Source organism: Streptomyces sp. NPDC037054 (assembly GCF_055606745.1).
Map to the genome: position 1 here is coordinate 1 of NZ_JBVJSJ010000011.1, position 57,671 is coordinate 57,671.

At 72.3% G+C, this 57,671-nt stretch carries 47 protein-coding genes, 1 tRNA gene and 1 rRNA gene (1 of these 49 running past the window's edge); 32 read left to right on the forward strand and 17 right to left on the reverse strand.

Features of this window, described 5'->3' with window-relative positions:
* From rrf to ACZ7D7_RS24630, 3 genes are all read left to right on the forward strand, one after another.
* Positions 1-86: ribosomal RNA gene (rrf, locus tag ACZ7D7_RS24620) — 5S ribosomal RNA — on the forward strand; the annotation flags it as partial.
* A gap of 114 nt (positions 87-200) precedes the next feature.
* Positions 201-863 (forward strand): DegT/DnrJ/EryC1/StrS family aminotransferase, encoded by a 663-nt coding sequence (locus tag ACZ7D7_RS24625; protein ID WP_470827288.1) that lies wholly within the window; start codon positions 201-203, stop codon positions 861-863.
* An 84-nt stretch (positions 864-947) separates the two neighbouring features.
* Positions 948-1,023: transfer RNA gene (locus tag ACZ7D7_RS24630), tRNA-Thr, on the forward strand.
* A gap of 60 nt (positions 1,024-1,083) precedes the next feature.
* On the opposite strand, the gene ACZ7D7_RS24635 is transcribed toward ACZ7D7_RS24630, so the two are convergent.
* Entirely contained in the window at positions 1,084-3,840 is a 2,757-nt protein-coding gene (locus tag ACZ7D7_RS24635) for a SpoIIE family protein phosphatase (protein WP_470827008.1), read from the reverse strand.
* A 403-nt stretch (positions 3,841-4,243) separates the two neighbouring features.
* Here ACZ7D7_RS24635 and ACZ7D7_RS24640 point away from each other — a divergent pair, with 403 nt between their 5' ends.
* From ACZ7D7_RS24640 to ACZ7D7_RS24685, 10 genes are all read left to right on the forward strand, one after another.
* Positions 4,244-9,721, forward strand: a complete 5,478-nt coding sequence (locus ACZ7D7_RS24640; RefSeq protein ID WP_470827009.1) for a HAMP domain-containing protein — start codon at positions 4,244-4,246, stop codon at positions 9,719-9,721.
* 275 nt (positions 9,722-9,996) lie between these two features.
* Complete coding sequence (locus tag ACZ7D7_RS24645; protein ID WP_470827011.1) at positions 9,997-10,677, forward strand: response regulator; 681 nt, start codon at positions 9,997-9,999, stop codon at positions 10,675-10,677.
* A gap of 154 nt (positions 10,678-10,831) precedes the next feature.
* Complete coding sequence (locus ACZ7D7_RS24650; RefSeq protein ID WP_470827012.1) at positions 10,832-13,591, forward strand: DNA translocase FtsK; 2,760 nt, start codon at positions 10,832-10,834, stop codon at positions 13,589-13,591.
* 261 nt (positions 13,592-13,852) lie between these two features.
* Complete coding sequence (locus ACZ7D7_RS24655; protein WP_470827013.1) at positions 13,853-14,692, forward strand: helix-turn-helix domain-containing protein; 840 nt, start codon at positions 13,853-13,855, stop codon at positions 14,690-14,692.
* A gap of 94 nt (positions 14,693-14,786) precedes the next feature.
* A complete protein-coding gene (gene rimO, locus ACZ7D7_RS24660) occupies positions 14,787-16,259 on the forward strand; it encodes a 30S ribosomal protein S12 methylthiotransferase RimO (protein ID WP_470827014.1) in 1,473 nt (490 codons plus the stop codon).
* On the forward strand, positions 16,256-17,011 hold the full coding sequence (pgsA, locus tag ACZ7D7_RS24665; protein ID WP_470827016.1) for a CDP-diacylglycerol--glycerol-3-phosphate 3-phosphatidyltransferase: 756 nt from the start codon (positions 16,256-16,258) through the stop codon (positions 17,009-17,011). The genes rimO and pgsA overlap by 4 nt, the downstream gene beginning before the upstream one ends.
* On the forward strand, positions 17,008-17,553 hold the full coding sequence (locus ACZ7D7_RS24670; protein ID WP_470827017.1) for a CinA family protein: 546 nt from the start codon (positions 17,008-17,010) through the stop codon (positions 17,551-17,553). Before pgsA ends, ACZ7D7_RS24670 begins: the two co-directional genes overlap by 4 nt.
* A 109-nt stretch (positions 17,554-17,662) precedes the next feature.
* On the forward strand, positions 17,663-18,043 hold the full coding sequence (locus ACZ7D7_RS24675; protein ID WP_470827019.1) for a helix-turn-helix domain-containing protein: 381 nt from the start codon (positions 17,663-17,665) through the stop codon (positions 18,041-18,043).
* 235 nt (positions 18,044-18,278) lie between these two features.
* Positions 18,279-18,749 carry a Dps family protein gene (locus ACZ7D7_RS24680; RefSeq protein WP_470827020.1) on the forward strand — a complete coding sequence of 157 codons (471 nt, stop codon included), beginning with the start codon at positions 18,279-18,281 and terminating at the stop codon, positions 18,747-18,749.
* Between the two features lie 153 nt (positions 18,750-18,902).
* A complete protein-coding gene (locus tag ACZ7D7_RS24685; protein WP_470827022.1) occupies positions 18,903-19,163 on the forward strand; it encodes a hypothetical protein in 261 nt (86 codons plus the stop codon).
* Positions 19,164-19,343: 180 nt separating this feature from the next.
* Here the strand turns inward: ACZ7D7_RS24685 and ACZ7D7_RS24690 are convergent, their stop codons facing one another.
* Positions 19,344-20,186: an Fpg/Nei family DNA glycosylase gene (locus ACZ7D7_RS24690; RefSeq protein ID WP_470827023.1), complete on the reverse strand. Its 843-nt coding sequence runs from the start codon at positions 20,184-20,186 to the stop codon at positions 19,344-19,346.
* A 194-nt stretch (positions 20,187-20,380) separates the two neighbouring features.
* Positions 20,381-25,456, reverse strand: a complete 5,076-nt coding sequence (locus tag ACZ7D7_RS24695; RefSeq protein ID WP_470827024.1) for an ATP-dependent helicase — start codon at positions 25,454-25,456, stop codon at positions 20,381-20,383.
* A gap of 145 nt (positions 25,457-25,601) precedes the next feature.
* Between ACZ7D7_RS24695 and ACZ7D7_RS24700 the strand changes: the two genes are divergently transcribed.
* The 3 genes from ACZ7D7_RS24700 to ACZ7D7_RS24710 are packed head-to-tail and all read left to right on the forward strand — an operon-like array spanning position 25,602 to position 27,579.
* A complete protein-coding gene (locus ACZ7D7_RS24700) occupies positions 25,602-26,486 on the forward strand; it encodes an AraC family transcriptional regulator (protein WP_470827025.1) in 885 nt (294 codons plus the stop codon).
* Positions 26,465-27,274, forward strand: coding sequence for an AzlC family ABC transporter permease (locus ACZ7D7_RS24705; protein ID WP_470827027.1), 810 nt, complete (start codon positions 26,465-26,467; stop codon positions 27,272-27,274). Before ACZ7D7_RS24700 ends, ACZ7D7_RS24705 begins: the two co-directional genes overlap by 22 nt.
* A complete protein-coding gene (locus ACZ7D7_RS24710; RefSeq protein ID WP_470827028.1) occupies positions 27,271-27,579 on the forward strand; it encodes an AzlD domain-containing protein in 309 nt (102 codons plus the stop codon). The genes ACZ7D7_RS24705 and ACZ7D7_RS24710 overlap by 4 nt, the downstream gene beginning before the upstream one ends.
* 25 nt (positions 27,580-27,604) lie before the next feature.
* Here the strand turns inward: ACZ7D7_RS24710 and ACZ7D7_RS24715 are convergent, their stop codons facing one another.
* Entirely contained in the window at positions 27,605-28,549 is a 945-nt protein-coding gene (locus tag ACZ7D7_RS24715) for a hypothetical protein (protein ID WP_470827029.1), read from the reverse strand.
* A 79-nt stretch (positions 28,550-28,628) separates the two neighbouring features.
* Between ACZ7D7_RS24715 and ACZ7D7_RS24720 the strand changes: the two genes are divergently transcribed.
* The 4 genes from ACZ7D7_RS24720 to recX all read left to right on the forward strand — a co-directional run bounded on the left by ACZ7D7_RS24720 (position 28,629) and on the right by recX (position 32,337).
* A complete protein-coding gene (locus ACZ7D7_RS24720) occupies positions 28,629-28,823 on the forward strand; it encodes a DUF3046 domain-containing protein (RefSeq protein WP_470827031.1) in 195 nt (64 codons plus the stop codon).
* A gap of 60 nt (positions 28,824-28,883) precedes the next feature.
* A complete protein-coding gene (locus tag ACZ7D7_RS24725) occupies positions 28,884-30,167 on the forward strand; it encodes an AI-2E family transporter (protein WP_470827032.1) in 1,284 nt (427 codons plus the stop codon).
* Positions 30,168-30,385: 218 nt separating this feature from the next.
* A complete protein-coding gene (gene recA, locus ACZ7D7_RS24730) occupies positions 30,386-31,510 on the forward strand; it encodes a recombinase RecA (RefSeq protein WP_470827034.1) in 1,125 nt (374 codons plus the stop codon).
* A gap of 2 nt (positions 31,511-31,512) precedes the next feature.
* Entirely contained in the window at positions 31,513-32,337 is an 825-nt protein-coding gene (gene recX, locus ACZ7D7_RS24735) for a recombination regulator RecX (RefSeq protein WP_470827035.1), read from the forward strand.
* A gap of 19 nt (positions 32,338-32,356) precedes the next feature.
* Here recX and ACZ7D7_RS24740 read toward each other — a convergent pair whose 3' ends face one another.
* The 8 genes from ACZ7D7_RS24740 to ACZ7D7_RS24775 all read right to left on the reverse strand — a co-directional run bounded on the left by ACZ7D7_RS24740 (position 32,357) and on the right by ACZ7D7_RS24775 (position 38,806).
* Positions 32,357-32,797, reverse strand: a complete 441-nt coding sequence (locus ACZ7D7_RS24740; RefSeq protein ID WP_470827036.1) for a rhodanese-like domain-containing protein — start codon at positions 32,795-32,797, stop codon at positions 32,357-32,359.
* Positions 32,794-33,336, reverse strand: coding sequence for a cupin domain-containing protein (locus tag ACZ7D7_RS24745; RefSeq protein ID WP_470827037.1), 543 nt, complete (start codon positions 33,334-33,336; stop codon positions 32,794-32,796). Before ACZ7D7_RS24745 ends, ACZ7D7_RS24740 begins: the two co-directional genes overlap by 4 nt.
* Positions 33,337-33,414: 78 nt before the next feature.
* Positions 33,415-33,501 carry a putative leader peptide gene (locus tag ACZ7D7_RS24750; protein WP_316731559.1) on the reverse strand — a complete coding sequence of 29 codons (87 nt, stop codon included), beginning with the start codon at positions 33,499-33,501 and terminating at the stop codon, positions 33,415-33,417.
* Positions 33,502-33,609: 108 nt separating this feature from the next.
* Positions 33,610-35,226, reverse strand: a complete 1,617-nt coding sequence (locus ACZ7D7_RS24755) for an FAD-dependent monooxygenase (RefSeq protein ID WP_470827039.1) — start codon at positions 35,224-35,226, stop codon at positions 33,610-33,612.
* 175 nt (positions 35,227-35,401) lie between these two features.
* Positions 35,402-36,304 (reverse strand): amino acid ABC transporter permease, encoded by a 903-nt coding sequence (locus ACZ7D7_RS24760; RefSeq protein ID WP_470827041.1) that lies wholly within the window; start codon positions 36,302-36,304, stop codon positions 35,402-35,404.
* Positions 36,301-36,969 (reverse strand): amino acid ABC transporter permease, encoded by a 669-nt coding sequence (locus tag ACZ7D7_RS24765; RefSeq protein WP_470827042.1) that lies wholly within the window; start codon positions 36,967-36,969, stop codon positions 36,301-36,303. The genes ACZ7D7_RS24760 and ACZ7D7_RS24765 overlap by 4 nt, the downstream gene beginning before the upstream one ends.
* 132 nt (positions 36,970-37,101) lie before the next feature.
* On the reverse strand, positions 37,102-37,947 hold the full coding sequence (locus ACZ7D7_RS24770) for a glutamate ABC transporter substrate-binding protein (protein WP_470827043.1): 846 nt from the start codon (positions 37,945-37,947) through the stop codon (positions 37,102-37,104).
* 82 nt (positions 37,948-38,029) lie between these two features.
* Positions 38,030-38,806 carry an amino acid ABC transporter ATP-binding protein gene (locus ACZ7D7_RS24775; protein WP_470827044.1) on the reverse strand — a complete coding sequence of 259 codons (777 nt, stop codon included), beginning with the start codon at positions 38,804-38,806 and terminating at the stop codon, positions 38,030-38,032.
* Positions 38,807-39,106: 300 nt separating this feature from the next.
* Between ACZ7D7_RS24775 and ACZ7D7_RS24780 the strand changes: the two genes are divergently transcribed.
* Together ACZ7D7_RS24780 and ACZ7D7_RS24785 are read left to right on the forward strand one after the other, a co-directional pair.
* Positions 39,107-39,793, forward strand: a complete 687-nt coding sequence (locus tag ACZ7D7_RS24780) for a response regulator transcription factor (RefSeq protein ID WP_470827045.1) — start codon at positions 39,107-39,109, stop codon at positions 39,791-39,793.
* Between the two features lie 9 nt (positions 39,794-39,802).
* The gene (locus ACZ7D7_RS24785) at positions 39,803-41,209 is read left to right on the forward strand and encodes a HAMP domain-containing sensor histidine kinase (RefSeq protein ID WP_470827046.1); all 1,407 of its coding nucleotides are present in this window, start codon (positions 39,803-39,805) and stop codon (positions 41,207-41,209) included.
* A 16-nt stretch (positions 41,210-41,225) separates the two neighbouring features.
* On the opposite strand, the gene ACZ7D7_RS24790 is transcribed toward ACZ7D7_RS24785, so the two are convergent.
* From ACZ7D7_RS24790 to ACZ7D7_RS24800, 3 genes are all read right to left on the reverse strand, one after another.
* Positions 41,226-42,221: a TAXI family TRAP transporter solute-binding subunit gene (locus ACZ7D7_RS24790; RefSeq protein ID WP_470827047.1), complete on the reverse strand. Its 996-nt coding sequence runs from the start codon at positions 42,219-42,221 to the stop codon at positions 41,226-41,228.
* Between the two features lie 609 nt (positions 42,222-42,830).
* Entirely contained in the window at positions 42,831-44,057 is a 1,227-nt protein-coding gene (locus ACZ7D7_RS24795; protein WP_470827049.1) for a cation:proton antiporter, read from the reverse strand.
* A gap of 4 nt (positions 44,058-44,061) precedes the next feature.
* Positions 44,062-44,547 carry a cation:proton antiporter regulatory subunit gene (locus ACZ7D7_RS24800; RefSeq protein ID WP_470827050.1) on the reverse strand — a complete coding sequence of 162 codons (486 nt, stop codon included), beginning with the start codon at positions 44,545-44,547 and terminating at the stop codon, positions 44,062-44,064.
* A gap of 112 nt (positions 44,548-44,659) precedes the next feature.
* On the opposite strand from ACZ7D7_RS24800, the gene ACZ7D7_RS24805 reads away from it, so the two are divergent.
* The 4 genes from ACZ7D7_RS24805 to ACZ7D7_RS24820 are packed head-to-tail and all read left to right on the forward strand — an operon-like array spanning position 44,660 to position 48,717.
* Complete coding sequence (locus tag ACZ7D7_RS24805; RefSeq protein WP_470827051.1) at positions 44,660-45,730, forward strand: sensor histidine kinase; 1,071 nt, start codon at positions 44,660-44,662, stop codon at positions 45,728-45,730.
* Positions 45,727-46,380, forward strand: a complete 654-nt coding sequence (locus ACZ7D7_RS24810; protein WP_470827052.1) for a response regulator — start codon at positions 45,727-45,729, stop codon at positions 46,378-46,380. Before ACZ7D7_RS24805 ends, ACZ7D7_RS24810 begins: the two co-directional genes overlap by 4 nt.
* Before the next feature lie 56 nt (positions 46,381-46,436).
* Positions 46,437-47,957 carry a tRNA (N6-isopentenyl adenosine(37)-C2)-methylthiotransferase MiaB gene (gene miaB, locus ACZ7D7_RS24815; protein ID WP_470827053.1) on the forward strand — a complete coding sequence of 507 codons (1,521 nt, stop codon included), beginning with the start codon at positions 46,437-46,439 and terminating at the stop codon, positions 47,955-47,957.
* A 43-nt stretch (positions 47,958-48,000) separates the two neighbouring features.
* Entirely contained in the window at positions 48,001-48,717 is a 717-nt protein-coding gene (locus tag ACZ7D7_RS24820) for a class III extradiol dioxygenase subunit B-like domain-containing protein (RefSeq protein ID WP_470827054.1), read from the forward strand.
* Positions 48,718-48,829: 112 nt separating this feature from the next.
* On the opposite strand, the gene ACZ7D7_RS24825 is transcribed toward ACZ7D7_RS24820, so the two are convergent.
* Positions 48,830-49,126: an antitoxin gene (locus ACZ7D7_RS24825; RefSeq protein ID WP_470827055.1), complete on the reverse strand. Its 297-nt coding sequence runs from the start codon at positions 49,124-49,126 to the stop codon at positions 48,830-48,832.
* Positions 49,127-49,255: 129 nt separating this feature from the next.
* Between ACZ7D7_RS24825 and miaA the strand changes: the two genes are divergently transcribed.
* From miaA to hflX, 6 genes are all read left to right on the forward strand, one after another.
* Positions 49,256-50,194: a tRNA (adenosine(37)-N6)-dimethylallyltransferase MiaA gene (miaA, locus tag ACZ7D7_RS24830; protein WP_470827057.1), complete on the forward strand. Its 939-nt coding sequence runs from the start codon at positions 49,256-49,258 to the stop codon at positions 50,192-50,194.
* A 107-nt stretch (positions 50,195-50,301) separates the two neighbouring features.
* Positions 50,302-50,808 carry a hypothetical protein gene (locus ACZ7D7_RS24835; protein WP_470827289.1) on the forward strand — a complete coding sequence of 169 codons (507 nt, stop codon included), beginning with the start codon at positions 50,302-50,304 and terminating at the stop codon, positions 50,806-50,808.
* A gap of 59 nt (positions 50,809-50,867) precedes the next feature.
* Entirely contained in the window at positions 50,868-51,749 is an 882-nt protein-coding gene (dapF, locus tag ACZ7D7_RS24840; protein ID WP_470827058.1) for a diaminopimelate epimerase, read from the forward strand.
* Between the two features lie 249 nt (positions 51,750-51,998).
* Positions 51,999-54,116 (forward strand): RelA/SpoT family protein, encoded by a 2,118-nt coding sequence (locus ACZ7D7_RS24845; RefSeq protein WP_470827059.1) that lies wholly within the window; start codon positions 51,999-52,001, stop codon positions 54,114-54,116.
* A 133-nt stretch (positions 54,117-54,249) separates the two neighbouring features.
* Entirely contained in the window at positions 54,250-55,740 is a 1,491-nt protein-coding gene (locus ACZ7D7_RS24850; RefSeq protein WP_470827060.1) for a M1 family metallopeptidase, read from the forward strand.
* Between the two features lie 137 nt (positions 55,741-55,877).
* Positions 55,878-57,371 carry a GTPase HflX gene (hflX, locus tag ACZ7D7_RS24855; protein ID WP_470827061.1) on the forward strand — a complete coding sequence of 498 codons (1,494 nt, stop codon included), beginning with the start codon at positions 55,878-55,880 and terminating at the stop codon, positions 57,369-57,371.
* A 73-nt stretch (positions 57,372-57,444) separates the two neighbouring features.
* Here hflX and ACZ7D7_RS24860 read toward each other — a convergent pair whose 3' ends face one another.
* On the reverse strand, positions 57,445-57,671 hold the 3' end of the coding sequence (locus ACZ7D7_RS24860; protein ID WP_470827063.1) for a trypsin-like serine peptidase. It continues 979 nt past the right edge of the window; 227 of the gene's 1,206 nt are visible here — the last part of the coding sequence; the start codon falls outside the window, past its right edge; it ends in the stop codon at positions 57,445-57,447.

Sequence of the window (57,671 nt, forward strand, 5' to 3'; positions counted from 1 at the left end):
GTTACATTCCGAACCCGGAAGCTAAGCCTTACAGCGCCGATGGTACTGCAGGGGGGACCCTGTGGGAGAGTAGGACACCGCCGAACAATCATTGAATGGGTTGGACCCTGAACTTCGGTTCGGGGTCCAACCCTTTTTTGTTGTGCGTCACGTGAAGTTCACGTTGCGCACCCACCATCCGCTACATGGGTACTGCTGCAATGCTCAGGGCCGCCGGTGTCGGAGTCGGTGACGAGGTCGTCGTGCCGGCGTTCGGGAACGTCGAGGTTGCCGGGGCCGTGGCCCTGGCGGGCGCGCTGCCGGTGTTCGCCGACATAGATCCGGTGACGTACTGCCTGGACGCGGTCGCCGTCGAGGCGGCGATCACCCCGCGGACGGCGGCCGTCGTCGCCGTGCACCGCTTCGGCCGGCCCGCCGACATGGCCCGGCTGCACGGAGTTGGGCAGCGGCACGGTCTTCTCGTGCTGCAGCAGGGGGAGTCGGAGGCGCCGTACGACGAGATAGCCCAGCGTCGCCAGCGGGCCGCGTTCCTCGACGCCAAACTGCGTGGCGTGCGGACGCCGGACGGTGGCGACGGGCACACCTACCAGCAGTACGTCGTGCGCGTGCCGGGCAACGGCCGGCCGGACCGGGACGCCTTCGCCCGGGCCGTGCGCGGCAGGGGAGTTGACTGCCGGGTGCCGGTGAAGACGCCCGTGCACCGGCTGCCGGAATTCCGGCGGTGCGTGTCCCTGCCGGAGACCGAGCGGGCCGCCGACGAGACGCTCGCGCTGCCGGTCGACGCCGCGCTGACCAAGCGGGACATGCAGCGGATCGTGTCCGCGTGCAACGCGCTCGGAGGGCTCCTCCAGCCGGCGTTCTGAGTCGCCGGCGGAGGTTGGGAGCACCGGTCTGTTCGGGGTATGATCTATTCCGTTGCCGCGAGGGAAAGCCCTCGAAAGCGACAAGCCCCTATAGCTCAGTCGGCAGAGCGTCTCCATGGTAAGGAGAAGGTCAACGGTTCGATTCCGTTTGGGGGCTCCAGCAGAAAAGGCCCCTCGCCCTTCCGGGCGGGGGGCCTTTCGCATGCCCGTGTTCCGGGTCCTAGTCCTTGTGGTGGCCCGTGACGCGCATCGCCAGGATCGCCATGTCGTCCGACGGGGCGTCCGACGCGAAGCGTTCCACCGCGCGCATGATGCGCGCCGCGACCGCGCCCGCCGTCAGGCCCGTGCACGTCGTCAGGACGTCGGCGAGACCGTCGTCGCCCAGCATGCGCGGCCCCTCGCGGCGCTCCGTGACGCCGTCCGTGACGCACAGCAGGACGTCGCCCGGATCGAGCGTGACCGTCTGCTCGTAGAGCTCCAGGTCGTCCATGACGCCGAGCAGCGGCTGCGGTTCGGCGGCCGGTTCGACCGTGCCGTCCTGGCGCAGGCGCAGCGGCAGCGGATGACCGGCGCACACCACCTTCAGCACCGCGCTGCCGTCCTCCTGCGGCCACAACTCGCCGTACAGCAGCGTGAGGAAGCGGCTGCGGGCGCCCTCGTCGAGGATCGCCGAGTTCAGGCGCTCCAGGACCGCCGGGCCGCCGAAGCCCTCGCGGGCCAGCAGCCTGAGCGCGTGCCGGGCGAGGCCCGTGACCGCCGCCGCCTCCGGGCCCGTACCGCAGACGTCGCCGATGGCGAAGCCGTAGGCGTTGTCGCGGATCGGGAAGACGTCGTAGAAGTCGCCGCCGACCTCGTTGCCCTCGCCGGCCGCGCGGTAGATGACCTCGACCTCGACGCCCTCGATCTGGGGGACGTCCGGCGGCAGGAGGCTGCGCTGGAGGGACTGGCTGATGGCCGTGCGCTCCGAGTACAGCCGGGCGTTGTCCAGGGCCAGGGCGGCACGGCGGGACAGGTCCTCGGCCAGCTCCAGGATCTCCTGGCGGAAGTGCTCGTCGGTCGGCTTGCCCAGCGTCAGCATGCCGATGACGCGGTTGCGGGCGACCAGCGGCAGGACCACCGTCTCGCCGCCCACCGCGTGGGCCGTGGTGAGGGTCGGGCCGATGCCGGTGGTGACCTGGCGGGTGGGGCCGCCGCTCAGGCCGAGGCTGCGCATGGAGGTGCGCAGGGCCGCCTGGTGGGCGACCTCGGCCGGGGCCGTCCAGACGCGGGCGCCGGGCGTCGGTACCGGGTCCGGCGGCGGGACCTTCGACAGAAGTGACTTGATTCCGTCGATGAGTTCCTCGTCCTCGTGCAGGACGTACGACAGATACGGCTCCGAGGCCTGGTCGGCGATCGTGTAGACGGCGCACCAGGTGGCCAGGGTCGGGACCGTCATCTGTGCCATGAGGGCCAGCGTCTGGTCGCGGTCCAGGGTGCCGGCCAGCAGGTCGGACGCCTCGACGAGGAAGCTGAGCGAGCCGCGGCGCAGGCGCTCCAGCTCGCCCAGGCGGGCCGACTCGACGGCCAGGGCGATGCGGTCCGCGGCGAACTGCAGGCGCAGTGCCTCCTCGTTGGAGTACCGGCCGGGTGCCTCGGCGGCGACGCCGAGGGAGCCGGTGAGGCGGCCCTCCACCTTCAGCGGGACCGTGACGACCGAGCGCATGCCCGTGCCGTTGAGGAGCGGGACGGCGCCCGGTACGGCGGCCAGGTCGTCGTGCACGGCGGGCATGCGGGCCGAGCCGTAGCGGCCGGGGCCGGCTTCGACGGGGACACGGGCGAAGCGCTGGCGGGCCGAGGGCAGGCCGGTGGAGGCGCGGACCTCCAGTTCGGTCTCGTCGTCGGTCGCGAGGAGCAGGAACGCGGAGTCGGCGTCGAGCATGTCGCGGGCGCGCTCCACCGTGCGCTGGAGGAGGCCGTCGAGGTCGTCGGGGGCGGGCGAGCCGATGAACACCTCGAACGGGTCGGTGTTCTGGCCGCCCTCGCCGGAGCCGCCGGATTCCGACGACGACATGCGCAGCGGTGTCTGCAGCACGGCCCGCTCGTGGTCGCGCACCAGCAGGCAGACCGTGGAGGGCTCGCCGCCGGTGTCGCGGACGCGCAGGTGGGAGGCGTAGACGGGGGTGACGCGGCCGTTGGCGCCCCTGATGCCGTAGCTGCCTTCCCAGCGGGAGAGCTGGAGGGCCTCCACGATGCCGGTGCTCGTGCCCGGCGTGTGGGGCCAGGCGGCGAGGTCGGTGAGCGGCTTGCCGGTGACCTGCTCGGCCTGGTAGCCGAAGAGTTCCTCGGCGTCCTCGTTCCACGCCGTGATGGCGCCGGTGCGGTCGATCTGGACGACGGCGACGCGGACGCGGCCGTCGGCGAGCGGCAGCAGCGCGGCGGGGAGGGAGGGACCGGCCGTGCGGGTGCCGACCGCGCGTTCGGGCAGGTCGAGACGGAACCAGACCGTTTTGTGGGTGGGTGTGTACTCGACGCCCCAGCCGGCGGCCAGTGCCGCGCACAGCTGGAGGCCGCGGCCGCCCTCGCGGTCGGGGCTGCCCATGGTGGCGGGGGAGCCCTGGAGGGGGACCTCGCGCTCCGGGTAGCGGTCGGCGACCTCGATGCGTACGCCGTCGTCGCAGCGCAGGCAGAGGACGTCCGCCGCGGTGCCGGCGTGCACGACGGCGTTGGTCACGAGCTCGCTCGTGAGGACGACGGCGTCGTCGACGATGTCGGCGAAGCCCCAGCCCTGGAGGGTGTCGCGGACGAAGGAGCGGGCGCTCGCGACCGATCGCCCTACGGGCTCGAAGCTGGCGGCCGCGCGCGCGGTGATCACAGAACTCCTCGACCGGTCGTCGACGTGCAGGACTTCATGGCCGACCGGCTCGCGCCGCTGCTGCGGCAGGCCACCCGTCGGCAGCGGGTCCGGGGGCTGGTCCCCCGGGATCAGTCCGGTGGTCATGTGTGCGGCCGCCCTCCGATGCCCGCTCGTACTCGTGCCACCGCCCAGGCCGGACGGACCGGCGTGGCTGGACAGCCGCATGCAAGGTTACTTACCTTCGCGGTCCGTGCGGATGCCGGTCTGCAGTGTTTCCGTCCCCAGGGTGTGCGGACGATGTGCGAAGCTGCCGAACTGTTATGGCCTGGTTCGGCCGGGGTGAAACACTGGGCAAGCTTGTTGTGAAGGTCCAGGCATGCTGGGTGTCAATCGCGTATCGCGGACAGCAGCCCTGGGACGGGCTTGGTATTCCGGGCAGGCATACGCAGTAGTCAGCAGTAGTCACAGGAATGCGCAGTAGTACGGGTACGCCGAGCGGTTGTATCCGGGCACAGCAGTAACGGTCGATCCCTGCGGGAGGGACACAGTGGAGTCTGGCGCAGCGACGCGGGGCACGAAGACGCGCGCGAAAGGCGGACAGTCCCTGAGTAACCAGCGCAAACCGCGCAATGGGACCACCGTGGTGGACACCGCCGCGCTGAACCGGCTGCTGGCAGCCCTCGTGTCCATGCGGGACGGGAACTTCCGGAAGCGGCTCACGGTGTCCGGCGACGGCGTGATGTCCGAGATCGCGGCCGTCTTCAACGAGGTGGCCGACCGCAATCTGCACCTGACGGGCGAGCTGGCCCGGGTGCGGCGCATGGTGGGCCGCGAGGGCAAGCTCACGGAGCGGCTGGAGACCGGTGCCTGCGAGGGCTCCTGGTCGGCCGCGATCGACAATTCCAACGCCCTGGTCGACGACCTCGTACGGCCCGTCTCCGAGGTCGGCCGGGTGCTGTCCGCGGTGGCGGAGGGTGATCTGTCGCCGCGCATGGAGCTGCGTACGCAGGGGACGGACGGGCCGGGGCAGCCGCTGCGGGGCGAGTTCCTGAAGGTCGGGCGGACCGTCAACAACCTGGTCGACCAGTTGTCGACGTTCACCGACGAGGTCACGCGCGTGGCCAGTGAGGTCGGTACCGAGGGCAAGCTGGGCGGTCAGGCGCGGGTGCGCGGCATGTCCGGCTCCTGGAAGGACCTCACCGAGTCCGTCAACACCATGGCGTACCGGCTGACGGCGCAGGTGCGGGACATCGCGCTGGTGACGACGGCGGTGGCCAAGGGCGATCTGTCGCGCAAGGTCACGGTGCACGTGGCCGGCGAGATGCTGGAGCTGAAGAACACCGTCAACACGATGGTGGACCAGCTGTCGGCGTTCTCCTCCGAGGTGACGCGGGTCGCGCGCGAGGTGGGCACGGAGGGCGCCCTGGGCGGGCAGGCGCAGGTGCCCGGGGTGGCCGGCGTGTGGAAGGAGCTCACCGACTCGGTGAACACCATGGCCGGGAACCTGACGGCCCAGGTGCGCGGGATCTCCGAGGTGACGACGGCGGTCGCCAACGGTGATCTGTCGCGGAAGGTGACCGTCCCGGCGCGTGGTGAGGTCGCGCAGCTCGCCGAGACGATCAACCAGATGACCGAGACGCTGCGGATCTTCGCCAACGAGGTCACGCGCGTGGCGAACGAGGTCGGCGCGGAGGGCCGGCTGGGCGGTCAGGCGAACGTGCCGGGCGCGGCCGGTACCTGGAAGGACCTGACGGACTCCGTCAACACGGTCTTCCGGAACCTCACGACGCAGGTGCGGGACATCGCGGCCGTGACGACGGCCGTGGCCAACGGTGACCTGTCGCAGAAGGTCACCGTCGACGTCGCGGGCGAGATGCTCGAACTGAAGAACACCGTGAACACCATGGTGGACCAGCTGTCCGCCTTCGGTGCCGAGGTCACGCGCGTGGCCAACGAGGTCGGCGCGGAGGGCCGGCTGGGCGGTCAGGCGACCGTGCCGGGGGCCGCCGGTGCCTGGAAGGACCTGACGGACTCCGTCAACACCGCGTTCCGGAATCTCACCGGACAGGTGAGGAACATCGCGGAGGTCACGACCGCGGTGGCCAACGGCGACCTGACGCAGAAGGTCACCGTCGACGTCGCGGGCGAGATGCTCGAGCTGAAGGAAACCATCAACACGATGGTGGACCAGCTGTCGTCGTTCGCGGACCAGGTGACGCGGGTGGCCCGTGAGGTGGGCACCGAGGGCCGCCTGGGTGGTCAGGCGCGGGTGGACGGGGTGTCGGGCACCTGGAAGGAGCTGACGGACTCCGTCAACTTCATGGCCGGCAACCTCACCTCGCAGGTGCGGCAGATCGCCCAGGTCACCACGGCGGTCGCGCGGGGTGACCTGTCGCAGAAGGTCACCCTGGACGCGCGCGGGGAGATCCTGGAGCTGAAGAACACGCTGAACACGATGGTGGACCAGCTGTCGTCGTTCGCGGACCAGGTGACGCGGGTGGCCCGTGAGGTGGGCACGGACGGCCGCCTGGGTGGTCAGGCGCGGGTGGACGGGGTGTCGGGCACCTGGAAGGAGCTGACGGACTCCGTCAACTTCATGGCCGGCAACCTGACGGCCCAGGTCCGCAACATCGCGCAGGTCGCCACGGCCGTGGCCCGCGGTGACCTCTCCCAGAAGATCACCGTGGACGCGCGCGGGGAGATCCTGGAGCTGAAGAACACGCTGAACACGATGGTGGACCAGCTGTCGTCGTTCGCCGAGGAGGTCACGCGCGTGGCCCGGGAGGTCGGCACCGAGGGCATCCTCGGCGGCCAGGCCGAGGTGCAGGGGGTCTCCGGCACCTGGAAGGACCTCACGCAGTCCGTGAACGGCATGGCGAACAACCTGACCAGTCAGGTCCGCAACATCGCCGAGGTCACCACCGCGGTCGCCAAGGGCGACCTGTCGAAGAAGATCACGGTCAACGCCAAGGGCGAGATCCTCGAACTGGTCACCACCGTCAACACGATGGTCGACCAGCTGTCCTCGTTCGCCGAGCAGGTGACCCGGGTGGCCCGTGAGGTGGGCACCGAGGGCATCCTGGGCGGCCAGGCGCACGTGCCGGGCGTCACCGGCATCTGGAAGGACCTCAGCGACAACGTCAACCTGATGGCCAACAACCTGACCGTCCAGGTGCGCAACATCTCGCAGGTCGCGGCGGCCGTCGCCAACGGCGACCTGACGCGGACGGTGACGATCGAGGCGCGCGGCGAGGTCGCGCAGCTCGCCGACACGTTCAACACGATGGTGCGGACGCTGAGTTCGTTCGCCGACCAGGTCACCAAGGTGGCCCGCGAGGTGGGCACGGACGGCATCCTCGGCGGGCAGGCGCACGTGCCGGGCGTGGCGGGCACGTGGAAGGACCTCACCGAGTCGGTGAACCAGATGGCGTCCAACCTGACCGGTCAGGTGCGCAACATCGCCATGGTCACCACCGCCATCGCCAAGGGCGACCTGACGAAGAAGATCGACATCGACGCGCGCGGCGAGATCCTGGAGCTGAAGACGACCATCAACACGATGGTCGACCAGCTGTCCTCGTTCGCCGAGGAGGTCACCCGCGTCGCCCGCGAGGTGGGCACGGAGGGCCAGCTCGGCGGCCAGGCACGCGTGCGTGACGTGGACGGCACCTGGCGCGACCTCACCGAGTCCGTGAACGAGATGGCCGGGAACCTCACCCGGCAGGTGCGTGCCATCGCGCGCGTGGCGACCGCGGTGACCCGCGGCGACCTCAACCTGAAGATCGACGTGGACGCCTCCGGGGAGATCCAGGAACTTCAGGACTACATCAACAAGATGATCGCCAACCTGCGCGACACCACGATCGCCAACAAGGAGCAGGACTGGCTGAAGGGCAACCTGGCGCGCATCTCCGCCCTGATGCAGGGCCGCCGCGACCTGGAGGACGTGGCGTCGCTGATCATGAGCGAGCTGACGCCGGTGGTCTCCGCGCAGCACGGCGCGTTCTTCGTGGCGATGCCGCTGCTCGACGGCAAGGACCTGGGCGCGGAGAACGACGACGACTACGAGCTGCGCATGCTGGGCTCGTACGGCTACTCGATGGGCTCGATGCCGACGTCGTTCCGGCCCGGTGAGGCGCTGATCGGGACGGCCGCAGAGGAGAAGCGCACGATCCTCGTGGAGAACGCGCCCAGCGGCTATCTGAAGATCTCCTCCGGGCTCGGCGAGGCGCCGCCCGCGCAGGTCATCGTGCTGCCCGTGCTGTTCGAGGGGACCGTGCTCGGCGTGATCGAGCTGGCGTCGTTCACGCCGTTCACGCAGATCCAGAAGGACTTCCTGAACCAGATCGCGGAGATGATCGCGACGAGCGTCAACACCATCTCCGTCAACACCAAGACCGAGCAGCTGCTGAAGCAGTCGCAGGAGCTGACCGAGCAACTGCGCGAGCGGTCGGCGGAGTTGGAGCAGCGGCAGAAGGCACTCCAGGCGTCCAACGCCGAACTGGAGGAGAAGGCCGAGCTGCTGGCCCAGCAGAACCGCGACATCGAGGTGAAGAACACCGAGATCGAGGAGGCCCGGCAGGTCCTGGAGGAGCGCGCCGAGCAGCTCGCGGTCTCCATGCGCTACAAGAGCGAGTTCCTCGCCAACATGTCGCACGAGCTGCGTACGCCGCTCAACTCCCTGCTGATTCTGGCCAAGTTGCTCGCCGACAACGCGGACGGCAACCTCACGCCGAAGCAGGTCGAGTTCGCCGAGACCATCCACGGCGCCGGCTCCGACCTGCTCCAGCTCATCAACGACATCCTCGATCTGTCGAAGGTCGAGGCGGGCAAGATGGACGTCTCCCCGACGCGCATCGCGCTCGTCCAGCTCGTCGACTACGTGGAGGCCACCTTCCGCCCGCTGACCGCGGAGAAGGGCCTCGACCTGTCGGTCAGGGTGTCGCCGGAGCTGCCCGCCACGCTGCACACCGACGAGCAGCGCCTCCTCCAGGTGCTGCGCAACCTGCTGTCCAACGCGGTGAAGTTCACCGATTCCGGCTCCGTCGAGCTGGTCATCAGGCCCGCGCGGGACGACGTGCCGCAGAAGATCCGGGAGCAGTTGCTGGAGACCGGTTCGCTGACGGCGCCGGACGCGGACCTGATCGCGTTCTCCGTGACCGACACGGGCATCGGCATCGCGGCGAGCAAGATGCGGGTGATCTTCGAGGCGTTCAAGCAGGCCGACGGCACGACCAGCCGCAAGTACGGCGGCACCGGACTCGGGCTGTCCATCTCGCGGGAGATCGCGCAGCTGCTCGGCGGTGAGATCCACGCGCAGAGCGAACCGGGACGCGGCTCGACGTTCACGCTGTACCTGCCGCTGTACCCGAGCGAGCTGCCGCCGCAGGGCTACCAGCAGTTGCCCGCGCTGGCCGCCAAGGAGCTGGTGGCGTCGGCGACCGAGGCCTCCTCGGAGCTGTCCGACGTGGAGATCGAGACGCCGGCCGAGGTGAAGTCGTACCAGGAGACCCAGAACGGGCCCGCCGCCCTGTTCCGGCGCCGGCGCCGGGCCGTGGCGGCCCAGGCCGAGCAGGAGGCCGCGCAGCCGGAGCAGTGGCAGGCCGCGGAGCCGGCCCCGGCGCCGCGCTCGCACCGGGGCATCCGGTTCGGCGGGCACAAGGTCCTGATCGTCGACGACGACATCCGCAACGTGTTCGCGCTGACCAGCGTCCTGGAGCAGCACGGCCTGTCCGTGCTGTACGCCGAGAACGGACGTGAGGGCATCGAGGTCCTGGAGCAGCACGACGACGTCGCGGTCGTCCTGATGGACATCATGATGCCCGAGATGGACGGGTACGCGACGACGACGGCGATCCGCCGGATGCCGCAGTTCGCGGGCCTGCCGATCATCGCGCTCACCGCGAAGGCGATGAAGGGCGACCGGGAGAAGGCGATCGAGTCGGGCGCCTCCGACTACGTCACCAAGCCGGTCGACCCCGATCACCTGCTGACGGTGATGGAACAGTGGATGCGGGAGGAATGAGGGAGCCGTACGGGGTTCAGTCGAACGCGTCGGTAACCTAGGGTGTTCAAACGGAATTGCCGATTCTGCCTGCGTCGCAGGAGTGTGGCGGCACGGGATTCGGGGAACCTTCCGAACCCGCGCCGCGTTCCCGGTGTGTGCACAGTGACATCACGGTGACAGGGTGTGGCGACGGGCAGGGTGCGGCTACGATGACCGGCACGAGGACGGGCGGCGCAAGGGAGCCGTCCCCTGGGGCGGAGCCCGGTGGACTGCCGGGGCGAGGAGGGCGGGCCATGGTGCAGAAGGCCAAGATCCTCCTGGTCGATGACCGGCCGGAGAATCTGCTGGCGCTGGAGGCGATCCTCTCTGCGCTCGATCAGACACTGGTGCGGGCATCGTCCGGGGAGGAAGCGCTCAAAGCACTGCTCACGGACGATTTCGCGGTCATTCTGCTGGACGTCCAGATGCCGGGCATGGACGGCTTCGAGACGGCGGCGCACATCAAGCGGCGGGAGCGGACCCGGGACATCCCGATCATCTTCCTCACCGCGATCAACCACGGCCCGCACCACACCTTCCGGGGTTACGCGGCCGGTGCGGTGGACTACATCTCCAAGCCGTTCGACCCGTGGGTGCTGCGCGCGAAGGTCTCCGTCTTCGTCGAGCTCTACATGAAGAACTGCCAGCTGCGTGAGCAGGCCGCGCTGCTCCGGCTCCAGTTGGAGGGCAACGGCGGCAAGGCGTCCGGTGACGACTCCAAGGAGTCGGCCGGGCTGCTCGCCGAGCTGTCGGCCCGGCTCGCGGCCGTCGAGGAGCAGGCCGAGGCGCTGTCGAAGCAACTGGGCGACGAGTCCACGGACGCGGGAGCGGTCGCCACGGCGGCCCACCTGGAGCGCAAACTCACCGGCCTCAGGCGGGCCCTGGACGCGCTGGAGCCCGGTACGGGCAGCCCGCCCTCGGTCCCGCAGAACTGACCGCACCCGGCACCCGAGGCCCGCGAACACGGCGCGCGTGCCGGGCCCTTGAGCGTGAGACCGTGTCAGTTCCCGGCCCGTTCAAGGACGACACGAACGGGTGAAGCAGTGGGCACACGTGTCGGTTCTCGTCCGCACCGGTAACCTCACACCCATGGCCTCACGTCCCTCCGCAGCCAAGAAGCCGCCCGCGAAGAAGGCGGCCGCTTCAGCGAAGGCTCCGGCGAAGGCCGCTGCCAGAAGGGCCCCCGCGAAGAGGGCGCCCGCCAAGAAGGCCCCGGCGAAGAAGGTGCCGCCCAAACCGGCACCCAGTCCCACCGGAGGCATCTACCGTCTGGTGCGAGCCCTCTGGCTCGGCGTCGCCCACGCCGTGGGGGCCGTGTTCCGCGGCATAGGGCAGGGCGCCCGGAACCTCGACCCCGCGCACCGCAAGGACGGCGTCGCGCTGCTGCTGTTCGGCATCGCGCTGATCGTCGCCGCCGGTACGTGGGCCGACCTGAAGGGCCCCGTCGGCGATCTGGTCGAGATCCTGGTGACCGGCGCCTTCGGCCGTCTCGACCTGCTCGTGCCGATACTGCTCGCGGTCGTCGCCGTGCGCTTCATCCGCCACCCCGAGAAGCCCGAGGCCAACGGCCGCATCGTCATCGGCCTGTCCGCCCTCGTCGTCGGCGTGCTCGGCCAGGTGCACATCGCCGTCGGCTCACCCGCGCGCGGCGACGGCATGCAGGCCATAAGGGACGCCGGCGGCCTCATCGGCTGGGGGGCCGCGACGCCGCTGACGTACACCATGACCGAGGTGCTCGCCGTACCGCTGCTCGCGCTGCTCACCGTGTTCGGGCTGCTCGTCGTCACGGCCACCCCGGTCAACGCGATCCCGCAGCGACTGCGGCAGCTCGGCGTGCGGCTCGGCCTGGTGGCCGACCCCGCGCCGGACGCCCGCACCGAGGACGACGAACGCTACGACGACCAGTGGCGCGAGGAGCTTCCCGCGCGCCGTCGCCGACGCGGGCCCGCCCCCGAGGCGTACGACCCCGACAGCGCCGAGCAGGAGGCCCTCACGCGGCGTCGCGGGCGGCCCCGGCGCTCCGCGGTGCCCCAGCCCGACATGGACCGGCAGCCGGACGCCGTGGACGTCGCGGCCGCCGCCGCGGCGGCGCTCGACGGTGCCGTGCTGCACGGCATGCCGCCGTCGCCGATCGTCGCCGACCTCACCCAGGGCGTCAGCGTCGGCGACCGCGAGCCGACCACCCCGACGCCCGTGCCGGCCGCCCGCCCCCAGCAGGAGCGGCTGCCCGCGACCAGCGACCGGGCCGGCAAGAGCGACCGGGGCGCCAAGGGCGGCGCGGAGGACACCGGCGACGTCCCGGACCTCACCAAGTCGCCGCCGGCCGAGCCGCGCGACCTGCCGCCGCGCGCCGAACAGCTCCAGCTGTCCGGCGACATCACGTACGCCCTGCCGTCCCTGGACCTCCTCACGCGCGGCGGCCCCGGCAAGTCCCGCAGCGCCGCCAACGACGCCGTCGTCGCCTCGCTCACCACGGTCTTCACCGAGTTCAAGGTCGACGCCGCCGTCACCGGCTTCACGCGCGGCCCGACGGTCACGCGCTACGAGGTCGAGCTCGGCCCCGCCGTGAAGGTCGAGCGGATCACGGCGCTCACCAAGAACATCGCGTACGCCGTCGCCAGCCCCGACGTGCGGATCATCAGCCCGATCCCCGGCAAGTCCGCGGTCGGCATCGAGATCCCGAACACCGACCGCGAGATGGTCAACCTCGGCGACGTGCTGCGGCTCGCGGCCGCCGCCGAGGACGACCACCCGATGCTCGTCGCGCTCGGCAAGGACGTCGAGGGCGGCTACGTGATGGCGAACATCGCGAAGATGCCGCACATCCTCGTCGCCGGCGCCACCGGCTCCGGCAAGTCGTCCTGCATCAACTGCCTGATCACCTCGGTCATGATGCGGGCCACCCCCGAGGACGTCCGCATGGTGCTGGTGGACCCCAAGCGCGTCGAGCTCACCGCGTACGAGGGCATCCCGCACCTGATCACGCCGATCATCACCAACCCGAAGCGGGCCGCCGAGGCGCTCCAGTGGGTCGTGCGCGAGATGGACCTGCGCTACGACGACCTCGCCGCCTTCGGCTACCGGCACATCGACGACTTCAACCAGGCCGTCCGCACCGGCAAGCTGAAGACCCCCGAGGGCAGCGAGCGCGAGCTCCAGCCCTACCCGTACCTGCTGGTCATCGTGGACGAGCTCGCCGACCTGATGATGGTCGCGCCGCGTGACGTCGAGGACGCCATCGTGCGCATCACGCAGCTCGCGCGCGCCGCCGGCATCCACCTCGTGCTCGCCACGCAGCGCCCCTCCGTCGACGTCGTCACCGGCCTGATCAAGGCGAACGTGCCGTCGCGGCTGGCGTTCGCCACCTCCTCGCTCGCCGACTCCCGCGTCATCCTCGACCAGCCCGGCGCCGAGAAGCTGATCGGCAAGGGCGACGGCCTCTTCCTGCCGATGGGCGCGAACAAGCCCACCCGCATGCAGGGCGCCTTCGTGACCGAGGAGGAGGTCGCGGTCGTCGTCCAGCACTGCAAGGACCAGATGGCGCCCGTCTTCCGGGACGACGTCGTCGTCGGCACCAAGCAGAAGAAGGAGATCGACGAGGACATCGGCGACGACCTCGACCTGCTGTGCCAGGCCGCCGAGCTGGTCGTTTCCACACAGTTCGGCTCCACGTCGATGCTCCAGCGCAAGCTGCGCGTCGGCTTCGCCAAGGCCGGCCGGCTGATGGACCTCATGGAGTCGCGGAACATCGTCGGACCAAGCGAGGGGTCGAAGGCTCGTGATGTTCTTGTGAAGCCTGACGAGCTGGATGGCGTGCTCGCGCTGATCCGTGGGGAGTCTGAGGGGTAGGGAGCGGTACACGGTGATCGCCGTGCGCGCCGTACGGCAATCGGGTGTTCGATCGTGACGCATCCGTAAGGGATCATTGAGCAACCGTTTCCCTTTGGCGTACGTCAAGTTGAGGGAAGCGAAAACCACCTGCCCCACCATCGGGACGTCGGGCCCATTCCGATGGCGTACAAAGTCCTACCGCCCGGTTGCCCCACCCTTTTGCACCCCCCCTAGACTGAACCCCCAGCACAGGCGGCTACACGCTCGAAAGGCGCCCCCGTGTCCATCGGCAACTCCCCTGAAGACGAGCGTCCGTTCGAAGACGTTTCCGAGGAAGCCCGCCCCTCCATCGGCCGTGCCCTGCAGCAGGCGCGCATCGCGGCCGGGCTGACCGTCGACGACGTCAGTACCGCCACCCGCGTCCGCCTGCCCATCGTCCACGCCATCGAGGCCGACGACTTCGCCCCCTGCGGCGGCGACGTCTACGCCCGCGGCCACATCCGGACCCTGGCCAAGGCCGTCCGCCTCGACCCGGCGCCGCTGCTCGAACAGTACGACGCCGACCACGGCGGCCGTCCCGCCCCGACCCCGGCCGCGCCCCTGTTCGAGGCGGAACGTATCCGCCCCGAGCGGCGCGGGCCGAACTGGACCGCGGCCATGGTCGCCGCGATCGTCGTCGTGATCGGCTTCGCCGGCTTCACGCTCGTGGGCGGCGGCGAGGGCGACGACTCCACGGGCCAGGTCGCCGAGGGCGCCACGTCGTCCACCGGCAAGACCGCCTCGCCCACCCCCCGCGACAGCAAGCCCACCGACCCCAAGCCGGAACCCTCCGACAGCGCCATCGCCGCCGCGCCCCAGGACAAGGTGACCGTCAAGGTCAGCGCCACCGACGGCCGCAGCTGGATCTCCGCCAAGGACCACAACGGCCGGCTCCTGTTCGACGGACTCCTCAAGCAGGGCGAGTCCAAGACCTTCCAGGACAGCTCCAAGATCAACCTGGTGCTCGGCGACGCCGGCGCGATCCAGCTGTACGTGAACGGCAAGAAGATCGACGACGACTTCCGCCCGGGCGCCGTCGAGCGGCTCACCTACACCAAGGGCGACCCCGAGGTCGGCTAGAGCGGCGCCGAGGGGAAGAGCCACTGCGGGGCGGGCCGTGATCGGTCCGCCCCGTCGACGTGGGGTGTCCGCCGGACGAAGTAGTCTTGAGCCCATGCCTGAACGCCGTACCGTCGCACTCGTCACCCTTGGCTGCGCCCGTAACGAGGTGGACTCGGAGGAGCTCGCAGGCCGTTTGGAGGCGGACGGCTGGCAGCTCGTCGAGGACGCCGAAGAAGCGGACGTCGCCGTCGTCAACACCTGCGGATTCGTCGAGGCCGCCAAGAAGGACTCCGTCGACGCCCTCCTCGAGGCCAACGACCTCAAGGGCCACGGCCGCACCCAGGCCGTCGTCGCCGTTGGCTGCATGGCCGAGCGGTACGGCAAGGAACTCGCCGAAGCCCTCCCCGAGGCCGACGGCGTGCTCGGCTTCGACGACTACGCGAACATCTCCGACCGACTGCAGACCATCCTGAACGGCGGCATCCACGCCGCCCACACCCCGCGCGACCGGCGCAAGCTGCTGCCGATCTCCCCCGCCGAGCGCCAGTCGGCGACCGACGTGGCCCTGCCCGGACACGGCGCGCCCACGGACCTGCCCGAGGGCCTCGCCCCCGAGTCCGGCCCGCGCGCCCCGCTGCGCCGCCGGCTGGACGGCTCCCCGGTCGCCTCCGTGAAGCTCGCCTCCGGCTGCGACCGGCGCTGCTCCTTCTGCGCCATCCCGTCCTTCCGCGGCTCCTTCATCTCCCGCCGCCCCAGCGACGTGCTGAACGAGACGCGGTGGCTGGCCGAGCAGGGCGTCAAGGAGATCATGCTGGTCTCCGAGAACAACACCAGCTACGGCAAGGACCTCGGTGACATCCGCCTGCTGGAGGCCCTGCTGCCCGAGCTCGCCGAGGTCGACGGCATCGAGCGGGTGCGCGTCAGCTACCTCCAGCCGGCCGAGATGCGGCCCGGCCTCATCGACGTCCTCACCTCCACGCCGAAGGTCGCGCCCTACTTCGACCTCTCCTTCCAGCACTCCGCGCCCGACGTGCTGCGCGCCATGCGCCGCTTCGGCGACACCGACCGCTTCCTGGAACTTCTCGACACCATCCGGAGCAAGGCGCCCGAGGCCGGCGTGCGCTCCAACTTCATCGTGGGCTTCCCCGGCGAGTCCGAGGCCGACCTGGCCGAGCTGGAGCGGTTCCTGAACCACGCCCGCCTGGACGCCATCGGCGTCTTCGGCTACTCCGACGAGGAGGGCACCGAGGCCGCGACGTACGACAACAAGCTCCCCGAGGACCTCGTCGCCGAGCGGCTGGCCCGCGTCTCCCGGCTCGCGGAGGAACTCGTCTCGCAGCGCGCCGAGGAACGGCTCGGCGAGACCCTGCACGTCCTGGTCGAGTCGGTCGACGAGGCGGAGGGCGTGTACGGCCGCGCCGCGCACCAGGCCCCCGAGACGGACGGTCAGGTGCTGCTCACGAGCGGCGCGGGCCTGGGGGTGGGCCGTATGGTCGAGGCGAAGGTGGTCGGTACGGAGGGTGTCGACCTGGTGGCCGAGCCGCTCCAGGGCTCGCTCGCGTGCAGTGAGGAGGCGGGCACATGACCGGAGTACCGGCGTCCGCGGCGGGAGGCTCCTCCGGCGCGCGGAGGGCCGCGGGGAGCACGCCCGCGCGTGAGGGATCCGGTGCCGCCGGGGGACGTGCCGCCGCCGAAAGCGGTGAGACGCAGCCGGCGCGGGGCGGGAAGCTGGCGGCCGCGGCCGTGAACCAGGCCAGCGTGTGGAACATCGCCAACCTGCTCACCATGCTCCGGCTGATCCTCGTGCCGGCTTTCGTCGCGCTGATGCTCGCCGACGGCGGCTACGACCCGGCGTGGCGTTCGCTCGCCTGGGCCGCGTTCGCCATCGCCATGATCACCGACCTGTTCGACGGCCATCTGGCGCGCGCCTACAACCTCGTCACGGACTTCGGGAAGATCGCCGACCCCATCGCCGACAAGGCGATCATGGGCGCGGCGCTGATCTGTCTGTCGGCGCTCGGCGATCTGCCCTGGTGGGTGACGGGCGTCATCCTCGGACGGGAACTCGGCATCACCCTGCTGCGTTTTCTGGTCATTCGCTACGGCGTCATCCCGGCGAGCCGCGGCGGCAAGCTGAAGACCCTCACCCAGGGCGTCGCCGTCGGGATGTACGTGCTGGCGCTGACCGGGTGGCTCGCCACCCTCAGGTTCTGGGTGATGGCGGCGGCGGTCGTGCTGACCGTCGTGACCGGGCTGGACTATGTGAGACAGGCCATTGTGCTGCGGCGGCAGGGAATCGCCGAGCGCAAGGCGGCGTTGGAGGAGAAGGAAGCGTGAGTTCCCCGGCCGCCCAAGCGGTGCGACTACTGACGGTGAAGGGTGAGACGCTCGCCGTCGCCGAGTCGCTCACCGGTGGGCTGGTGGCCGCGGAGATCACCTCGATCCCCGGGGCGTCCAAGGTGTTCCGCGGTTCGGTGACCGCCTACGCCACCGAACTCAAGCGGGAACTGCTCGGGGTCGACCCCGCCCTGCTCGCAGCGCACGGAGCGGTGGACGCGCAGGTGGCGGCCCAGATGGCGGCCGGAGTGCGCAAGGCGCTCGGCACCGACTGGGGCATCGCGACCACCGGTGTCGCCGGCCCCGAACCCCAGGACGGCAAGCCCGTCGGGACGGTTTTCGTGGCCGTCGACGGCCCCTTCGGAGCCGGGCCGGGCGCAGCCGGTGGCGGGAAAGTGACCTCGTTGCGGTTGAACGGCGACCGCGCGGAAATTCGTATGGAGAGTGTACGGAGCGTGCTCGCCCTCCTCGTCGAGGAGCTCGCGAGCGAACAGACCGGGAATGAGCGGGCACAGGATACGGAACGGAACGGGGGGTTTTGATGTTTGCAGCCCTGAGTGAACACGACATCGCTCCCCGCACGGCCGCGGCGCGAGGCGGTACGGTGGGGCGAGAAGGATGCGGCTACGCGGTCCGAGGAGGGAGCCACCGATGATTCTGCTCCGTCGCCTGCTGGGTGACGTGCTGCGTCGGCAGCGCCAGCGCCAGGGCCGTACTCTGCGCGAAGTCTCCTCGTCCGCCCGAGTCTCACTCGGCTATCTCTCCGAGGTGGAGCGGGGGCAGAAGGAGGCTTCCTCCGAGCTGCTCTCCGCCATCTGCGACGCGCTGGACGTACGGATGTCCGAGCTCATGCGCGAAGTGAGCGACGAGCTCGCCCTCGCCGAGCTGGCCCAGTCTGCTGCGGCCACGCCCAGCGAGCCCGTCCCGGCGCCGGTTCGTCCGATGCTGGGCTCCGTATCGGTGACCGGTGTGCCACCGGAACGGGTGACCATCAAGGCGCCCAGCGAAGCCGTGGACGTCGTCGCCGCGTGAGCCGTGCCCGCGTGAGCGGGCGAGCCGCGAGGCGTCGGCCGACGCCGGCAGGAAGTCCGAGGCCCCGGCCGGGGGCCCTCCGGGGTGATCGAGCGATCACCCGGTCCGGAGGGTGCGGTCGGGGTTTTCGCGTGCCCGGAGCCATGGGGAACATCCGCTGAGTCCCATTTGCCGGTATGGGTTGTGGCGGTCATCGTGGAGGGGACATCGCGGGGGTTGAGCCACGGAGGTGCGGATGTACGTCGTGAAGAGCCCGTTGTCCGACGCGAACCTGAAGACCGTGTCCGAGGCGCTGCAGGGCGGCCTCGTGGACCTGGTGGATCTCGGCCTGGTGGCGAAGCAGATCCACTGGAACGTGGTCGGGCCGCGCTTCCGTTCCGTGCATCTCCAGCTGGACGAGGTCGTGGACCTCGCCCGTACGCACTCCGACACCGTCGCCGAGCGGGCCGCCGCCCTCGGTGTGCCGCCGGACGGCCGGGCCGCGACCGTGGCCGTCGGCAGCGGCATCGGCGTGACGCCGGAGGGATGGGTCGACGACACGGCCGCCGTGCGGGCGCTCGTGGAGGCGCTGACGGCGGTGATCGAGCGGATGCGGGCGCGGATCGACGCGACCGCCGAGCCGGACCCCGTCAGCCAGGACATCTTCATCCAGATCGCGGCCGACCTCGAGAAGCAGCGCTGGATGTTCCAGGCCGAGAACGGCTGACCCCTGTCGGCGCCCGGGCGCGCGGTGTTCTCGTGTCCTCGGTGCCGTCCTTGCTCGTGGTGTGTCCGGGGCGTGCGGTGCGTTCGTGTGCCCTCGGTGCGCCCTTCCGGTGGGCTGTGTCGGCCCCATAGCGTCGGGCTGGAGGTGGCTGCCATGGCGGGGCGGACGGTGCGCCGGTGGGCCGTGCTCGGGGCGGGGGCGCTGTGGTGGTGGGCCGTGCTGCGGCTCGCGCTGGTGCCCGACGCGGGGGTGCTGGAGGGGGCGGTCGCGGCGGGCGGGTGGGGACTGAGTCTGCTGCCGGTGCACTGTGTGCCCAAGTCGCGGGCGGCGGGGGCGCTGGGCCCGGGGCGGTGGCGGGCCGCTTGGCGCGGGGGTGCGGGGCGGGTGGGGCCGGAGACCGACGCGGGGCTCTAGTGCCGTGGCCGGGGAGGTCTGCCGGGAAGCTCGCCGCGTCCGGTGCATCGCAAGGCGGAGCATGGGCCGCGTACTGGATGTACTGGGTTGATGCGACAACGCGGCGAGGTGCCGTGCCGGGCGCCGCGAGCCGGTGAACCTTTCCGGTCACAGCACTGGATCCGCGGCATCCCCGGGTCGTCAGCGGGAGGGACGCGGACGGGTGCGGAACGCCGAGGGAGCGGCGGGGCGCGGGCTCGGGCCGGTCTGGCAGGTGGGGCACCAGTAGGTGGGGCGCTCGCGCGAGCCGTCGCCCTGGTCGGCCACGCGGATGGACGTCTGGCAGCGCAGACAGGGCCGAGGGGCCCGGCCGTACACGAAGAGGTCCTGGCCGCGGCGGCCCGTCGTCGCCCGGATCGGGCGGTCGCGGTTGACCTCCAGGAGCCGTCGCGCGAGTTCGGGCAGCTTCGCCGCCCGCTCGGCGGGCAGGTCGCCGACGGGGAGCCACGGGGTGACGCCGAGCAGGAAGCAGAGCTCGCACTTGTAGACGTTGCCGATGCCCGCGAGATTGCGCTGGTCGAGCAGGGCCTCGCCGAGGGGGCGGGCCGGGTCCCGCAGGAGGTTGGCCAAGGCCCGCTCGGCGTCCCAGTCGGGGCCCAGCAGGTCGGGGCCGAGGTGGCCGACGGCGCGCTGCTCGTCGCTGGTGCGCAGCAGTTCGAGGACGGGGAGGCGGTAGCCGACGGCCGTGGTGTCGGCGGTGCCGAGGATCGCGCGGATCTGGTGCGCGGGGCCGCCGCTCCAGCGCTCACCGGGCGCGTACACCTTCCACGCGCCGTCCATCCTCAGGTGCGAGTGCAGCGTGATGCCGCCCTCGACGCGGGTGAGGAGGTGCTTGCCGCGCGGGGTGACGTTCAGCACCGCGCGGCCGGTGAGGTCGGCGGTGGCGAGCTTGGGCACGCGGAGGTCGCTGCGGGTCAGCACCCTTCCCGCGAGGGCGACGTGCAGCCGCCTCGCGGCCTGCCAGACCGTGTCACCTTCGGGCATGGGTCCAGGGTGGCACGGTCGGACGGCGGCCGGGTCTGCGCGTGGCCGGAGGGCGCCTGGGTCTGCGCGTGGCGGGGCGCCGGGTCACGGGCTGGCCCACGCGCCGGTCCTCGGGCGGTGGCGGCGCGTGGCGGGGCGCCGGGTCACGGGTCGGCCCACGCGCGGTCCTCGGGCGGTGGCGCGGACACGGGCCCTCACGCCCGCAGGCGCAGGCCGCGCGGGGTGGCGATGAAGCCCGCCGCCTCCAGCAGGGTGCCGAGCGGGGAGGTCAGGGCCGAGGCGCCGTTGACCCGCTCGACCGTGACCGTGCCGAGGGAACCGGCGCGGGCCGCGCCGGCCAGGGCGTCCGCCGCGGCGCGCAGCCGGGGGTCGTCGGTGGCGTCGCCGTCGGGGGTGGAGGGCCAGGCCAGCAAGGTCTTGCCGCCGCGCTCCATGTAGAGCGTCAGCTCGCCGTCGACCACGACCACCAGGGCGCCCGCCTTGCGCCCCGGCTTGTGTCCGGCGCCGGTCGGCGGCTCGGGCCAGGGGAGCGCGGCGCCGTACGCGTTCGCCGGGTCGGCGGCGGCCAGGACGACGGCGCGGGTGGCGCCGGCGCCGCGGGTACGGCGGTCGCCGAAGGCGGGTCCGGTACCGGGGCCGGGGGCGCGGTCGTACGTGCCGTTGCCGGAGCCCGCGCCGTAGGGCCGGCCGGAGCCGCCGCCACGGGGGCCACCGGCGCCCGGGGTGTCGAAGTCCCGGGGGGAGACGTAGTCGCCGGGGCCCGGTGGGAAGTCCGGGATGTCGAAGCCGGGGGAGCCGCCGAACGAGGCGAACGGATCGGCGGGATCGAAGCCGTCGGGGGAATCGAAGCTGTCGGGGGAGTCGAGGGCTGTGGGGTCGAAGGGACCGGGAGGGAAGCCGGATGCTGCGCCGTGGCCGCCGTGGCCGCCGTGGCCGCCGTGGCCGCCGTGGCCGCCGTGGCCGCCGTGGCCGCCGTGGCCCTGGGCGCCCTGGGTGCCGGGGAAGGGGGCGGTCGGGCCCGTCTCGCCGCGTTCGCGGGCGTTGGCCACCGCGCGCAGCCGGTCCACGGCGCCGTCCATCGCGAACTGCGCGGCACCGAGGCCCTCCACCACGTAGCCGCGACGGGCCTGGCCGCTGTCCTCGAAGGCCGACAGGATGCGGTACGTCGCCGAGAAGCCGCCCTCGACGCCCTCCGCCGACACGGCACCCCGGGTCACGACGCCGTGCCGGTCGAGAAGCGTGCGCGCGAGCGCGTGGGCGCGGACCGTGGGGTCCGGCTCGCGGTCGGGCAGCAGCGCCCAGCGGCCGGCGACGGTCGGCGGGCCGCTGCGCGATGCGGGGCGGGCGGCGGCCGTCAAGGAGCCGTAACGGCCGCGCGGGACAGCGCGCTTGGCGCGGTGGGCCGTGGAACCCGCCGTGCGCCCCGAGCCCAGCAGAGAGCGCAGCGGCGCGAGCGTGTCGTTCGTGAGCCGACCCGACCAGGCCAGGTCCCAGAGGGCGTCGGCCAGTTGGGGGTCCGTGACGTCGGGGTGGGTGGTGGCGCGTACCTGGTCGGCGATCTGGCGGAAGAACAGACCGTATCCGCCGGACAGGGCGTCCAGCACCGACTGGTGAAGGGCCGTCAGCTCCAACGGGTGCGGGGGCGGCAGCAGCAGGGGCGCCGCGTCCGCCAGGTACAGGGAGATCCAGCCGTCCTTGCCGGGCAGCGCGCCCGCCCCGGCCCACACCAGCTCTCCGGCGGCGGTGAGTTCGTCGAGCATCGCCGGGGTGTAGTTCGCCACGCGGGACGGCAGGACCAGCTTCTCCAGGGCGGACGCCGGTACGGAGGCGCCCTGCAACTGCTCGACCGCGCGCACCAGTCCGTCCACGCCCCGCAGGGTGTGGCCCTTGCCGATGTGCTGCCACTGGGGGAGGAACTGGGCGAGCGCCGGCGGCGGCACCGGCTCCAGCTCGTGCCGCAGCGCGGCCAGCGAACGGCGGCGCAGGCGGCGCAGCACCGCGGCGTCGCACCACTCCTGCCCGATGCCCGCCGGGTGGAACTCGCCCTGGACGATCCTGCCCGCGGCCGACAGCCGTTGCAGCGCGCCCTCGGTGACGGCCACGCCCAGGCCGAAGCGGGCCGCGGCCGTGGCCGACGTGAACGGGCCGTGGGTGCGGGCGAAGCGCGCGAGGAGATCGCCGAGCGGGTCCTTGACCGGCTCGGTGAACGCCTCCGGCACGCCGACCGGCAGGGCCGTGCCGAGCGCGTCGCGCAGGCGGCCGGCGTCCTCGATCGCCGCCCAGTGGTCGGCGCCCGCGACCCGGACGCGGATCGCGCGGCGGGCGGCGGCCAGTTCCTGTGCCCACTGCAGATCGGCGCCCCGCGCGGCGAGTTCGGCGTCGGTGAGCGGGCCCAGCATCCGCAGCAGGTCGGCGACGCCCTCGACGTCCTTGACGCGGCGGTCCTCGGTGAGCCACTGCAGCTCGCGCTCCAGTTCCGTGAGGACCTCGGCGTCCAGCAGTTCGCGCAGCTCCGCCTGGCCCAGCAGCTCGGCCAGCAGCCGCGAGTCCAGCGACAGGGCGGCGGCGCGGCGCTCGGCGAGCGGGGAGTCGCCCTCGTACAGGAACTGGGCGACGTAGCCGAAGAGGAGGGAACGCGCGAACGGGGACGGCTCGGGGGTGGTCACCTCGACGAGGCGCACCTTGCGGGCCTCCAGGTCGCCCATCAGCTCCACGAGCCCGGGGACGTCGAAGACGTCCTGGAGGCACTCGCGGACCGCTTCGAGGACGATCGGGAACGAGCCGAACTCGCTGGCCACTTCGAGGAGCTGGGAGGCCCGCTGGCGCTGCTGCCACAGGGGCGTGCGCTTGCCGGGGTTGCGGCGCGGCAGCAGCAGCGCGCGGGCGGCGCACTCGCGGAAGCGGGCCGCGAACAGCGCCGAGCTGCCCACCTGGTCGGTGACGACCTGGTCGACCTCGCCCTTGTCGAAGACGACGTCCGCCGCGCCGACCGGGGCCTGGTCGGCGTCGTACTCCGTGCCGGCCTTCCTGGGCTCCTGGTCGAGCAGGTCCAGGCCCATCAGGTCCGCGTCGGGCAGGCGCAGCACGATGCCGTCGTCGGCGTGCATGACCTGCGCGTCCATGCCGTACCGCTCGGAGAGCTTGGCGCCCAGCGCGAGCGCCCACGGGGCGTGCACCTGGGCGCCGAACGGGGAGTGCACGACGACCCGCCAGTCGCCCAGCTCGTCACGGAACCGCTCGACGACGATCGTGCGGTCGTCCGGGACGTGACCGCAGGCCTCGCGCTGCTCGTCCAGGTACGCAAGGACGTTGTCGGCGGCCCAGGCGTCCAGCCCTGCGGCCAGCAGGCGCAGGCGGGCGTCCTCCTTGGGCAGCGAGCCGACCTCGCGCAGGAACGCGCCCAGCGCGCGGCCCAGTTCGAGCGGGCGGCCCAGCTGGTCGCCCTTCCAGAACGGCAGCCGGCCCGGCACGCCCGGCGCCGGGGAGACCAGGACGCGGTCGCGCGTGATGTCCTCGATGCGCCACGAGCTGGTGCCCAGCGTGAACACGTCCCCGACGCGGGACTCGTACACCATCTCCTCGTCCAGCTCGCCGACCCGGCCGCCGCCCTTCTTCGGGTCGGCGCCCGCGAGGAACACCCCGAACAGGCCGCGGTCGGGGATCGTGCCCCCGGAGGTGACGGCGAGGCGCTGCGCGCCCGGGCGGCCGGTGACCGTGCCCGCCACCCGGTCCCACACCACGCGCGGGCGCAACTCCGCGAACGCGTCGGACGGGTAGCGGCCCGCGAGCATGTCCAGGACGGCCGTGAACGCCGACTCCGGCAGCGAGGCGAACGGGGCGGCGCGGCGGACCGTGGCAAGGAGGTCGTCGACCTGCCAGGTGTCCAGCGCCGTCATCGCGACGAGCTGCTGGGCGAGCACGTCCAGCGGGTTGGCCGGGACCCTCAGGGACTCGATGGCGCCGGTGCGCATCCGCTCGGTGACCACGGCCGCCTGCACGAGGTCGCCGCGGTACTTGGGGAAGACCACGCCCGTGGAGACTGCGCCGACCTGGTGGCCCGCGCGCCCCACGCGCTGGAGACCCGAGGCGACGGACGGCGGCGACTCGACCTGGACGACGAGGTCGACCGCGCCCATGTCGATGCCCAGCTCCAGGCTGGACGTGGCCACCACCGCCGGGAGCCGGCCCGCCTTCAGGTCCTCCTCCACGAGGGCGCGCTGCTCCTTGGACACCGAGCCGTGGTGCGCGCGGGCGATGACCGGCGGGGCGCCCTGGGCCGCCCCGGAACCGCCCATCAGCTCGGCGGGGGCGTGGTGCTCGTCCAGGGTCTCGCCGGTGGCGCGCTCGTACGCGATCTCGTTGAGCCTGTTGCACAGGCGCTCCGCGAGGCGGCGGGAGTTCGCGAACACGATCGTCGAGCGGTGGGACTGGACGAGGTCGGTGATGCGCTCCTCGACGTGCGGCCAGATCGAGGGGCGCTCCTGGCCCTCGGAGCCGTCGGCGACGGGGGAGCCGCCCAGCTCGCCCAGGTCCTCCACCGGGACGACGACGGACAGGTCGAACTCCTTGCCCGACTCCGGCTGGACGATCTCCACCTTGCGGCGCGGGGACAGGAAGCGGGCCACCTCGTCGACGGGACGGACCGTCGCCGACAGGCCGATGCGGCGGGCCGGCTTCGGCAGGAGCTCGTCCAGCCGCTCCAGGGACAGCGCGAGGTGCGCGCCGCGCTTGGTGCCCGCGACCGCGTGCACCTCGTCCAGGATCACCGTCTCCACGCCGGTCAGCGCGTCGCGCGTCGCGGACGTCAGCATCAGGAACAGCGACTCCGGCGTCGTGATCAGGATGTCCGGCGGGCGGGTGGACAGGGCACGGCGCTCGGCGGGCGGGGTGTCGCCCGAGCGGATGCCGACCTTCACCTGCGGCTCGGGCAGGCCGAGGCGCACGGACTCCTGGCGGATGCCGGTCAAAGGGCTGCGGAGGTTGCGCTCCACGTCGACGGCCAGGGCCTTGAGCGGGGAGACGTACAGGACGCGGCAGCGCTTCTTCGGGTCGGCCGGCGGCGGGGTCGAGGCGAGCTGGTCCAGGGCGGCGAGGAACGCGGCCAGTGTCTTGCCGGAACCGGTCGGGGCCACGACCAGCACGTCCGAGCCCTCGCGGATGGCCTGCCACGCGCCCGCCTGGGCCGCGGTGGGCGCGGAGAAGGCCCCCGAGAACCAGCCGCGGGTCGCGGGGGAGAAGCCGTCCAGGGCTCGGTGTGCGGAGCTGACCATGCGTCCATCGTGCACCCCGGCACTGACAATGCGCCTGAGCTGCGGGAACGCTGACGGACCCGGCGGCGCGAACGCCGCAGGACCCGGACCTGCCCGCTCGGCCCCGGCAGGGCGGCGGCGCACTCGTATGGCCGACAATGAGGACATGGCGGTATCCGGCGAGCGGGCACGGCACTGGCAGTACGCCGATCTGCCGGGGGTCGACCTGCTGCGCGCCCGCTACATCCGCAAGACCTTCGTACGGCACACCCACGAGCACTTCGTGATCGCCGCCATCGCCGACGGCGTCGAGGTGTTCCACCACGGTGGCGGCGACCAGTACGCGGGGGCCGGCGCGCTCGCGCTGGTCAATCCGGACACACCGCACACCGGCCGGGCCGGGGTGCCCGAGGGCTGGCGGTACGGGGCGGTGTACCCGTCGCCCGAGGTCGTGACCGCGATAGCCGCCGAGACGACCACACTGCGGGGCACGCCCGGGTTCGTACGGCCGGTGCTGGACGATCCGTACGCCGTGGCCATGGTGCACCGCGTGCTGCGGGCCACCGACGAGGGCAACGCGCTCGCCGCCGACACCCTGCTGCGGGTCGCCGTGACGCGGCTGCTGCGGCTGAACGGCGGGCCCCTGCCGCAGCGGGAGGTCCGGACGGCCGGGGCCCGGATCGCCGCACGCGCGCGTGCCGTGCTGGAGGACCGGATGGCCGCGCCGCCCACGCTGGAACAGCTCGCCGCGGATCTCGGCACCAGCCCGTTCGCGCTGCTCAGGGCGTTCCGGGACGCCTACGGCATGCCGCCCCACACCTGGCTCACCGACGCCCGCGTCCGCCACGCGCGACGGCTGCTCGACGCGGGGACGACGCCCGCGGAGGCGGCGGCCGCCGTCGGGTTCACCGACCAGCCGCACCTGAACCGGCACTTCACCCGCATCGTCGGGGTGCCCCCGGGCGCCTACCAGCGGGAGCGCAAGAACGTACAAGACGTGCGGCGACGACTCCACGTACCGTCCGACGCGTGGCAGAACAGACAGCAATAGCGGACATATCTGAAGAAGGCGGAGGGAAGCCGGACAGGGCTGTCGTGCGGGACGCCCTCGGTGTCGGGATCGCCGTCGGGCTGTCCGGGTTCGCCTTCGGCGTGACCTCGGCCGGCAGCGGGCTCTCGCTCCTGCAGACCTGCGCGCTCAGCCTGCTCGTGTTCACAGGCGCCTCCCAGTTCGCCCTTGTCGGGGCGCTCGCGGCCGGGGGCAGCCCCTTCACGGCGGCGGCCGGGGCCTTCTTCCTGGGCGTACGCAACGCCTTCTACGGGCTGCGCCTGTCGCAGCTGCTCGCCCTCCCGCGCGCGGTGCGGCCGTTCGCCGCCCAGTGGGTCATCGACGAGACCGCCGCCGTCTCGCTGGCCCAGCCGACCCGGCGCAGCGCCCGGATCGGATTCGCCGTCACCGGGCTCACCCTGTACTTGCTGTGGAACCTCACCACCCTGCTCGGCGCGCTGGGCGCCGAGGCCATGGGCGACACCGACGCGTGGGGCCTGGACGCCGCCGGTCCCGCCGCCTTCCTGGCGCTGCTCGCGCCGATGCTCAAGACCGGGGTCGAGCGGGCCGTCGCCGGACTCGCCGTCCTGCTGGGGCTCGGCCTGCTGCCCGTACTGCCGGCCGGCGTGCCCGTCCTGGTCGCCGCGCTCGCCGCCCCGGCCGTCCTGTGGGCGCACGGTCGCCGCAGCGGCGAGCGCGACACCACCGCGCCCGACGCGCACGGCCGCGAGCCCGGCGACCCCGGCCGCACGGCCGGCGTTCCCCACGACCCGTCCGAGGAAGACCGTTGAACATCTGGATCGCGATCGGTGTGACCGCCCTCGGCTGCTACGCCGTCAAGCTCGCCGGACTGATGGTGCCCGCGGGCGCCCTGGAACGACCGCTCGTGCGGCGGCTGGCCGCGCTGTTGCCGGTCGCCCTGCTCGCCGCCCTCACCGCCCAGCAGACCTTCGCCGACGGGCAGGCGCTCGTCCTGGACGCGCGTGCCGCGGGAGTCGCCGCTGCCGCCGTCGCGCTCGTGCTGCGTGCGCCGTTCCTGGTCGTCGTCGCGGCGGCCGTCGCCGTGACCGCGGGGGTGAGGGCACTGGGCGGGTGAACGACTTCCCGCGAGGCGGCCGCCGTCAGTCGATGGCGCGGCCGTACGCGCGCAGCGTGCGCAGGGCCTCCAGAGTCACCAGGGGGCGCGCCTCCAGGGCGGGGGCCGGCGCCCACCGGCGCCAGCGGATCGGCCAGCCGCCGTCCTCCTCCTGCTCGGCCGCCAGGAAGTCCAGGGAGCGTTCCATCTCGGCGTCCGTGAACCACGCGCGCGCGAGGGAGTCGGGCGTGCGTGCGTAGTCGTGCGGGAAGTGGTGCTCGCGCGGCGCGTAGCCGGGGGACACGGGAAACGCGTCCAGGTGGTCCGGGTCCAGGGCGGCGAGGCGCTGCTCGCGCACCAGGCGGCCCAGTCGCTCGGCCGCCGTACGCGCGCGTGTGCGGTCCGGCGCGGAGTCCAGGAAGGCGACCGCGGCCTCCACCTCGTACGGATGGGACTTCTCCAGGGACTCGACCGCCTGCCAGCAGAAGTCCGTGGCCCTGAACAGCCAGGCGTGCCACACCTCGTTCCGGTGCAGCAGCCCCACCACGGGCCCGGTGGCGAGCAGTTCGCTGGGCGGGTCGTCCACGACCGGCACGAAGGGCGCCGCCGGGTAGCCGCGCTGGCTGGGATGGATCGCCGGAAGCGCGCCGTCCGCCGTGGAGACGGACGTCAGGTAGCGGCACACGCGCTCCACGCGCAGACCGCCGCAGCGCCCCACCTCGTCCAGGACGCGCAGGGCGCGGGCGGTGTGCAGGGGCTGGCTCACGGGGCCGCGCAGATCGGGTTCCAGCGCGTGGCCGTAACCGCCGTCGTCGTTGCGGTAGGCGTCCAGTGCGGTCTCCACCGGGTCGGCGGCGCCACCCCGGAAGTGGTACGCGAAGAGATGCTGTTCCAGCACGCGCGCGGTGAGCCACACGAAGCGTTCGGCGCGGGCGAGCGGGGACCGCGCCGGGGGCGTCGGGGGGAGTGGGGAAGCTCCTGTTTCGGCCATGCGTCAGACCGTAGGCGGAAAGCGGCGGCGGTGAGTGGTCCCTTCGCGGGCCCACCCCCGGGGGCGGGATACTGACGTCATGCGGTTGACGGTCTTCTGGGAGCGGATGGCGGATCACTTCGGTCCGGGCCACGCCGAAATGTTCGCGCGCGACCACGTGATGTCGGAGCTCGGCGGGCGCACGGTGCACGAGGCGCTGGCCGCCGGCTGGGAGGCCAAGGACGTGTGGCGGGTGGTCTGCGCGGTGATGGACGTGCCGAGCGAGAAGCGCTGAGCCGCGAGGCACGCGGGGGCGGGTCGGCGGGCGACCTGCGGTGTGGGCGAGACTTGCACCGTGGCATCCACTGACGAGACCGGGCAGACGGCCCGGCACGCGCCCCCGTCCGGCCCGAGGCCACCCGGCCCGCCGACGCCGGTGGACGGTGCCGGCATGCCGCGCTGGCTGCCGCGCGCGATGGTCCTCGCGCTCGCCCTCGTCGCCGTGTTCCAGCTGGGCAGCTGGGCGTTCCACCAGCTCACCGGTCTGCTGATCAACGTCCTCATCGCGTTCTTCCTGGCCCTCGCCGTGGAACCCGCGGTGAGCTGGATGGCCTCGCGCGGACTGCGCAGAGGACTGGCCACGGCTCTGGTCTTCCTCACCGTGATCGTCGTGGCCGCGGGCTTCGTCACCCTGCTCGGCTCCATGCTCGCGGGCCAGCTGATCAAGATGGTCGAGGGCTTCCCCGAGTACATCGACTCCGTCATCAACTGGATCAACACGCACTTCCGCACCGAGCTGCGGCGCGTGGACGTCCAGGAGGGCCTGCTGCGCTCCGACTGGCTGCGCAACTACGTCCAGAACAGCGCCACCGGCGTCCTCGACGTGTCCGCCCAGGTCCTCGGCGGCCTCTTCCAGCTGCTGACGGTCGCCCTGTTCTCGTTCTACTTCGCCGCCGACGGCCCCCGGCTGCGCCGTGCCCTGTGCTCGGTGCTGCCGCCCGCGCGGCAGGCGGAGGTGCTGCGCGCGTGGGAGATCGCCGTCAACAAGACCGGCGGCTACCTGTACTCGCGCGGACTGATGGCGCTCATCTCGGGCGCGGCGCACTTCGTGCTGCTGGAGTTCCTGAACGTGCCCTACGCGCCCGTGCTCGCGGTGTGGGTGGGCCTGGTGTCGCAGTTCATCCCCACCATCGGCACGTACCTCGCGGGCGCCCTGCCCATGCTGATCGCCTTCACGGTCGACCCCTGGTACGCGCTGTGGGTGCTGATCTTCGTCGTGTTCTACCAGCAGTTCGAGAACTACGTGCTCCAGCCCAAGCTGACCGCGAAGACCGTCGACATCCACCCGGCGGTCGCCTTCGGGTCGGTCATCGCCGGGACGGCCCTCCTCGGTGCGGTCGGCGCCCTGGTCGCCATCCCCGCCGTCGCCACGCTCCAGGCGTTCCTGGGCGCGTACGTGAAGCGGTACGACGTCACGGACGACCCACGTGTGCACGGCCACCGGCGCGGTCCCGGCGGGCCCCGGGCGCTCACCCGTGCCTGGCGGGCGTGGGCGCGGCGACCGGAGACGGAGCGTCCGGAGGCCGAGCGTCCGAGGCCGGAGCGTCCGGGGCCGCCGGACTCGGAGCGGCGGTCGTGAGGACCCCTCCGGGGCCCGCGTGGTGCGCTTGACACGAAAATCGAACATCCATTCTTATGGAGGCTCCGGCCAGGCTCTGGACGGGTGCTTCACCCCGGTTTCGACGGAGATGCACCCGAGTTATCCACAGGCCGGACGTGCGTCGGGGCGCATTGTCAGTGGCAGGCGTTAGCGTCTTTGACGTGAAGCGATCGACACAAGCAAATCGGGTGGAACCCATGGCAGGAACCGACCGCGAGAAGGCCCTGGATGCCGCGCTCGCACAGATTGAACGGCAATTCGGCAAGGGCGCGGTCATGCGCATGGGCGACCGCACGAAGGAGCCCATCGAGGTCATCCCGACCGGGTCGACCGCTCTCGACGTGGCGCTCGGCGTCGGCGGCCTGCCGCGCGGCCGCGTCGTCGAGATCTACGGACCGGAGTCCTCCGGCAAGACGACGCTGACGCTGCACGCCGTGGCCAACGCGCAGAAGGCCGGCGGCCAGGTCGCGTTCGTGGACGCGGAGCACGCCCTCGACCCCGAGTACGCGAAGAAGCTCGGCGTCGACATCGACAACCTGATCCTCTCCCAGCCCGACAACGGCGAACAGGCCCTGGAGATCGTGGACATGCTGGTCCGCTCCGGTGCCCTCGACCTGATCGTCATCGACTCCGTCGCCGCGCTCGTCCCGCGCGCGGAGATCGAGGGCGAGATGGGCGACAGCCACGTCGGTCTGCAGGCCCGCCTGATGAGCCAGGCCCTGCGGAAGATCACCAGCGCGCTCAACCAGTCCAAGACCACCGCGATCTTCATCAACCAGCTCCGCGAGAAGATCGGCGTGATGTTCGGCTCCCCGGAGACCACGACCGGTGGCCGCGCGCTGAAGTTCTACGCCTCGGTGCGCATCGACATCCGCCGCATCGAGACCCTGAAGGACGGCACGGAGGCGGTCGGCAACCGCACCCGCTGCAAGGTCGTCAAGAACAAGGTCGCGCCCCCCTTCAAGCAGGCCGAGTTCGACATCCTCTACGGCCACGGCATCAGCCGCGAGGGCGGCCTGATCGACATGGGCGTGGAGCACGGCTTCGTCCGCAAGGCCGGCGCCTGGTACACGTACGAGGGCGACCAGCTCGGCCAGGGCAAGGAGAACGCGCGCAACTTCCTGAAGGACAACCCCGACCTGGCCAACGAGATCGAGCGGAAGATCAAGGAGAAGCTGGGCGTCGGCGTGCGTCCCGAGGAACCGGCCACCGAGCCGGGCCCGGACGCCGCGGCCACGCCGGCTCCGGCCGACGCCGCCACGGCGGTGCCCGCTCCCGCGGCCAAGGCCACCAAGTCCAAGGCCGCGGCAGCCAAGAGCTGACCGTGACACGACGAACCGACTGGGCCGAGTACGAAGGCTCCGCCGGACCGGGCGACGACGCGTACGGGGGACACGGCGAGTACGGCGGACACGGGGAGTACCGCGGCGCGGCGCCGTACGGCACGGGGGAGCCGTACGGCGACGGGCCGGGGCACGAGGACCGGCCGTACGGCACGGGCGGCCCCGGCGGCAGACGCCCGGGCGGGACCCGCGGTGCCCGCGGCACGGGTGGCTCACGGGGGAGCCGCCGACGGGGCCGCGGGGAGCCGTCCGGTGAGGACGGGGGTGCCTCCTCCTCGTCGAGGGCCGAGAAGGGGGAGCCTCCGGGGGACCCGGTGGAGCAGGCACGGGCGATCTGCCTGCGCCTGCTCACCGGGACCCCGCGCACGCGGAAGCAGCTCGCGGACGCCCTGCGCAAGCGGGAGATCCCGGACGAGGCCGCGGAGGAGGTGCTGTCGCGGTTCGAGGAGGTCGGGCTGATCAACGACAGCGCGTTCGCCGACGCGTGGGTGGAGTCACGGCACCACGGCCGGGGCCTGGCCCGACGTGCGCTCGCCCGGGAGCTGCGCACGAAGGGCGTCGACTCCACACTGATCGACGCGGCCGTCTCCCAGCTCGACTCCGAGCAGGAGGAGGCCACGGCGCGCGAACTCGTGGACCGCAAGCTGCGCGCCACCCGCGGCCTCGACCGCGACAAGCGCCTGCGCCGCCTCGCGGGCATGCTCGCGCGCAAGGGCTACCCCGAGGGCATGGCCCTGAGAGTGGTCCGCCAGGCGCTGGAGGAGGAGGGCGAGGACACGGAGTTCCTGCCGGAGGACGGGTTCTGAGCAGACGCGGGCGCAGGGTCTACGCCGCCGTCACCGGCAGCCCCGCCGCCCGCCACGCCTGGAAGCCCCCCACCAGATCGGTCGCCCGGCGCAGTCCCAGCCGGTGCAGGGACTCGGCGGCCAGGCTGGAGGCGTACCCCTCGTTGCAGATCACGACGATCCGCAGGTCGTGACTCGTCGCCTCGGGGGCGCGGTGGCTGCCGCGCGGATCGAGGCGCCACTCCAGTTCGTTGCGTTCCACGACGAGGGCGCCCGGGATCAGCCCGTCCCGCTCGCGCAGCGCCGCGTACCGGATGTCCACGAGCAGCGCGTCCCCGGCGCGGGCGGCCTCGTAGACCTCCCGCGGCTCGACGCGCTCGTAGCCGTCCCGCACCCGCTCCAGCAACTCGTCGATGCCCAGGGGCCCTTGGGCGTCCTGGGCGCGTGGGGACCCTTCGGGCCGTCGCTCGGTGCCGCTCACTGCCAGTCCTCCGGGCGCTCCACCTGCTCCAGCCGCAGTACCTGGCCGGCGCGGCTGTAGCGGCGGATGCGCGGCAGGGGCGGGTAGTAGGCGTGGACGGAGATCGCGTGGTGGTCGGGGGAGTCGTTGAGGACCTCGTGCACATGGTGGCGTCCGAAGGCGCGGCCCTGCCCGGCGGTCAGCCGCCGTTCGCGGTCCACGCCGTCGGTGAGCTCCAGGGTCTTCCAGCCGTCGGTGGGCAGGCGGGCGGCGAGGGAGAACTCCCGCAGCTCCCCGGACGCGGTGAAGAAGGCGCCGACCGAGTCGGCGTGGTCGTGCCAGCCGGTGCCCGTGCCGGGCGGCCAGCCGATCAGCCAGGCCTCGCTGCCGCCGGGCCCGTCCAGCCGCAGCCAGGTGCGGCCCTCGGGGTCGAGGGGGAGGGAGGCGATCAGTTCGGTGTCGGCGGCGGTCCGCCGTACGAAGTCGAGCAGGTCGGCCTGCGTGGGAGCGGAGCCGACGGCGGCCGGCACCGGGGCCGGAGAGGCGGGGGAGGCAGACATGGAACCGTCCTGGAGAGCGTTCGCGGAGGCGCGTGCGGCCGAGGGGACGGCGCTGCGCGCGGGAGAGAAGAGGCGAATTCAGCAGGACGGACGACACACGCAGCCCGCGTAGCGGACGAGGTCCATGTGGACCCTCCGCCACAGGCGCGTAGAGGTGTCGGTCACGGTCGGGAGTACACCACGGCCGCCAGAACCGGTCAACTCGCCGTCACCATGCGGAACGCGGATGCGGAAAGCGGGCCGCGGACGCCGCGGCGACGGCGGGCGCTCACGTCAGCGGGAGCCGGCCGGTGCCTCGGCGTCCGCGTCGGCATCGGCCTCGGCCGCGCCGCCCAGGGCGGCTTCGGCGGCCGCGTACAGGTCGGCCGGGCGGACCCCGCTCAGGGCGGTGACCAGGTGACCGTCGGGACGGACCAGGAGCACCGTGTGGGCGGCCGCGCCCGGATAGCTCTCGGCGACGAGGAGTTCGGCGGTGTGCGGCAGCGCCGTCACCGCGGCCACCAGCCGGGGCATGATGCCGGCCGTCACCCAGTGCTTGCGCTCCCACACGCCCGTGCCCGGCGCGACGAGCACCACGAGCAGCGCGCCGCGCCCGAGCTGGTCCCGCAGCCGCACGAACGTGCCGTCCTCCGCCGTCACCAGCACGTCGGCGACCTGCGCCCCGGGCGGCGTGTCGACCGGCACCTCGCCCTCCAGGTGCCGGGGCGCGAGAGGCGAGTCGGCGTACGTGCCGGGCGCGCCGAGCGCCCCGCGTCCCAGGTGACCGTCGGTGAGCAGCGCGTCGTGGCCGCGGGCCGCGCCGGGCACGAAGGAGCGCAGGCCTCCGGAACCGCCGCGCAGTATCGGCAGGGCCTGGTCGGCGGCGCGCAGCCGGGCGGCGACGGCGCCGCGCCGCTCCTCCTGGTAGCTGTCGAGGAGTGCCTCCTGGGGGCCGTGGTGCCAGGCCAGCGCCAGCTTCCAGGCGAGGTTGTCGGCGTCCCGGAGCCCTTCGTCCAAGCCGTGCGTGCCGAGCGCGCCGAGCAGATGCGCCGCGTCCCCGGCGAGGAAGACCCGGCCGACCCGCCAGCGCCGGGCGAGCCGGTGGTGGACGGTGTGCACCCCGGTGTCGAGCAGCTCGTACGGCGGGGTCGAGCCGCCGGCCCAGCCGGCCAGCGTCTCCCGGACGCGGGTCACCAGCAGCTCGGGCGTGACGAGGTCCTTGCCCGGCGGGAGCAGCCAGTCCAGCCGCCACACCCCGTCGGGAAGCGGGCGGGCGATGATCTCGCCGGCCGACGGGCCGGACGTGCGCCACGGCGGCAGACGGTGCAGCAGGGCCTCGCCGGGCCAGGGGAGTTCGGTGCGCAGGGCGGCGACGGCATGCCGCTCCACGGCCGTGCGGCCGGGGAAGCGGATGTCCTGGAGCTTGCGGACGGTCGAGCGGGGACCGTCGCAGCCGACCAGGTAACTGCCCCGCCACCACGTGCCCTTGGGGCCGCGGGTGTGGGCCGTGACGCCGGAGGCCTCCTGCTCCACACCGTCGACCCTGCTGTCCACGGCGACCCTCACCCGTGACTCGCGTGCGAGGGCCGCGCGCAGGGCGCCGGTCAGCACGTGCTGCGCGATGTGCAGGGGGGCGGGTTCGGTGTCGTCGAAAGAGACCTCGCGCATCACCTGCTTGCGCCGCATCGACCGCCATCCGGCCCAATGGGCGCCGGCCCGCGCGAGCGGCACACCGGTCAGCCGCTCCAGCAGCGCCGCGGTGTCCTCGCGCAGCACGACGGTGCGCGCGGGGCGCGGTTCGTCCTTGCCCGGTCCCTCGTCCAGGACGACGCAGGGCACGTCCTGACGCGCCAGCCCCAGGGCGAGCGTGAGCCCGACGGGCCCCGCTCCGACGACGATCACCGGGTCCACGGCGCGGCGCCCCCTGCCCGCGTGAGTGACCTGAGAGAGCTGGATGAACAGGAAGGTGGAGCAGGGTGCACGATCACAGAACGTATGCAACCCATTGCCGCTGCTTGCGTCAAGTGACGGAGGCAGCGGCGATCATGCCACTGCCTCCGTGCGGGTCATACGGGGTGAGGGAGCGTCAGGGAGCGCCGTCCGTCTTCTGCGGGGCGCCGATCTCCGCCGCGTTCAGCTCCTCGACCTCGTCCGCGCCGACGACCGCGCCCGTGCCGCGCTTGCTCTTGCGCAGCTTGCCCTCCAGCCAGGAGGCGAACGACGTGAGGATGAAGTTGAGCACGATGTAGACGATCGCCACCACGATGAAGCTCTGGATGACGTTCGCGTAGTTGGCCGCGAGGGTGCTGCGCGCGTTCAGCAGCTCGGTGAAGTTGAGCATCACGCCACCCAGCGCGGTGTCCTTCACGATGACCACGAGCTGGCTGACGATGGCCGGCAGCATGGCGGTGACGGCCTGCGGCAGCAGGATCGTCTGCATCGTCTGGCCCTTGCGCAGACCGATGGCGTACGCCGCCTCGGACTGGCCCTTCGGCAGGGAGAGGATGCCGGCCCGGACGACCTCGGCGAGCACCGAGGCGTTGTAGAGCACCAGGCCGGTGACGACCGCGTAGAGCGGCCGGTCGTCGCTGGAGATGTTCGTGTACTCGACGTACACCTGGGCCGCGAACAGCATCAGCAGCAGCACCGGGATGGCGCGGAAGAACTCGACCACGGCCCCGGCGGGGACTCGTACCCAGCGGTGGTCGGACAGGCGGGCGATGCCGAGGACCGCGCCCAGCGGAAGGGCGATGACCACGGCGAGGGCCGCGGCCTTGAGGGTGTTGCCGAGGCCGGGCAGCAGATACGTCGTCCAGGCCTGGGAGGTCGTGAATGGCTCCCACAGGGCCCACCGCAGCTGGCCCTTCTCGTCCATCGTCTGCCAGATCCACCACAGGAACAGGGCGAGCAGGACGAAGAAGGCGACGGAGATGAGCACGTTGCGCCGCTTGGCGCGGGGGCCCGGAGTGTCGTAGAGAACGGAGCTCATCGCTTCACCGCCAGTCGCTTGCTGAGCCAGCCGAAGAACAGGCCCGTGGGAAGGGTCAGCACCACGAACCCGAGGGCGAAGATCGCGCCGATGGCCAGCACCTGGGCCTCGTTCTCGATCATCTCCTTCATCAGGAGTGCGGCCTCGGCGACGCCGATGGCGGCGGCCACGGTGGTGTTCTTGGTCAGGGCGATCAGGACATTGGCCAGCGGGCCGATGACCGATCGGAAGGCCTGCGGCAGCACGATGAGCCGCAGGGTCTGGCTGAAGCTCAGGCCGATCGCGCGGGCCGCCTCGGCCTGGCCGAGAGGCACGGTGTTGATGCCGGAGCGGATCGCCTCGCAGACGAAGGCCGCGGTGTAGGCGACCAGGCTGAACACGGCGAGCCGGAAGCCCAGCGCGTCGAAGTCGTCGGGCACACCCATCGTCATACCGAAGATGTCGGCGAGGCCGAGGGATGAGAAGACGATGATGACCGTCAGCGGGATGTTCCGGACGATGTTGACGTAGGCGGTGCCGAATCCGCGCATCAGCGGGACCGGACTGACCCGCATGGCGGCCAGCACAGTGCCCAGGATCAGGGAGCCGACTGCGGAGAGGACGGTGAGTTTCACCGTCATCCAGAACGCCCCTAGGACGTCGTAGCCTTCAAGAAAGTCGAACACGATCTCCCGCGCTTCCGGGTGTGTGGCGTACGTGGAGGGCGTGGCACGCCGCCGCCCGGGGAGGCGTGGACGGCGGCGTGCCTGTGGAACCCTGCGTTACCTGCCGGATTCCTGCGTCAGCGGAGTTCCGCGCTACTTGACGATCTGGCCGATCTTCGGGGCCGGCTCGTTCTTGTAGTTGGCCGGGCCGAAGTTGTCCTTGACGGCCTTCTCCCACGTGCCGTCGGAAACCATCTTCTCCAGGGCCTTGTTGATCTTGTCGACGGTCGCGGAGTCGCCCTTCTTGACGCCGATGCCGTAGTTCTCGTTGCTGAGCTTGAGCCCGGCGAGCTTGAACTGACCCTTGTACTTGTCCTGCGCGGCGAAGCCCGCGAGGATCGAGTCGTCCGTGGTCAGCGCGTCGACGGCACCGCTCTGGAGGCCGGCGAGGCACTCCGAGTAGCCGCCGTACTCACGCAGCTGCGCCTTCGGGGCGATCGTGTCCTTGACGTTCTGCGCCGAGGTGGAACCGGTCACCGAGCACAGCTTCTTGCCGTTGAGGTCGGTGCCCTTGCTGATGTCCGAGTCCGCCTTGACCAGCAGGTCCTGGTGGGCCAGCAGGTACGGGCCGGCGAAGTCGACCTTCTGCTTGCGCTCGTCGGTGATCGAGTACGTGGCGGCGATGAACTTCACGTCACCGCGCGCCAGCGCGTTCTCGCGGTCGGCGCTCTTGGTCTCGACCCACTCGATCTGGTCTTCCTTGAAGCCGAGCTCCTTGGCGACGTAAGTGGCGACGTCGACGTCGAAGCCGGAGAAGGAACCGTCGGGCTCCTTCAGGCCCAGACCGGGCTGGTCGTACTTGATGCCGATCTTGATCTTGTCGCCGCCGCCCGAGCCGCTGCCCGAGTCGCTGTCCTTGTCCTCGCCACCGCAGGCGGTGGCGGTCAGGGCGAGCGTGAGCGCCACGGCCGTAGCGGCGGTGATGTTGCGGAGCCTCATGGTGAACATCCTTCGGTGTGAGTAACGGATGCGGGCCGTCCGTGACGGTACGGTGCGCTGATCAGTGGTACAGGGTCACCGGTCAGTGATGCAGGATCTTCGACAGGAAATCCTTGGCGCGATCGCTGCGCGGGTTGCTGAAGAATTGGTCGGGCGCAGCCTCCTCGACAATCCGGCCGTCCGCCATGAACACCACGCGGTTTGCCGCCGATCGTGCGAAACCCATCTCGTGGGTGACGACGATCATGGTCATGCCGTCGCGGGCGAGCTGCTGCATGACCTCCAGGACCTCGTTGATCATCTCCGGGTCGAGGGCCGAGGTCGGCTCGTCGAAGAGCATCACCTTCGGGTCCATGGCCAGAGCGCGCGCGATGGCGACGCGCTGCTGCTGGCCGCCGGAGAGCTGCGCCGGGTACTTGTCCGCCTGCGTGGCCACGCCGACGCGGTCGAGCAGCTGACGGGCCTTCGCCTCGGCCTGCTTCCGGTCGGCCCTGCGGACCTTGATCTGGCCCAGCATCACGTTCTCGAGCACCGTCTTGTGCGCGAAGAGGTTGAAGGACTGGAAGACCATGCCGACGTCGGCGCGCAGCCGGGCCAGCGCCTTGCCCTCCTGCGGCAGCGGCTTGCCGTCGATCGCGATCGTGCCGGAGTCGATGGTCTCCAGGCGGTTGATGGTGCGGCACAGCGTGGACTTACCGGACCCGGAGGGCCCGATGACCACGACGACCTCGCCGCGGGCGATTGTCAGATCGATGTCCTGGAGTACGTGCAACGCGCCGAAGTGCTTGTTGACGCTCTTCAGGACGACCAGTTCGCCGGTTGCGGCCACGTCTTCCTTGGCCACCGATACTTCGGTCATCGCTCTCAGGCTCCGTCCTCCTCGGTTTCGGAGGACAGTAGTAACGCACCACGACCAGCGTCATTACATCTGAGGGGAATCTGAGGATCACGATCCGATAGCAATCAGACACGTGTCGTAGCACTTGTGAGCAGCGCGCATATCGGCCCCGTAACGGTAGGTGCCCGCAACCGGAACCCTCTTGACGCCGTCCTCGTCCATCAGCGTGACTGCACACGACGCACGCGTGCGTGTGCTCGCACTGTTCCACCCATCTCTACACCTCAAAATGGTACGGCCGATGAACCGAAAGGGGCCCGGATGAGACTGCTGCTCGTCGAGGACGACAACCACGTCGCCGCAGCTCTGTCCGCGATCCTGGCCCGACACGGCTTCGACGTGACGCACGCGCGCAGTGGTGAGGAGGCCCTCCAGGCGCTCGTGCCCGAGGGCGACGGCTTCGGTGTCGTCCTCCTCGACCTCGGCCTGCCCGACCAGGACGGCTACGAGGTGTGCAGCAAGATCCGCAAGCGCACCGCCACCCCGGTCATCATGGTCACCGCCCGCTCCGACGTCCGCTCCCGCATCCACGGCCTGAACCTCGGCGCCGACGACTACGTCGTGAAGCCCTACGACACCGGGGAGCTCCTCGCCCGCATCCACGCCGTCAGCCGGCGCACCGCGCACGAGGACACGTCGAGCGGCATCGAGACGGCCGTACGGCTCGGCCCCGTGCGGATCGAGCTGCCGACCCGGCAGGTCAGCGTGGACGGCACGGTCGTCCAGCTCACCCGCAAGGAGTTCGACCTCCTCGCGCTGCTCGCCCAGCGGCCCGGCGTCGTGTTCCGCCGGGAGCAGATCATCAGCGAGGTGTGGCGGACCAGCTGGGAGGGGACCGGGCGCACCCTGGAGGTGCACGTCGCGTCGCTGCGCGCCAAGCTGCGCATGCCGGCGCTCATCGAGACCGTACGCGGCGTGGGCTACCGGCTCGTCGCCCCGGGCGCGTAGCGGGCCGGGGTGCGCACGCGACTCCTGCCGCTGCTGATCGTCCTGATGGCGGCCGTGCTGCTGGCCCTCGGCGTGCCGCTCGCCGTCAGCGTCGCCGCCGCGCAGCAGCAGGACGTCGTCGTCGACCGCATCGACGACACCGCGCGGTTCGCGGCCCTCGCGCAGTTCGTCGCCGACGATCCGACGGCCAAGGACGAACGCCTGGACACGCTGAGCCGCGAACTGAGCAGCTACCACCGGGTCTACGGCATCCGGGCCGGAGTGTTCTACCGCACCGACACCCCCATGGCGCACGCCCCGGAGACGTGGTTCCTGCCGCGGTCCGGCGAGGTGCGCGACGCCTTCGAGGAGGCGCTGCTCAGCCGCCGCAGCCACGACCCGGAGCAGGTCTGGCCCTGGCAGCGGCACAGCCTCGTCGTCGCCTCGCCCGTCATCCGGGACGGCGACGTCGTCGCGGTCGTCGTCATCGACTCGCCCACCGGGCCCATGCGTTCGCGCATCCTGCACGGCTGGCTGATCATCGGCGCGGGCGAGGTCACCGCGATGCTGCTGGCGGTCGGCGCGGCGCTGCGGCTGACGGGCTGGGTGCTCCGGCCCGTGCGCGTCCTCGACGCCACGACGCACGACATCGCGACCGGGCGTCTGAAGTCGCGGGTCGCGGCCACCGGGGGGCCGCCGGAACTCCAGCGCCTGGCCCGGTCGTTCAACGAGATGGCGGACAACGTCGAGAACGTGCTGGAGCAGCAGCGCGCCTTCGTCGCCGACGCCTCCCACCAGCTGCGCAACCCGCTCTCGGCGCTGCTGCTGCGCATCGAACTGCTTGCCCTGGAACTGCCGGAGGGCAACGAGGAGATCGCCTCGGTGCAGGCCGAGGGCAAGCGGCTGGCGCGGGTGCTGGACGACCTGCTCGACCTGGCGCTCGCCGAGCACTCCAAGGTGGAGCTGAAGGTCACCGACATCGGCGCGCTGACGGCCGAGCGCGTCGCGGCGTGGGCGCCGACCGCCGAGGCCAAGGGCGTACGGCTGGAGGGCGACTGCCCGGCCACCACGGCCTGGGCCGACCCGGTCACGCTGTCCAGCGCGCTGGACGCGGTCATCGACAACGCGGTGAAGTTCACGCCGAGCGGGGAGAGCGTGCGGGTCACCGTCTCCTCCGTCGCCGAGAGCTCGCGCGTCGTCGTCGCCGACCACGGGCCCGGCCTGACCGACGACGAACTCGCCCGGGTCGGCGACCGCTTCTGGCGCAGCGGCCGGCACCAGAACGTCAAGGGCTCCGGCCTCGGGCTGTCCATCTCGCGCGCGCTGCTCGCGGCGGGCGGCGGCACGATCACCTACGACCACCACGAGCCGCACGGCCTGGAGGTGACGGTCACGGTGCCGCGGACGGCACCGGCGGCACTGTCGCATCGGCCGTGAGGGTCGTGGGAGTGAGTTACGGCTTGACCGAGCGGTAGTAGCGGCGGGCGCCCTCGTGCAGGGGCAGCGGGTCGGTGTAGATCGCGGTGCGCACGTCGACGAGCTGGGCGGAGTGGACGTCCCGGCCGATGCCGTCGCGGCTCTGGATGACGGTCCGGGTCACCCACTCGATGAGGCGGGGGTCGAGGTCGGCGCGGGTGATCAGGACGTTGGACACGGCCATCGTCGGCACGGAGGTGCCGTTCTGGATGACGGGGTACGCGGACTCGGGCATGTTCCGCGCGCGGTAGTAGCGCGTGGCGCCGCCCTGCCGGTGCAGCTTGGCGACGAGTTCGTCCTCGATCGGCACGAAGCGCAGCGCGGACCGTTCGGCCAGCGTGTTCAGACCGTCCGTCGGCAGGCCGCCCGACCAGAAGAACGCGTCGAGGCCCTTGCCGAGCCGCTCCGGGCCGGTGTCGATGCCGTCCGCCTGCGGGGTGATGTCCTTCTCCGGGTCGATGCCCGCCGCGCGCAGCACGCGGTCGGCGATCAGCCGGACGCCCGAGTTGGGCGGCCCTATCGCGACGCGCTTGCCCCGCAGGTCCGCGACCGCGTGGACGTCCGAGCCCGGCGGCACCACGAGCTGCACGTAGTCGTCGTACAGCCGGGCCACGCCGCGCAGTTTCCCGGCGCCGGGGCGGCCGAGCAGACGGTACGTCTCCACCGCGTCGGCCGCCGCGATCGCGAAGTCGGCCTGGCCGGTCGCCACCCGCTTCACGTTCTGCTGCGAACCGGCGCTGGTCAGCAGCCGCACGTTCAGGTCCGGCATGTCCTCGTCCAGTTCGGCCCGCAGCAGCGCGCCGTACTTCTGGTACACGCCGGCGCGCGTGCCGGTGCTCAGCGTCATCGTCCCGCTCGGCGGAGCGTCGCCCAGCGGCAGCAGCCACCACAGCAGCAGCCCGAGGACGACGACACCGGCCGCCCCGGCCTGAAGGGCCCGGCGACCGGCGAAACGGGACACGAGGTTGGACATGCGCGCGATCCTGCCAGCCGGGGCGCGGTGCTGACCAGGGCGGGGGTGGGGGCGCCCACCTGGGCGGGACCCGGTGGGAGGTGGGCCCGGGCCGCGTCGGGTCCCGCTGGACGCCGCGCTGTGCCCACCCGCGCGGACGCCGGGACGCGGACCAGGGCGGGCCGGGTGGGCGGTCGGCGCGGGGCCGAGGCGGGCGCGGCCGACGGGCTGCTGGGACCGGCCGCCGGGCGTGGCCCGTAGCCCGTGCCGCGCACGCGCCGGACGCCGCGTCCCTGCCGGATGCCGTGCTGGGCCGTGGCCCGAAGCGAGGCGCGGACGCCCCGCCGTGTGCGTCCACCGCCCGTGCCTGACGCCGGGACGCGGTGCTGAGCGGGGTGGCGGGCCCGGGCCGAGGCCGGTACGAGCGTGGGGCGGGCCGCCGTGTGTGAGCCCGCGGCCGTACCCCGGCCGTATGTCGTTCCCGTGCCCCGGCCGTATGCCGTCCCGTGCCCCGGCCGTATGCCGTCCCGTGCCCCGGCCGTATGCCGTCCCGTGCCCCGGCCGTATGCCGTCCCGTGCCTTGGCCCTATCCCGTCCCCTGCCCGGTCGGACGCCGTCCCCCCGCCGCCGTCAGTCGTGCGGCGTCGTTCCCGCCGGCTGGGGTGTGCCGTCGGGGGAGGGGTGGGGGGTGTCGTCGCTTCCGCGGCGGTTCGTCCACCACGTTGCCAGAGGCTCCGTGTAGCGGGCCGTCAGGGGGCCCAGGACGACCAGGATCAGGACGTATGCCGTGGCCAGGGGGCCCAGGGACGGCTCGATGCCTGCCGAGACCGCGAGGCCGGCGATCACGATGGAGAACTCGCCGCGCGCCACCAGCGCGCCGCCCGCGCGCCAGCGGCCCTTGACGGAGATGCCGGCGCGGCGGGCCGCCCAGTAGCCGGTCGCGATCTTCGTCGCCGCCGTGACCAGCGCGAGCGCGAGCGCGGGCAGCAGCACCGGCGGGATGCTCGCCGGGTCGGTGTGCAGGCCGAAGAAGACGAAGAACACCGCGGCGAACAGGTCCCGCAGCGGGCTCAGCAGCGTGTGCGCGCCCTCCGCGACCTCCCCGGACAGCGCGATGCCCACCAGGAACGCGCCGACCGCCGCCGACACCTGCAACTGCTGCGCCACGCCCGCGACCAGGATCGTCAGGCCCAGCACCACCAGCAGCAGCTTCTCCGGGTCGTCGCTGGAGACGAACCGCGAGATGACCCGCCCGTAGCGCAGCGCCACGAACAGCACGGCGCTCGCGGCGGCCAGCGCCACGGCCAGGGTCACGCTGCCCGCCAGCAGCCCGGCGCCCGCCACCAGCGCGGTGACGATCGGCAGGTACACCGCCATCGCCAGGTCCTCCAGCACCAGCACGCTGAGGATCACCGGCGTCTCCCGGTTGCCGACCCGCCCCAGATCGCCGAGCACCTTCGCGATGACCCCGGACGACGAGATCCACGTGACGCCCGCCAGCACCACGGCCGCCACCGGGCCCCAGCCCAGCAGCAGGGCCGCCGCCGCGCCCGGCACCGCGTTCAGCGCGCAGTCGACCAGGCCGGACGGATAGTGCGCCTTGAGATTGGAGACGAGGTCGCTCGCCGTGTACTCCAGACCCAGCATGAGCAGCAACAGGATGACGCCGATCTCGGCGCCGGTGGCGATGAACTCCTCGCTCGCGCCGAGCGGCAGCAGCCCGCCCTCCCCGAACGCGAGACCGGCGAGCAGGTACAGCGGGATCGGCGACAGCCGGTAGCGGCCGGCGAACCGGCCGAGCAGACCCAGGGCCAGGATGATCGAACCGAACTCGATGAGCAGGACCGCGGAGTGCACCGGCTCACTCCCGACCGAGGATCGCCGCGGCCGCGTCGACACCCTCGCGCGTGCCGATCACGATGACCGTGTCGCCTCCGGCCAGCCGGAAGTCCGGCGCCGGCGACGGAATCGCCTCGGCCCGCCGCAGCACCGCCACGACCGAGACGCCCGTCTCCGTCCGCATCCGGGTCTCGCCCAGCACGCGCCCGTTCCAGTGCGAGGTCGCCGCGATCTCGATCCGCTCGGCCACCAGCCCGAGGTCGGTGGTGTACAGCAGGCTCGGGCTGTGGTGGGACGGCATCAGCGCGTCGGTCAGCGAACTCGCCTCGGCGGCCGTCAGGTGCAGCGACTGGGCGCACGAGTCCGGGTCGTCGGCCCGGTACAGGTTCACCGTGCGGGTGCCGTCGCGGTGCGCCACCACCGACAGATGGCGGCGTTCCCGGGTGACGAGGTCGTACTGGACCCCGATGCCCGGCAGCGGCGTCGTCCTCAGGCGTGGAGCGGACACGTTTCTTCACCTCGTTCGTCGGCACTTCCGCCAGGTCGGAGGGTCCCGCCCCCCGTCTCCGCGCGCGTCTGCGCGGCCCCGTCATGCTGTCATCCCGCCGTACGGTGGCGACATGGGTGTTGTCACGGATATACGGCACCGGCGGGCCCGGGCCAGGCTGGACGCGGCGGAGCCGTGCGCGGTCGCCGCCGGACCGACCGGAGCCGGAACGGGAAGGGGCGGCAGCGGGACCTTGTCGCTGTTCTGGCGGATCTTCTCCCTCAATGCCACCGGATTGGTCGTCGCCGCCGCGCTGCTGCTCGGCCCGGTCACCGTGTCGACGCCCGTCCTGCCGGGCGAGGCCCTCGTGATCCTCGCCGGGCTCGCCGCGCTGCTGGCCGGCAACGCCGTCGTGCTGCGCGTCGGCCTCGCCCCGCTGAAGCGCCTCGGGCGGGCCATGGCCACCGCCGACCTGCTCCGGCCGGACGCGCCCGCGGTCGCCGCCGGCCCCGCCGAGACGGCCGAGCTGATCACCACGTACAACACGATGCTCGACCGGCTGCGTGCCGAGCGCGCCGCCGGTGCCGCACGCGCCCTGCACGCGCAGGAACGCGAACGCCACCGCGTCGCCCGGGAACTGCACGACGAGGTCGGCCAGACCCTCACCGCCGTGCTCCTCCAGCTCAAACGCGTCGCCGGCCTGGTGCCGGAGGACCTGCGCGAGGAGGTCGGCCAGGCGCAGGAGGCCACCCGCGCGGGTCTCGACGAGGTCCGCCGGATCGCCCGCCGGCTGCGCCCCGCAGTCCTGGAGGAACTCGGCCTGGTCAGCGCGCTGCGCTCGCTGGCGACGGAGTTCACCGGACCCGGCCTGACCGTGCGCCACGACGTGGCCGCCGTGCTGCCCCCGCTGACCGCCGAGGCCGAACTCGTCGTCTACCGCGTCGCCCAGGAGGCCCTGACGAACACCGCGCGGCACGCCGCCGCAGGCCACGCCGAGGTCCGGCTGCGCCCCGTGCCCGGCGGCGTCGAACTCCTCGTCCGCGACGACGGCACCGGCCCCGGCACGGCACCCGAGGGCGCCGGAATCCGCGGCATGCGCGAACGGGCCCTGCTGGCCGGCGCCGCCCTCACCCTCGAACCGGCCCCCGCGCGGGGCACCGACGTACGCCTGCGCGTACCGGCACCGCCCGGAGGCTCCCCATGACGGCACCGATCCGTGTCCTGCTCGCCGACGACCACACCCTCGTACGCCGCGGCGTACGCCTCATCCTGGACGGCGAGCCGGACCTGACGGTCGTCGCCGAGGCCGGGGACGGCGCCGAGGCGGTCGCCCGCGCCCGCGAGACGCAGGTCGACCTGGCCGTCCTGGACATCGCCATGCCCCGCATGACCGGCCTCCAGGCCGCCCGCGAACTGTCCCGCCGGCTGCCGGGCCTGCGCATCCTCGTCCTCACGATGTACGACAACGAGCAGTACTTCTTCGAGGCGCTGCGGGCCGGGGCCTCGGGCTACGTCCTGAAGTCCGTCGCCGACCGCGACCTGGTCGAGGCGTGCCGGGCCGCCGTGCGCGACGAACCGTTCATCTACCCGGGCGCCGAGCGCGCCCTCGTCCGCTCCTACCTGGAGCGGCTGCACCGGGGCGACGGGCTGCCCGAGCGGGCCGTCACCGAGCGCGAGGAGGAGATCCTCAAGCTCGTCGCCGAGGGCCACACCTCGAAGGAGATCGGCGAACTGCTGTTCATCAGCGCCAAGACGGTCGAACGCCACCGCGCCAACCTCCTCCAGAAACTCGGCATGCGCGACCGCCTGGAACTCACCCGCTACGCGATCCGCGCCGGCCTCATCGAGCCCTGAGCGCGGTTGTCCACAGGCGGCCGGACCACTTCCGCGGACCGCCTACTCTTGTGTTCATGAGCAGCATCGACCAGGGCCAGTCAGTGGGCGGCACACGCACGTACGAGGTACGCACCTACGGGTGCCAGATGAACGTCCACGACTCAGAGCGATTGGCCGGTCTGCTGGAGGACGCGGGCTACGTCCGCGCCCCCGAGGGCGCCGACGGCGAGGCCGACGTCGTCGTGTTCAACACGTGCGCCGTCCGGGAGAACGCGGACAACAAGCTGTACGGCAACCTCGGCCACCTCGCCCCCAAGAAGGCGCGGCGCCCCGGCATGCAGATCGCCGTCGGCGGCTGCCTGGCGCAGAAGGACCGCGACACCATCGTCAAGCGCGCCCCCTGGGTCGACGTCGTCTTCGGCACGCACAACATCGGCAAGCTGCCCGTCCTGCTGGAGCGCGCCCGCGTCCAGGAGGAGGCGCAGGTCGAGATCGCCGAGTCCCTGGAGGCGTTCCCGTCGACGCTGCCGACCCGCCGCGAGAGCGCCTACGCGGCCTGGGTCTCCATCTCCGTCGGCTGCAACAACACCTGCACGTTCTGCATCGTCCCGGCCCTGCGCGGCAAGGAGAAGGACCGCCGGCCCGGCGACATCCTCGCCGAGGTCGAGGCCCTGGTCGCCGAGGGCGTCAGCGAGATCACCCTCCTCGGCCAGAACGTGAACGCGTACGGCTCGGACATCGGCGACCGCGAGGCCTTCAGCAAGCTGCTGCGCGCCTGCGGCAGGATCGACGGCCTGGAGCGCGTCCGCTTCACCTCCCCGCACCCGCGCGACTTCACCGACGACGTGATCGCGGCGATGGCCGAGACGCCGAACGTGATGCCCCAGCTGCACATGCCGCTCCAGTCCGGCTCGGACACGGTCCTGAAGGCGATGCGCCGCTCCTACCGCCAGGAGCGCTACCTCGGGATCATCGAGAAGGTGCGGGCCGCGATCCCGCACGCGGCGATCACCACCGACATCATCGTGGGCTTCCCCGGCGAGACCGAGGAGGACTTCGAGCAGACCCTGCACGTCGTGCGGGAGGCCCGCTTCGCGCAGGCGTTCACCTTCCAGTACTCCAAGCGGCCCGGCACCCCGGCGGCCGAGATGGACGGCCAGATCCCCAAGAAGGTCGTCCAGGAGCGGTACGAGCGCCTCGTCGCCCTCCAGGAGGAGATCTCCTGGGAGGAGAACAAGAAGCAGGTCGGCCGCACGCTGGAACTGATGGTCGCCGAGGGCGAGGGCCGCAAGGACGACGCCACGCACCGCCTGTCCGGCCGCGCCCCCGACAACCGCCTGGTGCACTTCACCAAGCCCGACCAGGACGTCCGCCCCGGCGACGTCGTCACCGTCGAGATCACCTACGCCGCCCCGCACCACCTGCTCGCCGAGGGCCCCGTCCTCGACGTGCGCCGCACGCGCGCGGGCGACGCCTGGGAGAAGCGGAACGCCGCGCAGGCGCCCAAGCCGAAGGGCGTCCTGCTGGGTCTGCCCAAGGTGGGCGCGCCCGCCCCGCAGCCGGTCGCCACGGGCAGCGGCTGCGGCTGCGACTGACCGGGCCGCGCACACCGGCACCGCCGGGGTTACGCTGCCGATCATGCTTGTCGCCGCCGCAGTCTGCCCCTGCCCGCCGCTGCTCGTGCCCGAGGTCGCCGCGGGCGCCGCTCCGGAGCTGGACGCCGCGCGCGCCGCGTGCTCGGACGCGCTGGGCGTGCTCGCCGCCGCCCGTCCCGACCGGCTCGTGGTCGTCGCCCCAGGCCGGGGCGAGGCGACCGACCACTGGCCGGAGGGGACGCCGGGCTCCTTCCGGGGCTTCGGCGTGGACCTCGGCGTACGGCTGGGCCGGGGCGACGGCCCGGACGGCGGGCGCGCGCTGCCGGCGTCGCTCGCCGTGGCGGCCTGGCTGCTTCAGCGGTGGTCGGGCGGGCCGGACGTACCCGTCGAGGGCATCGCCGTGGGCGACGCGCTCTCCACTGAGCGGTGCCTGGACGCGGGGCGGGGCGTCGCCGCCGGTGCCGAGCGGGTCGCGCTGCTCGTGATGGGCGACGGCAGCGCGTGCCGCACGCTCAAGGCGCCCGGCTACTTCGACGAGCGGGCGGAGCCCTTCGACGCGGGCATCGCGCGTGCGCTCGGCTCGGCGGACGTCACCGCGCTCGCCGCGCTGGACCCCGTCCTCGCCGGTGAGCTCCAGGCCGCGGGCCGGGCCCCCTGGCAGGTTCTGGCCGGCGCGGCCGAGGGCGCGCGACTGGGCGGGGCGCTGCTGTACGAGGACGCGCCGTACGGGGTGGGGTACTTCGTGGCGGCCTGGTCGTAGGGCTGCCTTCGGCTCACCCGCGACGGCGGAGGGCGGACGGCGGACGGCCGGAGCGTCGTGCGCTCCGGCCGTCCGCCGCGATACCGGTCGTGCCAGTTGTCTCAGTGAGAGTTCAGGAAGTGGGCGGGGGACCGGCCGGGGGCGTCGTGCCGCCCGTGCCGCCCGGCTCACCGGGGCCGCCCGTGCCGCCCTGCGGGGCTTCCTTGTGGGCGAGGCGGTCCATGGCCTCCTTGGCCTTGCCGGAACCCGACTGGATTCCCTTGCTGTACTTGCCCTTGGTCCGCTCGTCCACGGCCTTCGCGGCCTTGTCGATGCCGTGCTGGATCTTGTCGCCGTGCTGCTGCGCGAGCCCGGAGACCTTGCCCTTGGCCGGACCCAGCTTGCCCTTCAGATTGTCCAGGAGACCCATCGTTCACCTTTCACCGGGGGCAGTCATGGGCGCAAAGCCCACATCAGTCGCAACGCTACCTCTGTCAGGAAAATGCCGCGTCGCCCAACTCGTGCGAGTGCGGGCGCCGGGATTTGCGAGACTGGGGCAGTGAGCAGCGCAGCCCCCGCCCCCCGCGTCATCGCCGTCGTCGGACCGACCGCGGCCGGAAAGTCCGATCTGGGTGTGTTCCTGGCCCAACGGCTCGGTGGCGAGGTGATCAACGCCGACTCCATGCAGCTCTACCGGGGCATGGACATCGGCACCGCCAAGCTGACGACCGAGGAGCGCGGCGGCGTCCCGCACCACCTGCTGGACATCTGGGACGTGACGGTGACGGCGTCCGTCGCCGAGTACCAGCGGCTCGCGCGGGAGCGGATCGACGCGCTGCTCGCCGAGGGCCGCTGGCCGGTCCTGGTCGGCGGCTCGGGGCTGTACGTCCGCGGCGCCGTCGACAACCTGGAGTTCCCCGGCACCGACCCCGACGTCCGCGCCCGCCTGGAGGCGGAACTCGTCCTGCGCGGCTCGGGCGCGCTGCACGCCCGCCTGGCCGCCGCCGACCCGGAGGCCGCGCGCGCGATCCTGCCGAGCAACGGCCGCCGCGTCGTCCGCGCCCTCGAGGTGATCGAGATCACCGGCCGCCCCTTCACCGCCAACCTCCCCGGCCACGACGCCGTCTACGACACCCTCCAGATCGGCGTCGACGTGGCCCGCCCCGAACTCGACGAGCGCATCGCCCGCCGGGTCGACCGGATGTGGGAGGCGGGCCTCGTCGACGAGGTGCGCGCACTGGAGGCGCAAGGGCTGCGCGAGGGGCGTACGGCGTCCCGCGCCCTCGGCTACCAGCAGGTCCTCGCGGCGTTCACCGGGGAGTGCACCCTGGAGGAGGCGCGGGCCGAGACCGTGCGTGCCACCAAGCGCTTCGCGCGCCGTCAGGATTCGTGGTTCAGGCGGGATCCGCGGGTGCACTGGTTGAGTGGGGCCGCGGCGGACGTCACGGAACTTCCGCGGCTCGCGCTGTCGTTGGTCGAACGACCGGTTACAGCCTGATCACGTCATGGCATCGGGACGCCCAGGCCGTCATCCCGGCCTTCGGGACCGTGCCATCATCGAGCTTCGATCGACCAAGTGGAGCCGAGTTGGGAGGGCGCGTGGCGATGGAGGCCGGCCCTCGCGACACCGCACAGGACACCGAGCACCTCACCGCTGACCAGGGCGAAAGGGAGCCGGACGGGGCAGAGCTGAGCCCCGACGGACCCGACGACGACACCCCCGGCGGCGTGACGGACGACGGCCCCGCCGCCGACGAGATGTACGCGGGCGGCGACGAGGTCGAGGTCGAGCTGCGCCCCCAGCGCCGCCTGCGGATCTGGCAACTCGCGCCCATCGTCGGCCTGGCCGCGGTCGGCTCGCTGATGTTCGCCTTCCCGCTGGCCTTCGACTTCGGCGACAGCGGCGCCGTGATCGCCATGCTGGGCCTGCTGATCTGCTCCTGCGCGGCCGGCTGGGGCATGATGGCCGCCCGCCGCGTCGGCCACACCTGGCCCGGCCTGCCGCAGCGCGGCTCGGGACGCCGCCCGGACTGGCGGGTCGTCCTCGCCTACGTGCTGGTCGTCGGCGCGGTGGTCGTCCTCGCCGTGTGGCGCGTGGCCCGGCTGCGCTGACCGGCGGCGCCGCCCTCACCCCGTACGACCGGGTTTCCGTCACCCCGTACGATCGAGGAATGAGCACGCGGATCGCCTTCCTCAAGGGGCACGGCACCGAGAACGACTTCGTGATCGTCCCGGACCCCGACAACGCCCTCGACCTGCCGCCCGCCGCCGTCTCCGCCCTGTGCGACCGCCGCGCCGGCATCGGCGGGGACGGGCTGCTGCACGTCGTGCGGTCCGCCGCGCACCCGGAGGCCCGGGAGATGGCGGCCGAGGCCGAGTGGTTCATGGACTACCGCAACGGCGACGGCTCCGTCGCCGAGATGTGCGGCAACGGCGTCCGCGTCTTCGCCCACTACCTCCACCGCGCCGGACACGTGGCCGAGGGCGACCTCGCCGTGGCCACGCGCGGCGGCGTGAAGAAGGTGCACCTCGCCAAGGACGGCGACATCACCGTCGGCATGGGCCGGGCGCTGCTGCCCGAGGGCGACGTCACGGTGAGCGTCGGCGAGCGCAGCTGGCCCGCGCGGAACGTGAACATGGGCAACCCGCACGCGGTCGCCTTCGTGACCGACCTCGCCGACGCCGGGGACCTGCGCACCCCGCCGCCGTTCAGCCCGGCCTCCGCCTATCCGGACGGCGTGAACGTGGAGTTCGTGGTCGACCGCGGCCCCCGGCACGTCGCGCTGCGCGTGCACGAGCGGGGCTCCGGCGAGACGCGGTCCTGCGGCACCGGCGCGTGCGCGGTCGCCGTGGCCGCCGCCCGCCGCGACGGAGCCGACCCGGCCCGCACCGGCACCCCCGTGACGTACACCGTCGACGTGCCCGGCGGGCGGCTGGTGATCACCGAACACCCCGACGGCGAGATCGAGATGACCGGCCCCGCGGTGATCGTCGCCGAGGGCGGGATCGACCCGGAGTGGCTCGCGCGGGCCACCGCCCGGCGAGGAGCCTGACCACGGACAGGCCGGTCGCGACGCCCGACGGCGGACGTTCCGGCATTCCGGGCACGCCGTGCCAAACCGAGGAGCCGGGGACCTTCGCTCGAATGGGTGATCCGTTTCACGCTCGGCGAGAGGCGGTCAACCACGCGTGGTGGGCTCGATAGCATCAAGCACCGGCCCGGACGGGGGACCGACGCCGCCCCCTGAGCCGTGTCCGCCCTGGGGCACCCCGTCCGCCGGTCCACGCAGCCGGAGGTGCCCATGAACGCGGAGGCCGCGAATCCCGCGAGCCCAGGCCCGGTGACGCCGATCGCTGTCGGCGCCGTCACGCCCACGGCGCCGCGCAGAAAGGCCCGCCCCCGGATCGACCTGCGCCGGCTCGGCCGCGCCGCCCTGCTCGGCTCCGCCACCCGCGACCGGCTGCCCGACGCCATCAGCCACGTCGTCGAGGCGCACCGCGCCCACCACCCCGACGCCGACCTCGAACCCCTGCGCCGCGCCTACGTGCTGGCCGAGTCCTCGCACCGCGGACAGATGCGCAAGAGCGGCGAGCCGTACATCACGCACCCCCTCGCGGTCACCCTCATCCTCGCCGAACTCGGCGCCGAGACCACGACGTTGACCGCCTCCCTGCTCCACGACACCGTCGAGGACACGGACGTGACGCTGGATCAGGTCCGCGAGCAGTTCGGCGAGGAGGTCCGCTATCTCGTCGACGGCGTCACGAAGTTGGAGAAGGTCGACTACGGCGCCGCCGCCGAGCCCGAGACCTTCCGCAAGATGCTCGTCGCCACCGGCAACGACGTCCGCGTGATGTCGATCAAACTCGCCGACCGGCTGCACAACATGCGCACCCTCGGCGTGATGCGCCCCGAGAAACAGGCCCGCATCGCCAAGGTGACCCGCGACGTCCTCATCCCGCTCGCCGAACGCCTCGGCGTGCAGGCCCTCAAGACCGAACTCGAGGACCTGGTCTTCGCGATCCTGCACCCCGAGGACTACCAGCACACGCGCGAGTTGATCGTCGGCAACGCCTCCCGCACCGACGACCCCCTCGCCGAGGCCGCCGACGAGGTGCGCGCCGTGCTGCGCGACGCGGACATCGCCGCCGAAGTCCTCATCAGACCCCGGCACTTCGTGTCCGTGCACCGCGTCGCCCGCAAGCGCGGCCGGCTGCGCGGCGCCGACTTCGGGCGGCTGCTGGTGCTGGTGAACGAGGACGCCGACTGCTACGGCGTGCTGGGCGAGCTGCACACGTGTCTGACGCCCGTCGTCTCCGAGTTCAAGGACTTCATCGCCGTACCGAAGTTCAACCTGTACCAGTCGCTGCACACCGCCGTGGCGCGCGAGGACGGCCAGGTCGTCGAGGTCCTCATCCGCACCCACCAGATGCACCGGGTCGCCGAGGCAGGCGTCGTCGCGCTCGGCAACCCGTACGCGCCGCCCTCGGAGGAACAGGACGACGGCGAGCGCGCGGACCCCACCCGCCCCGGCTGGCTCTCCCGCCTCCTCGACTGGCAGCGCGGCGCCCCCGACCCCGACACCTTCTGGTCCACCCTGCGCGAGGACCTCGCGCAGGACCACGAGATCACCGTTTTCCGCCCCGACGGCGGCACCCTCGGCCTGCCCGAGGGCGCGACCTGCGTCGACGCGGCCTACGCGCAGTACGGCGAGGACGCGCACGCGTGCATCGGCGCCCGCGTCAACGGACGCCTCGCCACCCTCAGCACCGTCCTCACCGACGGCGACACCGTGCAGCTCCTGATGGGCCAGGACCCGGCGTCCGAGCCCTCCAGGGAGTGGCTGGAGCACGCCACCACGCCCGCCGCGCGCATCGCCATCCAGCGCTGGCTCGCGGCCCATCCGACGGCCGGTGACACCGAGCACGAGCCGGAGAGAGCACCGGCCGCCCCCCGGCCCGCGGCCGACGGGCCCGCCGCCCGGCCCGCGGCCAGCGCGGTCGTGGACCGGCCCGGCGCGAGCGCACGGCTCGCCGGCTGCTGCACGCCCGTACCGCCCGACGAGGTCACCGGCTTCGCCGTGCGCGGGGGAGCGGTGACCGTGCACCGCGTCGAGTGCGCCGCCGTCGCGCGCATGAAGGACGCGGGACGCCCGGAGATCGGCGTGCGCTGGGGCGACACCGCCGACTGCCGGGTCACGCTGGTCGCCGAATCGTTCGTCCGGCCCCACCTGCTCGCCGACCTCACCGAGGCCATGGCCGTCGAGGGCGCCGAGATCGTCTCCGCGACCGTCGAACCGCCCAGCCAGCAGCGGGTGCGGCACACCTACACCGTGCAGCTCCCGGACGCCGCCCGGCTGCCCACCCTCATGCGCGCCATGCGCAACGTCCCCGGCGTCTACGACGTCGGCCGGGCCTAGGGGCCGCGCCACTGGCGCCGGACGACGGCAGCCGGCCCCGGCCGGGGCCCACCGGACGCCCCGGCCGACCCGTTCGGGTGGGCCGGTCGCGCGCCGCCCACGCCACGCGCCGTCGCGCTGATAGCGGTGGGGCATGCTGCACACCCCCCGCCACCCGGCACCGCGCACCCGCCGACGGCGGACGTCCGCGGCGCTCCTCGCCTCCGCCGTCTGCGTCTGCCTCGTCGCCGCGAGCGCCCCCGCCGAGCCGCTCGGCGTCGGCGACCGCCTCTTCCCGCACCTCGGCAACCCCGGCTACGACGTCGCGTCCTACGACCTCGCCCTGACCTACTCCGGCGCCAACGACAAGCCGCTCAAGGCCGTCACCACCATCGACGCCTGGACCACGAGCGCGCTGGACCGCGTCAACCTCGACTTCGCGCACAGCGAGGTCGAGTCCGTGGAGGTCGACGGCGAGCCCGCCACGTACACCAGTGCGGGCGAGGACCTCGTCGTCACGCCGCACGACCCGCTGCCGCGGGGGAGCTGGACGCGGATCACCGTGCGGCACACCAGCGACCCCGTGTACGGCACCGGGCGCGAGGGCGGCTGGGTGCGAACCAAGGACGGCCTCGCCATGGCCAACCAGGCCGACGTCGCCCACCTGGTCTTCCCCTGCAACGACCACCCCTCCGACAAGGCCCAGTTCACCTTCCGGATCACCGCGCCCGACGGCTACACCGCCGTCGCCAACGGGCTGCCCGCCGGCGCCGACCGCTCACGCGGGTCGACCACGTGGACGTACCGCACCCGGCACCCCATGGCCACCGAGCTGGCCCAGGTGTCCATCGGCCGCTCCACTGTGCTGCACCGCACCGGCCCGCACGGCCTGCCCCTGCGGGACGTCGTGCCCACGAAGCACCGCAAGGCGCTGGAGCCGTGGCTGGAGAAGACCCCCGACCAGATCTCCTGGATGGAGGACAAGGTCGGCCGCTACCCCTTCGAGACCTACGGCGTGCTCATGGCGGACGTCTCGACCGGCTTCGAACTGGAGACGCAGACCCTCTCCCTGTTCGAGCGGGAGCTGTTCACCGAGCCCGCCTACCCCGCGTGGTACGTCGAGTCGATCATGGTGCACGAGCTGGCCCACCAGTGGTTCGGCAACAGCGTCAGCCCGCGCACCTGGTCCGACCTGTGGCTCAACGAGGGCCACGCCACGTGGTACGAGGCCCTGTACGCGGAGGAGAAGGCCGACCGGCCGCTCGCCGAGCGGATGAAGGCCGCCTACAGCGCCTCCGACCGCTGGCGCGCCGCCGGCGGACCGCCCGCCGCGATCAAGGCGCCCGACCCCGGCCGCAAGATCAGCATCTTCCGCCCCAACGTCTACGACGGGGCCGCGCTCGTGCTGTACGCGCTGCGCCAGGAGATCGGCCGCCCCGCCTTCGAACGCCTGGAGCGCGCCTGGGTCACCCGACACCAGGACGGCACCGCGAGCACCGCAGACTTCGTCCGGCTGGCCTCCGACATCGCCGGACGCGACCTCGGGGACTTCTTCCAGGGCTGGCTGTACGGCGAGAAGACCCCGCCGATGCCCGGCCACCCCGACTGGAAGAGCGCGGCGCCCGAGAAGGCGGCACCGCAATAAGACGATGACGAGACGGGCCGTGCCGTGCGACCATCGTCAGGTCGGCGGCGCGGCCGGACCGCGCCCCGCGGGTGCCGGGAATCTCCCGGGGTACCCGTACGTTGTGACGTGTAGATCCCCATCGACGTAAGGACCCAATGACCTCCTCTTCTTCCCCTTCCCAGGACACCAAGCGCCTCGCGCACGACCACCCCGAAGGTCTTCGGGCCGATGCCCTGATGGAAGAGGACGTCGCCTGGAGCCACGAGATCGACGGAGAGCGGGACGGCGACCAGCTCGACCGCTCCGAGCGCGCGGCTCTGCGCCGCGTGGCGGGCCTCTCCACCGAGCTCGAGGACGTCACCGAGGTCGAGTACCGGCAGCTCCGCCTGGAGCGCGTCGTGCTCGTCGGCGTCTGGACCACGGGCACCGCGCGCGACGCGGACAACTCCCTCGCGGAGCTCGCCGCCCTCGCGGAGACCGCCGGCGCCCTCGTGCTCGACGGCGTGATCCAGCGTCGCAGCGAGCCCGACGCGGCCACCTACATCGGCTCCGGCAAGGCCGTCGAGCTGCGCGACATCGTGCTCGAGACGGGCGCGGACACCGTCATCTGCGACGGTGAGCTCAGCCCCGGCCAGCTGATCCACCTCGAGGACGTCGTCAAGGTCAAGGTCATCGACCGCACGGCCCTGATCCTGGACATCTTCGCCCAGCACGCCAAGTCCCGTGAGGGCAAGGCGCAGGTCGCCCTCGCGCAGATGCAGTACATGCTGCCGAGGCTGCGCGGCTGGGGTCAGTCGCTGTCCCGGCAGATGGGCGGCGGCAAGGGCGGCGGCCTCGCCACCCGTGGTCCCGGTGAGACCAAGATCGAGACGGACCGGCGCCGGATCCGCGAGAAGATGGCGAAGATGCGCCGGGAGATCGCGGACATGAAGACCGGCCGCGACATCAAGCGCCAGGAGCGCCGGCGCAACAAGGTGCCCTCGGTGGCCATCGCCGGCTACACCAACGCCGGGAAGTCCTCGCTGCTCAACCGCCTCACGGGCGCGGGCGTCCTGGTGGAGAACGCCCTGTTCGCGACCCTCGACCCGACCGTGCGCCGGGCCGAGACGCCGAGCGGACGGCTCTACACGCTGGCCGACACGGTCGGCTTCGTGCGCCATCTGCCGCACCACCTGGTCGAGGCGTTCCGCTCCACGATGGAGGAGGTCGGCGACTCCGACCTGATCCTGCACGTGGTGGACGGCTCGCACCCCGACCCGGAGGAGCAGCTGGCGGCCGTGCGCGAGGTGATCAGGGACGTCGGCGCCACCGGCGTGCCCGAGATCGTCGTGATCAACAAGGCCGACGCGGCGGACCCGCTGACGCTCCAGCGGCTGATGCGGATCGAGAAGCGCTCGATCGCGGTGTCGGCCCGCACCGGCCAGGGCATCGAGGAACTCCTCGCCCTGATCGACAACGAACTGCCCCGCCCGTCGGTCGAGATCGAGGCGCTCGTGCCGTACACGCAGGGCAAGCTGGTCGCGCGCGCCCACGACGAGGGCGAGGTGATCTCCGAGGAGCACACCCCGGAGGGCACCCTGCTCAAGGCGCGGGTGCACGAGGAACTGGCGGCGGACCTCACGCCGTACGTCCCGGCGCCGCTCGCCTGACCGGCCACCGCACACACGGGAAAGGCCCGCCCCCTGCCGAGCAGGGAGCGGGCCTTTCCCGTGGCGCGTGCGGTCACTGGCCGCCGTAGGTCTTGCTCATGTTCTGGTAGAGCGACTCGGCGTCGCGGCCCAGCTGCGGGCCGGCGAGCCAGGTGTTGTCGGCCGGGCCGATCGACGTGTTCGAGACCAGCTTCGTCTCGCCGTCCACCACCCGGAACCAGCCGCCGCCGGACGAACCGCCGGTCATGGTGCAGCCGATGCGGTACATCGTCGGCAGGCTCGGGCTCAGCGAGAAGCGGC

What these genes read in the sequence shown, in the direction of transcription:
- ACZ7D7_RS24770 (WP_470827043.1), bottom strand. Translation starts at nt 37,947, where the DNA reads ATGAGGCTCCGCAACATCACCGCCGCTACGGCCGTGGCGCTCACGCTC.
- ACZ7D7_RS24645 (WP_470827011.1), top strand. Translation starts at nt 9,997, where the DNA reads ATGGTGCAGAAGGCCAAGATCCTCCTGGTCGATGACCGGCCGGAGAAT.
- ACZ7D7_RS24775 (WP_470827044.1), bottom strand. Translation starts at nt 38,806, where the DNA reads ATGACCGAAGTATCGGTGGCCAAGGAAGACGTGGCCGCAACCGGCGAA.
- ACZ7D7_RS24680 (WP_470827020.1), top strand. Translation starts at nt 18,279, where the DNA reads ATGTACGTCGTGAAGAGCCCGTTGTCCGACGCGAACCTGAAGACCGTG.
- ACZ7D7_RS24635 (WP_470827008.1), bottom strand. Translation starts at nt 3,840, where the DNA reads ATGACCACCGGACTGATCCCGGGGGACCAGCCCCCGGACCCGCTGCCG.
- ACZ7D7_RS24690 (WP_470827023.1), bottom strand. Translation starts at nt 20,186, where the DNA reads ATGCCCGAAGGTGACACGGTCTGGCAGGCCGCGAGGCGGCTGCACGTC.
- ACZ7D7_RS24805 (WP_470827051.1), top strand. Translation starts at nt 44,660, where the DNA reads ATGGGTGTTGTCACGGATATACGGCACCGGCGGGCCCGGGCCAGGCTG.
- rimO (WP_470827014.1), top strand. Translation starts at nt 14,787, where the DNA reads ATGCCTGAACGCCGTACCGTCGCACTCGTCACCCTTGGCTGCGCCCGT.
- hflX (WP_470827061.1), top strand. Translation starts at nt 55,878, where the DNA reads ATGACCTCCTCTTCTTCCCCTTCCCAGGACACCAAGCGCCTCGCGCAC.
- pgsA (WP_470827016.1), top strand. Translation starts at nt 16,256, where the DNA reads ATGACCGGAGTACCGGCGTCCGCGGCGGGAGGCTCCTCCGGCGCGCGG.
- ACZ7D7_RS24695 (WP_470827024.1), bottom strand. Translation starts at nt 25,456, where the DNA reads ATGGTCAGCTCCGCACACCGAGCCCTGGACGGCTTCTCCCCCGCGACC.
- ACZ7D7_RS24715 (WP_470827029.1), bottom strand. Translation starts at nt 28,549, where the DNA reads ATGGCCGAAACAGGAGCTTCCCCACTCCCCCCGACGCCCCCGGCGCGG.
- ACZ7D7_RS24700 (WP_470827025.1), top strand. Translation starts at nt 25,602, where the DNA reads ATGGCGGTATCCGGCGAGCGGGCACGGCACTGGCAGTACGCCGATCTG.
- ACZ7D7_RS24810 (WP_470827052.1), top strand. Translation starts at nt 45,727, where the DNA reads ATGACGGCACCGATCCGTGTCCTGCTCGCCGACGACCACACCCTCGTA.
- ACZ7D7_RS24675 (WP_470827019.1), top strand. Translation starts at nt 17,663, where the DNA reads ATGATTCTGCTCCGTCGCCTGCTGGGTGACGTGCTGCGTCGGCAGCGC.
- ACZ7D7_RS24685 (WP_470827022.1), top strand. Translation starts at nt 18,903, where the DNA reads ATGGCGGGGCGGACGGTGCGCCGGTGGGCCGTGCTCGGGGCGGGGGCG.
- ACZ7D7_RS24845 (WP_470827059.1), top strand. Translation starts at nt 51,999, where the DNA reads ATGAACGCGGAGGCCGCGAATCCCGCGAGCCCAGGCCCGGTGACGCCG.
- ACZ7D7_RS24720 (WP_470827031.1), top strand. Translation starts at nt 28,629, where the DNA reads ATGCGGTTGACGGTCTTCTGGGAGCGGATGGCGGATCACTTCGGTCCG.
- ACZ7D7_RS24820 (WP_470827054.1), top strand. Translation starts at nt 48,001, where the DNA reads ATGCTTGTCGCCGCCGCAGTCTGCCCCTGCCCGCCGCTGCTCGTGCCC.
- miaB (WP_470827053.1), top strand. Translation starts at nt 46,437, where the DNA reads ATGAGCAGCATCGACCAGGGCCAGTCAGTGGGCGGCACACGCACGTAC.
- ACZ7D7_RS24780 (WP_470827045.1), top strand. Translation starts at nt 39,107, where the DNA reads ATGAGACTGCTGCTCGTCGAGGACGACAACCACGTCGCCGCAGCTCTG.
- dapF (WP_470827058.1), top strand. Translation starts at nt 50,868, where the DNA reads ATGAGCACGCGGATCGCCTTCCTCAAGGGGCACGGCACCGAGAACGAC.
- ACZ7D7_RS24825 (WP_470827055.1), bottom strand. Translation starts at nt 49,126, where the DNA reads ATGGGTCTCCTGGACAATCTGAAGGGCAAGCTGGGTCCGGCCAAGGGC.
- ACZ7D7_RS24850 (WP_470827060.1), top strand. Translation starts at nt 54,250, where the DNA reads ATGCTGCACACCCCCCGCCACCCGGCACCGCGCACCCGCCGACGGCGG.
- ACZ7D7_RS24745 (WP_470827037.1), bottom strand. Translation starts at nt 33,336, where the DNA reads ATGTCTGCCTCCCCCGCCTCTCCGGCCCCGGTGCCGGCCGCCGTCGGC.
- ACZ7D7_RS24760 (WP_470827041.1), bottom strand. Translation starts at nt 36,304, where the DNA reads ATGAGCTCCGTTCTCTACGACACTCCGGGCCCCCGCGCCAAGCGGCGC.
- ACZ7D7_RS24835 (WP_470827289.1), top strand. Translation starts at nt 50,302, where the DNA reads ATGGAGGCCGGCCCTCGCGACACCGCACAGGACACCGAGCACCTCACC.
- ACZ7D7_RS24650 (WP_470827012.1), top strand. Translation starts at nt 10,832, where the DNA reads ATGGCCTCACGTCCCTCCGCAGCCAAGAAGCCGCCCGCGAAGAAGGCG.
- recA (WP_470827034.1), top strand. Translation starts at nt 30,386, where the DNA reads ATGGCAGGAACCGACCGCGAGAAGGCCCTGGATGCCGCGCTCGCACAG.
- ACZ7D7_RS24790 (WP_470827047.1), bottom strand. Translation starts at nt 42,221, where the DNA reads ATGTCCAACCTCGTGTCCCGTTTCGCCGGTCGCCGGGCCCTTCAGGCC.
- ACZ7D7_RS24625 (WP_470827288.1), top strand. Translation starts at nt 201, where the DNA reads ATGCTCAGGGCCGCCGGTGTCGGAGTCGGTGACGAGGTCGTCGTGCCG.